Raw genomic sequence first — 57,671 nt, 5'->3', positions numbered from 1 at the left:
GATGCTCTTTCAGAAAAACTCAAAAATGAATTCCCCAAAGCATTAATCATCCCTGAAGGTGGCACGAACCTGGCCGCGGTGGAAGGCATCAGGAATATGCTGAATTCTGATACTCAAGATTTTGACTATCTTTGTGCGGCTGTGGGAACCGGCGGAACGGTTGCCGGAATTTCCAAATTTGCGGAAAACCATCAGAAAGTTATCGGCTTTAAAGTGGTGGATGATGATTCGCTGCATTCAAGGGTTTCGGAACTTTCGGGGAAAGAAAATTTTACGCTTATAGACGCCCATTTCGGCGGTTATGGCAAAATTTCTGATGAAAACATTGCTTTTATCAATGCGTTTAGCCGGGAATTTGGCCTGCAGCTGGAGCCGGTTTATACCGGGAAGATGATGCGGAAGCTTTTTCAGCTTGTTGAGGAAGGCTATTTCCCGCAAAACAGTAAAGTTTTAGCCTTTCATACAGGCGGTTTGCAGGGAATTGCCGGTGCCAACGAAATGCTGAAGAAACAGAACAGAGCAGTGATAGAAAAAGGTGTGTCATCCTAAATTTGGCAAAGCTATGCAGTGTAAGAATCTACTGTTTTGGTTTTAGTAAAAATTAATAAATTGCACTTCTACGCACAGTAGAGTTTCAAAACAAAATAATATGAAAAAGACATTATTTGCTTTTACCGTAATTATTTTATCTAAATTTAATGCCCAGACCTGGAAAACTGAAGACCAGTACATCCAGAAATTTGCTGCGTACGCCGTAGAAGAGATGGAGAAATACCAGATTCCCGCTTCAATCACCTTAGCACAGGGACTTCTTGAAACCGGTGGCGGGCAGTCGCGCCTCGCACAACAGGGCAACAACCACTTCGGAATAAAATGTAAAGAAGACTGGACGGGTAAAACCATGTCGCATACCGACGATGCACCAAACGAATGTTTCCGGGTTTATGATGACCCGAAAGAATCCTACGAAGATCATTCTAAATTTCTGAAATACAGGAAGTACTACCAGAATCTTTTTACTTTGGATATGAAGGATTACAAAGCATGGGCTCACGGGCTGAAAAAAGCAGGATATGCTACTAATCCGCGTTACGCTTATATTCTGATTGATAAAATTGAGAAATACCGGCTTTACGAATTTGACAATACCAATTCGAAAGAGGCTTTGTTCACGGTTTTGAAGTTGTATCCTGATCTTAGAAATGATAAGGTTTTTATGGCACAGATGGATCAAAGCCAGGTGAGAACCAAGCCGTTAACCGTGCGGGTGCCTTACGAACAGACCTCCTACGCCAAACAGCAGCAGCGCGTTGAGAAAATTAAATCTGATGCTGAACTTTTGCAGACCATTTTGGTTAAAAGCCATCCTAACGGGAACAGGAAATTCATCGTTGTTCCGGCCGATACGGACCTGTCATTCATTGCCAACAAATTCAAAATCAGCGAAAGCCGCCTGATGAAGTGGAACGAACTTTCTGCTACAAGACTGCAGAAAAATGATGTGCTTTTCCTTGAAACCAAAAGCTCTGAAGGGAACACAAAAACTTATAAGGCTCAGGTTGGCGAAACGATGCACGATATTTCACAGAAATTCGGCATCAAACTTTCAAAACTTTATTCAAAAAACAGAATGTCTTATGGTGAACAGCCAAGAGTGGGGCAGCTGATCTATCTTCAGCAGAAAAAACCGAGAAGTTAGTTACAGCAATATTTCGTACTTTTGTGAGTGTGCTTTTTTAGTGCGCTCTTTTTTATTTACAAGGAAAAATTGAGCTGTTTAAGCCGATAAAAGCCATTATTATTACTCATTAAATTTTTAAAGTTAAAAATGTTATACCAAAGAAGTTCCGCGTTATTTGATGAAGCTTACAAATATATTCCGGGCGGCGTAAATTCACCTGTGAGAGCCTTTAAAGGTGTTGGCGGCGTGCCGGTTTTTATGAAATCCGCGAAGGGCGCATACTTAACCGATGCTGATGACCGAACTTACATTGACTACATCAATTCCTGGGGTCCTGCGATTTTAGGACATACACATCCGGATGTTTTGGAAGCGGTTCAGAAACAGGCAGAGAAAGGTTTCTCTTTCGGAACTCCCACAGAACTGGAGACTGAAATTGCGAAACTTATCGTAAAAAACGTTCCGAATATCGACCAGATCCGAATGGTTTCATCGGGAACGGAAGCTTGTATGAGCGCTGTTCGTCTGGCGAGAGGATATACGGGGCGCAACAAAATCATAAAATTTGAAGGCTGCTATCACGGCCACTCCGATTCTTTCTTGATAAAAGCGGGAAGCGGCGCTGCGACTTTTGGTAACCCAAATTCTCCGGGAGTTACGGCTGGTACCGCTAAAGATACTTTGTTGGCGAGATACAACGATTTTGAGCAGGTAAAGGATATTTTCAGGAATAATGAAGGTGAAATTGCCGCTGTAATCATTGAGCCGGTTGCCGGAAATATGGGCTGTGTTCTGCCGGAAAATAATTTTCTTCAGAAGTTAAGAACAGTCTGCGACGAATACGGAACTCTCCTGATTTTTGATGAGGTGATGACCGGTTTCCGTCTGGCATTCGGCGGCGCGCAGGAAGTTTTTAATGTGAAAGCCGATCTGGTAACCTACGGAAAAGTTATCGGTGGCGGAATGCCTGTTGGGGCTTTTGCCGGAAGAAACGAAATTATGGATGCCCTTGCTCCGAAAGGTGCAGTATACCAGGCCGGAACCTTAAGCGGAAATCCTCTGGCCATGAGAGCTGGTTTAACAACTTTGGAGCTGATTAAAGGCAATTTAAATTTCTTTGAAAACATCAGCAAAACTACCGAAACGCTGGATTTCGAAATTGGGAAAATCTTAAATGAAAAAGGGATCCAGCACAGAATCAACCGTAAAGGTTCGATGATGAGTGTCTTCTTCCATATTTCTTCGGTTTCAAATTTTGATGAAGCGGCAAATGCCAATCATGCACTCTTCAATAATTTCTTCCACCAGCTTTTGGCAAACGGAATTTACCTTCCGCCGAGTGGCTACGAAACATGGTTTATTTCTGACGCGATCAAGCAGAACGAGATCGACAGAACTCTGGAAGTTATCAGAAAATTTGAATATTCTTAATGCAGAAAGTACTGCACAACAATTATTAAAACGTTTAAAAAAATGAGGGGAAGTATCAGTTTTTGGTACTTCTTTTTTTTGGTTAAAAAATAAAGCAGCCCAACTATAGACAGCACAATGAGTGTATATATTGCCGGATATATTTGAAAAGCTTTGCTAAAATTACCTTTCAAAAGCTCTAACAGCGCAGTTTGCGCACCACAGCCAAAACACTCGATGCCCAAATATTTTTTATAAGGACATTTCCACAAAAAGTCATCTATACTCATTTTTTTGCACGCTCATACTGGTGTGGAAAAAAGCATTCCTGCCCTGATTCGAAAGCGCCCCGGACGGCGAGATATGGATTTCTCAAAATTTCGCGCGCCACAAAAATCAGATCAGCATCGTGGTTTTCCAGGATCGTTTCTGCCTGTTTGGAACTGGTAATCAGGCCTACTGCCCCGGTTTGTATTTCGGCCTCTTTCTTTATCCTTGAAGAAAACGGAACCTGATAACCGTCAAAAACAGAAATCTTCGCACCGTGAATATTTCCTCCGCTGGAAACGTCAACCAGATCAACATTTCTGGTTTTTAAAATTTTTGCAAGTTCGACAGACTGGTCTAAATTCCACCCGTTCGCTGCATATTCATCAGCCGAAATCCTTACAAAAAGCGGATGGTTTTCATCCAAAACAGTATTGACCGCTTCGACGATTTCAATTAAAAAACGGATTCTGTTCTCAAAACTTCCGCCATATTCGTCAGTTCGTATATTTGAAAGCGGCGACAAAAACTGGTGAATCAGATAACCGTGCGCTGCATGAATTTCAATCAAATTAAAACCGGCTTCTAAGGCGCGTTTTGCAGCATTTTTAAAATCAGCAATTAAATTCTTGATTTCCTCTACTGTAAGTTCATGCGGCGTTCTTTCTCCCGGTTTATAAGGGATTGGCGAAGGCGCTACTGTTTCCCAACTGGTTTCATCATCGGTTTGTACGCCATTCCACGTTGAGGCTTTTCTGCCGGCGTGTGCCAGCTGAATCCCGATTTGTGTTTCAGAATTTTGATGCACGAAATCCACGATTTTTTTGAAAGCGGCCGCCTGTTCATCATTCCAGATACCTGCGCATTTACTCGTGATGCGGCCTTCAGGAACTACGCCCGTTGCTTCAACCATAATTAATCCTGTTCCGCCTTGCGCGCGGCTGCCGTAGTGAACAAAATGAAAATCATTCGGCACACCTTCAGTTGCTGAATACATACACATCGGCGACATCACCCAACGGTTTTTCAGTTCGAGATTGCGAAATTTTATAGGGGAGTAAAGCATGGTTTTATATTTGGATTTGTAAATTTAGTGATTTAAAATTGCTCACAAATCATATAAGGTTTCTCTAATTAGTTTTAAATACCGTAAATTTACTTTCATAAAATTTTTTGATGCAACAGGAAATAAAAATCGGTTACGAGTTTTTCCAAAATGTGGATGAGCTGAACGATATCGAGAAAAAACTTTTTGAAACGGCAAAATCTGCCCGTGAAAAGGCTTACGCACCTTATTCAAATTTTCTTGTCGGATGTGCGTTACTTCTTGATAACGGTGAAATCATATCAGGAAATAACCAGGAAAATGCGGCATTTCCAAGCGGCCTTTGTGCGGAACGGGCTACCATTTTCTGGACTGCAGCAAACTTTCCGAAAGAAAAAATTCTAAAAATCTTCGTTATCGGCGGTTTAAAAGATTTTACCGAAAAGTCTACCGCAATTCCACCGTGCGGAGCCTGCAGACAAAGCATTTCAGAATATGAAGTGAAGCAAAGAAGCGATATCGAAATTTATTTTGCTTCCATGAGCGGAGAGGTTTACAAGACCCATTCAGTAAGGGATTTGCTTCCTTTTTCTTTTGATGCATCGTATTTATAATTAAAGTCACTGCAGAAGTACAAGACTTTTGGGTAGATAAGCGGCATAATTTTCGAAAAATACTTTCCAAAATCTCTTTGTTTGCGTATCTTCGCAGCACTTTCAGAAAAGGGAATCGCGTGCAATCCGTGAACTGTCCCCGCAACTGTAAATCACACGGTAGAATGAATAATTAACAATTGATAATTTTTCTTCTAACAAACTTTCTGCAACCAATCATTAATTATTACTTATCAGATTATTGATTGTGAAAGCCATTGCTTCGGTGAGAAGGCGCAGAATAAGTGAAAGTCAGGAGACCTTGCTGAAAGCTCAAAACCAACAACGCTTTCGGAGGAAAAGCCTGATTTACTGAACGTTCCGGTTCACTGATTAGACTGTATTTTTCCGGTAAGCAAACTTTAACTTAAATTATTCAAAAATGAAGAAAAGACTGATTTTTGTTGGAGCAATGCTTGTCGTAAGTTCAAACATTTTTGCCCAACAGGAAAATGAAACCACCATCGAAGAGGTAACTATCGCTTCGAAAATCCCGCAACAGCTTTACAAAACCGGAAAAAATGTGAAACTCATCACTTCGAAAGATCTTGAAAAATTTCAGGGACAAAATCTGAATGAAGTGCTGCAGCAGGTATCCGGATTTCAGATTACGGGAAATTTCAACAATGATGCTGAACCGAAATCTCCAAAGATCCGAGGGGGAAAAATGGCCAATATCCTTGTGCTAATCGATGGCGTTCCAATGAAAGATGTCACCGGTAACGATTACACAGCAATGGATTTGAGGCTTTTCGCAATCGAAAATGTAGAAAGTATCGAGGTTCTGAACGGTGCTTCTTCCGTACTTTACGGTTCCAACGCGACGGTTTCAGTAATTAATATTAAAACCAAAAAAAATGCGACCAAAAAAATCCAGGGAGAAGTTGGATTGAAAGGCGGTTCATTTGGAACTTTCGCACAAAATACAGGTGTGAGAGGAAATATCAATGGTTTTAAATATCAGCTTTCCGGTTTTAATGAAAAATCAGACGGAATTTCTGCTGCAGAAGGGAAAGATTTCGAAAAAGACGGTTTTGAAAAGCAAAATTTGGCAGCAACCATCGGTTACGGCGTAGAAAATTTCGATTTTAATATCAATGGCGGCTGGAACCACAATTTCTATCATTATGATGCTGGCGCATTCACCGACGGAAAGGACAGAGGAAATGATAAGCAGAGTTATATTGGTGGAAATGCCAACTTTAAATATAATAAAGGGCAGGTAACTTTCAATACAAGATATTCCGGTAACGAAAGGCTTTTGCAGGGATTAGATGAGAACTCTTACCGTGATGAATACCAGTACGAAGGGAAAAATTTCTTTGCTGAAATCTTCAATAATTATAAAGTTTCTGAGAATTTCAACTTCACTGTTGGTTTGCAGCACGAAAACCAAAGAATGGCTTCGAAAGCTTTGCCTTGGGGCGGAACGCAAATGGAAGACGGTTTGAAAATGGATGACACCGAAATGTCAAATCTTGATGCTTTTGCGAATTTCAATGCCAATTACAAAGGTTTTAATTTGGACGCCGGAGCAAGATTTACAGACAATTCCAAATTTGGAAACCACTTTGTTTACAGCGTAAATCCATATTATTTGTGGGAAATTGAAACGATGTTTTATAAAGTTGGATATTCCTATGCCACGGCTTTCATTGCACCTACACTTTACCAGAGCTACGGAACTTTACCGTACACTTTGGGGAATCCCGACCTGAAACCGGAAACCAATCAAACCCACGAAATCGATTTTAGTATTGGAAAAAAAGACAGAAGCATCGTTTTCAATGCAAGTTTGTTCCAAAGAAAAGAAGCAGATGTTTTTGCTTATAAAACCAATCCGGATTTTACGGGACAGTTCATTAACATTGAGAATAATAAAGTAAAAGGTTTTGAACTAGGGCTGGATTATGCGATGAATGAACAGTTGAGATTCGGTGGAAATTTCAGTTTTGTGGAAAAGGAAAATGCAGCAACAATGCTTCGGCAACCAAAACAGCGCATGAATTCTTATGTAGAATATTTGCCTTTCAAAACAACCAGGATTGCGCTTTCGCACCAGTTTACAAGCAAAAGAAGCGATGCGTATTGGGACAATTCAACCTTTACGGTAAAAAATGTTGAGTTGGACAGCTACCATCTCTTCAACCTGAACGTCAATCAAAAACTGCCATATAATCTTGAAACTTATCTGAATATCGGTAACCTGTTCAACGAATCTTATGTAGATGTCGCAGGGTTTACCACAAAACCCAGAAATTTCATGGTAGGTGTGAACTATAAATTTTAGGATTTATAATTTATTTTAATGTTAAAAAAATCCGCTGTGTAATTATCGCAGCGGATTATTATTTTTTGAAAATTATTAAAGAATTAGATTTCAACCCCAGTTTTTCAGCTTCGGTGATTACGAAATTTCGGGCTTCGATTTTATCGTTGGCAATGTCGCCTTCCAGAATCGCTTCTTTTACTTTTTCCTTTAAAATCCCGATTTCCCGTCCGGGTTGCAGGTTGAACATCTCCATAATTTCTTCACCGGAAATGGGCGGTTGGAAATTTCTGATGTGGTCTTTTTCTTCAACTTCCTTTATTTTTTGTGCGACATATTCAAAATTTTTGGTGAATCTTTCCTGTTTTTTAGCATTTTTTGTGGTGATGTCGGCTTTACAAAGTGTAAACAGGTCTTCCAGATCATCTCCGGCATCAAACAAAAGCCTTCTCAATGCAGAATCTGATGCGTCATCGGTAACCAGAGCGATGGGTCGCGAAGACAGCTTCACCATTTTCTGGACATATTTCAAATCATTCCCGAGTGGGAGTTTTAGTCTTTGAAACAAGGTTTTAGCCATTTTCGATCCTAAAAATTCATGACCGTGGAAAGTCCAGCCTGTGCCTTCAACGAACTTTTTAGTTGGAGCTTTCCCAATGTCGTGAAGCAGCGCCGACCAGCGTAACCATAGGTTTTCCGTGTTTTTTGAAATATTGTCAACCACTTCAAGCGTGTGGTAGAAATTGTCTTTGTGCGTTTGTCCTTCTATTTCCTCAATGCCTTTCAGCGCGATCAGTTCCGGCAAAATGTATTGAAGCAAGCCGGTTTCTTCGAGAAGTTTTAAACCAATACTGGGTTTTTCAGAAAGCATGATTTTGTTGAATTCGACCATAATTCTTTCCATCGACACAATCCTGATCCTTTCAGCTTCCTGTCTGATGGCTTGCAGAGAATTTTCTTCTATTTTAAAATTTAAAGTTGAAGCGAAACGAACGGCACGCATCATTCTTAGAGGATCGTCAGAATAGGTTTGTAGTGGCTCCAATGGCGTTCGCAGAATTTTATTCTGTAAATCTTCCTGACCGCGAAATGGATCAATGAGTTCTCCAAAGTTTTCTTTGTTTAACGAAATCGCCATGGCATTGATGGTAAAGTCGCGACGTTTCTGGTCGTCCTCCAAAGTTCCCGTCTCTACGGCAGGCTTGCGTGAATCTTCAGAGTAGCTTTCTTTTCTGGCACCAACGAACTCAAGATCCAAACCATTGTGTTTAAACATCGCTGTTCCGTATGTTTTAAACACCGAAACTTTTAGTTTAGGGTTGATTTCTACGGCGATTTTTTTTGCCAAATCAATACCGGAACTTTCTGTTACGAAATCTATATCGGTTGGCATTTGCCTTTTCATCAGAAGGTCGCGAACGTAGCCGCCAACGATGTAAACGGTTTGGTTATTCTTTTCTGCGACATCAGAAATGAGTTTGAAAAGCTTGAGATTTTTATTTTGGTTGAGGCTGATCTGCATTGTATTAAAAACTTTCGCAGATTGTGTAAATTCAGCAGATAAAAGATCTGCGCAATCTACTTAATCTGCGAGAAATATTTTTGCAAAGATAAGAATTTGAAATGACGTTTTATTTGGCTTCAGTAGCCTTACATTCAACGTTGACGAATTATTACTCTCTCAAAACTTTTATTCTGCCGTCATTCCAGACGCGTATAACTGATGAACCGGAATATTCTGAAATTTTTTCACGGTTTTCCTCTACGGCATAATCCACAAGACTGATGATTTCCGGATTGATGTCTGAAAACTTCATCGGAGATTTATCACCACTAAAATTGGCTGAGGTAGAAACCAATGGCTTATTGATTTTTGAAATGAGTTTTTTACAGAGATCGTCTTTAACCAAACGGATGCCGATGCTCCCGTCTTCGGCCAGAATTTCCTTGGGCAAACCTCGCGGATTGTCATAAACAATCGTCACCGGTTTTTCAGAAAGGTCGATGATTTCCCAGGCCATTTCCGGAACGTCGACCAAATCCTGCAAACGTTTTTCGCTTTCCACCAGAATTATCATCGATTTGGTGTTTTCCCGTTTTTTGATTTCAAAAATTCTGTTGATGGCGTCTATATTCGTAGCATCGCAGCCGATTCCCCAGATCGTGTCAGTGGGGTAGAGGATGGTCCCGCCGGATTTTAATGTTTGAAGGGCTTTTTCCATAACTTCCTATTGGTTAGAGACGAATTATCTTAAATTTTTCAGGTATCGTTCTTTGATGATGTTCAAATGATGGATATTGTGACCAACAATTAATTTTCCCAGCAATTCGACCGATATTTCGTTTTTGTTGGCAACGCCTGTTTTTTGCAGTATTTCAGAATTCAAATTCTTGAAAAATAAAAACGAAATTTTTCTGATGAGTTTAAATTCTTCAATCAGTTCAACCAGAGTATAATCTGCCACGTTGTTATTTGCTCCGTATTGAACTTCATCCCAGGCCGGAAGTTCGGTTTGGTCGTTTCTGGAAAAACTAAGCGCCCGATAATTGAAGATTTTCTCTGCGTCAATGAGATGTTGAAGCAAAATTTTTAATGACCATTTTCCTTCGGCATAAGCAAAATAAGACTGTTCTTCTGAAAGGTTTCCGTAAAGCTCTAAAGTTTCGTCTCCGGCATTTTTCATCTCCTGTATCCAGTCTGATGAGGGAATCAAACCGAGATAATTATGAATGTATTTTTGAAATTCTGTCATATTCAAATATTTATAAAGAAACGGACAAAAAATTGTCCGTTCCGTTTTATGCGTTAAAAGCGCTCTCCAAATCAGCAATCAAATCATCACTGTCTTCAATCCCGACACTTAGCCGAACCAAATCGTCTGTAATTCCGATTTCTGCACGTTTGTCGGCTGGTATTGAGGCATGAGTCATCAGCGCCGGATGATTGGCCAAAGATTCCACGCCGCCCAAACTTTCAGCCAAAGTGAAAACTTTCACATTCTCTAAAAATTTAACGGCATCCGCCTTTTCGCCTGATTTAAAATTAAAAGAAACCATTCCCCCAAAACCGTTTGGCATTTGTCTTTTAGCCAAATCATGCTGTGGGTGACTGGCCAGTCCCGGGTAAACTACATCTTTTACTTTCGGGTGATTTTGAAGGAATTCTGCTATCTTTTGCCCGTTTTCTGAATGTCTCTGCATTCTTAAAGCTAAAGTTTTAATCCCTCTTAAAACCAAATAGGAATCGTGCGGACCAAGAATTCCGCCACTTGCAAACTGTATGAAATGAAGTTTTTCCCCAAGCTCACGGTCCTTTGCAACCAATGCACCGGCAATAACATCCGAATGTCCGCCGAGATACTTCGTAGCCGAATGCATCACGATGTCAGCACCCAGATCCAGAGGCCTTTGCAGATAAGGTGACGCAAACGTATTGTCAACTGCCACCAAAATATCTTGATCCTTCACCAAATCGCAAACCGCTTTGATGTCCACCAGCTTCATCAGTGGATTGGTGGGTGTTTCGAGCCAGATCAGTTTGGTTTTTTCTGTGATTAAATCTGAAATTTTAGAAACATCATCGAAGTTCACGAAGGTGAATTTAAGCTGATATTTCTCGAAAAGGCGCGTGAACATCCTGTAAGTGCCGCCGTATAAATCGTCCACTGCAATTACTTCGTCTCCTGGATTCAATAATTTTAGGACACAGTCAATTGCAGCTAAGCCTGAGCCAAAAGCCAATCCTTTTGCACCGTTTTCGATGGAAGCCAAACTATTTTCCAAAGCTTGTCTTGTAGGATTTGCCGCTCTGGAATATTCGTAACCAGAATGAATTCCCGGAGATTTCTGAGCAAAAGTGGATGTTAAAAAAACCGGAACGTTCACGGAACCAGTTGCCGGTTCGTGATGCTGTCCGCCGTGTATTACTTTTGTGTTGAAGTTCATTGTATTTATTTAAAAATTTACCAGTGTACCAATGTATCAATTTTACGGATTGTTACATTGCTGCATTTTTTAGACTGTTACATTTTAATAGCCGATTTCACCGCAAATTCCTCCGCCATTTCCTCCATCCACGCTGCCACGTCCTCTTCTCCGGAGGCTCTCTGATAGGTGCTGCCCAGCGAAATAAGGATCTGGTGGATGAACATTTTCATCTGGTCCAGCGGCATATCTTTCGTCCAAAGGTCGATGCGCAGGGCTTCCATGGTTTTATCATCCCAAACGGAAATCATTGTGGCTTTGGTTGGCTGAGATTCAATGCCGCCATCCTGCGCATTCCATGTCATTTTTTCCGGAACGTGGTTATCATCAAGTTCTACATCAATTGTTATCTGGGTTTTTCTCATATTCTTTTTTTAAAATCTGTTCTAACTTACATTTTATGAACGGATTGCTGTTAATTTTTAGGTTTGTATTCAGACTGGTTGAATATTTCCGAAGCATTCATATTCAGGAAGTCCGCCATCCTGGTGTCCGGATTCTTTTCAAAAAAATTCCTGCAGATTTGCCATCCTGTAAAAATTCCAATCTGCGGCGAAGATTCATTATCTATTGCGGTATAAAATTTTGAAAATGGTGCCGGCGCTATAAAACGCCCTTCCAAACGGGCTTCGTCACTGAAAATAAGATTGTTTTCCACGAAAAAATTCCACACGTTGGCTTCATTAGCCGTTGCCCATTCATATTGTTTTGGTGTGTAATTGATCTTTAAATAATCTGGAAAATTTGGCAGAAAAGCATCCTGCAGAAGCATGATTTTTCCGTTATAAATCAGCATGTCTATGAATTTTCTGTGCTCGGCATCGGCTGGCACCAAGTTTTCAGCAATAATTTGCGAAACTTTCGGAACGATGTTCTGCGGATTCATCGAGGTTTGGTAATAGTGTTCCATCCCTTCGTAATGGGAATTGTTTTCTCCCATAAACCCTGTTACATCAATGAAGAGAAAATTCTCATACGGCTGAAGGAAAATCGGGTCCTTTGCCATTTGAAGTGACGAAGAAAAAAGATAAACCTTTGGCGAATTAAATTGCGGGAAGTAATGTTTTACCCTTGCAAAAAGTTCAGAAAGTTCATTTTTAAGTTTGTTCCGGTCAATTTTGGAGATGGCTTCCTTGTAGATTTTAATTTCTTCGGCATCTTTTCTTCTCAAATCAAAATCTGCATCGCTCACCGTTCCCTGAAACCACGGATATTTCTGCTTAAACGCTTCGGTAGATGTACTGGAATCAAAATATTCCTTTGAAATATCTGTGATTGTAATATTTTCCTTTTGTCCTTCGATTTCAGTTTTCCAAAGGTCTTTAGGCTCTTTTTGGCATGAATTGACGGTAAGGAAAGCCATTAAAAAAATCAGGTAATATCTAAAAAACTTCATTATTTTTACATCTGTCTAAAAGGTTTACAAAAGTAGCAAAAATATGGAAAAATATATCGAAACGCCGAGGTTGCTGTTGCGCGAAATTGTGCCTGAAGATGTAGGCAGGATGTTTTTGCTGGATAGCAATGCTGATGTAATGAAGTATATTGGTGTAGCGCCATTTACAGCCCATCAGCAGTCAGAAGAAGTAATTAAAAAAGTAAGATCACAATATCGAGAAAACGGTATCGGCAGATGGGCAGTAATTGAAAAGAAGTCCGGGCTTTTAATTGGTTGGAGTGGCCTGAAGTTTTTGACTGAAGAAATTAATGGGTATAAAAACGTTTATGAAATCGGATATCGTTTTCTACCAGAATTCTGGGGGAAAGGATATGCGACTGAGGCCGGGAAAGCGTGGCTCGACTATGGTTTTAATAATATGAAAATTCCTTTTGTTTATGCAGTTTCGCATTCTGAAAACCAAAGCTCCATTCATACTCTGGAGAAATTGGGATTTATCAAGACTGAAGAATTTTTCGATCACGACGGACTTTGTTATTGGTATGTTTTAAATAAAGAAGATTTCAACAACCTGACACCTTGAACTTTAAACTTTAAACGAAAAAATAAAATGCAAACTGAAAAAGTAATCCATCATATCGTAAACTGGCTGAAAGACTATGCTCATAAAGCCGGCGTAAAAGGTTATGTCATCGGAGTTTCCGGTGGCGTAGACAGTGGCGTTGTTTCTACGCTTTGTGCCATGACCGGCCTGGACCTGCTGATGCTCGAGATGCCGATTCGCCAAAAAGAGGAACAGGTAAACCGCGCGTGGGAACACATGAACGACATCACGAAAAGGTTTCCAAACGCAAAAGCGATGAGCGTGAATTTAACTCCCGCTTTTGAAGAACTCTACAAAACTTTCGATGTAAAAGACGATCGGTTTCCAGCGGAAAAACTCGCATTCGCCAATACAAGAAGTCGTTTGCGTATGTTGACGCTTTATTATTACGGCCAGATCAATAGCCTCCTTGTTTGTGGTACAGGAAATAAAGTTGAGGATTTTGGAATTGGTTTTTACACCAAATACGGCGACGGTGGAGTAGATGTTTCACCCATTGCTGACCTTTACAAAACCGAGGTTTATGAACTGGCGAGAGCCCTGGATTTGGTGGAATCCATTAAAAATGCCATTCCGACCGATGGCCTATGGGACGTGGAAAGGACTGATGAGCAGCAAATTGGCGCGACTTATCCCGAGCTCGAAAAAATCCAGAAAGAATGGGGTACAAAGACTGAAGCCGATTACAGCGGGCGCGATCTGGAGGTATTTAAAATTTTCCAGAGAATGAACCGGGCGGCGCAGCATAAAATAAATCCGATTCCAATTTGTGATATCCCGGAGGAGTGGCGATGAACCCATTCTGAGTTGAACCTGAAACAAAAATTATGAATCCAAACAAAACCAAGATTTTTCTCTTTTTTATCGCCGGTGCAATCGCAGGAATGCTCATCACGTATTTTCTGGTCAATTATAAAATTGAAAAGAAGCAGCCGGAAACAGCTTATGTTTCGCCGGCCGAATCTCAAAAAAATGACACTTCAACAGATTTTCAAGGCAGTAAAACGGCAAATTCCGGTGTAAATTCGTCTGAAATAGATCGGTTGACAAATGAGGAAGTAGTGATTGATTATGTAAAGAAAAACGGCAGACTTCCGGATTATTATATCACCAAAACGGAGGCGCGAAACCAGGGTTGGGTTCCTTCAAAGGGAAATCTTTGTGATGTTCTGCCTGGAAGAGCAATAGGTGGTGATAAATTCAGCAACCGCGAAAAAACATTGCCGAAGGGGGAACAGTATTACGAAGCCGACGTTAATTACAACTGTGGCAAGAGGAATGCTGACCGGATTGTCTTTACCAAAAAAGGCGATGTGTGGCTGACTCACGATCACTATAAATCATTTGATAAACAGTAATAACGTTCAGTTTTGTTCAAAAAGGTTTTAAATATAGTTCCGTTTTGAGCCATTTGAACAAAATTAATCTATTTAAACCTGCTAAATTATGAAAGAAATATACATCGATTTTACTGAAATAGGGGACTACGAAGATTTCTATGCTCAACTTAAATCAAAGGTCGATTTGCCGGAGTATTTTGGCGATAACCTGGATGCGCTTTACGACAGCATTACCGGCCATGTGGAATTGCCGCTGCACCTCGAATTTGTAAATATGAGCGTAGATCAGCTGGAAACTTTTGAAGATCTCCTTACAACGCTGGAGGATGCCGATGATGAGCTGGATGAGTTTACATTTGCCTATTACCTCGAACAGTACGAGGATGAGGAATAAAAAAAAACACCGAAATTTCTCCGGTGTTTTTTTCTGCTTTTTGTTAATCTATTTATCGATGATTACTTTCACCGGAAAGCTGTAAGTGTTTGCTGCCATCGTTCTGTTATCGGCAGGATTGAATTTGTACTGTAAACTGGTCAAAACATTTTCCAGTTCTTTGCTCACATATTTGCATTCACCGTTAACGTTAACGTTGCTTATTTTGCCATTTTGTGCAATGTCGAATTTTACCAGGCTGTCGATTTCACCTTCTGATAAGTCTGGATTGGTAAAATCAAAATTCTGAATTACAAGTTTTCTAAGATCATTGAATCCGTCGTTCGGATTAAGTTTTACTTCCTGTAATACGTTTGAAGTTTGCGCTTTCGCTGTGGTTACTGCTCCTGAAACTGCTAAAATTCCTAATGTTCCAAGTATGTAGATTAATTTCTTTTTCATGATGTATTTATTTAAAAATGTTAAAAAATCGTTTTAGTTGCTTACTTGCTAATACAAATTAAACAAATTAAAACTAAATTCACAAATATTTAATATTAATTTAATATTAGAAATTTGGAATTATGAAAAATACATACTATGAAAATTCTAAAAATTGCGTGTTAAAGGGCGATATGAATTATTTTATAGCTGAAGAATTTATACTGAAATACTTCATTCGATGTTAAATTAAATATTACAAAACGGCTTTAAATAACAAAAGCCACCGAAAAATCGGTAGCCTTTGCCTGATATGAATTTAGTAATTAGTTAATTCCTGACCATCCTTTAGCCCAAGATGGAAGGTTTACACCGTCACCTGCGCCAGTAGCGTTTGAATTTTCCATACCTGCAACAAGAGCAGCGTCGATACCTGCAACTTTGGCACCTACGTTATCAAATTTTACGTTTTTGATTTTACCTGCCTGGTTGAAATAAGCGATTGTAGAAGCATCTTTGAAAGTAAGACCAGTTTTCCATCCAGAAACTACCATGTTGTCGATAGTTGCATAAGTACCTACCCTGAATACGTTTGTACCGTCACCTTCGTTATCAGTAGTTGTGTAACCGATAAGGGTGATGTTTTTCAAGGTTGGGTTAGATCTTGGGTTTGCATCGTTGTTAGATTTTTGGTTATCAGCTTCGATACCCATGTTACCCACGTTTGCAGCGATTCTCTTACCGTAAACGTTTTCTGCAGTACCTCTCCATCCGTCGGTCCAGTCGAATGCATCGTCATCGTTGTTGTAGCTTACCATGTTTTTCACGTTCACAGTTCCACCGAAGAATTCGATACCGTCATCAGCACCGTTGATAGCTGCGATACCTTCAACTGTAGTACCGTTACCAACACCGAAGAAAGAAATACCGTTGTATTCTTTAGTATCAGAAAAACGAGCTCCTGAGTTGTTGATTACTACATATTTAAGAACACCTGAGTTATCAGCATCGTTAGTACCACCGTACGGTAGATCCGCAACTTCTGATCTTCCGGTCGCACCTGTGTTGATAGAAGCTCTACCGCAAATTACGATACCACCCCAGTCACCTTTTTGTTTTGTTGGTGATTCGAAAACGATAGGGCTTGTAGAAGTACCGTTAGCGAAAATCTGTCCACCCTGAGCTACCGCAAGGTAAGTGTTTGTACCACCTGAACAAACGATTTTAGTACCAGCTGGGATTGTAAGTTTAGCACCGTCTCCTACGATAACAGCACCTTTCATATAATAAGTAGTACCAGCGTTTAGTTCAAGAACATCACCAGATTTAAGGTTGATAGCAAAGTTATTTGGGTCAACTTTTACTGTGCTTGGATCTACTGGTGTTACCGGATCGTCACCATTGTCACAAGAGTTAAGAGCAACTGTTGTAAGGCCTAGCGTGCAAAGCATAGCTGCACTGGCAAAAAACTTTTTCATTTACTTTAAATTTAAATTTGTTAATATTTATTTTTCTTTCCTTTTTTATTAAAATGTGTAACCTAAGCTTACCCCAAATTCGCGGCCTCTTTTGTAATCATAAGTCACAGATTCCTGGCCGGTTTCCTGAATTCTTTTGACGCTTGGGTTAATCAGGTTTTTACCTTTGAGGCTAAGTTCTATCTTGTTTGGAAAAGCTACCTTGAAAGTTGCATCGAAGAGGTTGATCGGCTTCTGAACGACATTTCCAATTTCCATAGTACTCAAGGCATAAACATATTGGCCTATATATGAATACGATGCTACAAAATCCATAATAGTTTTGTTCGGCGAGGTATAGCTGTATCCAAGGTTTGCATTTCCTATAAAATCTGCTGCTCCTTCCAGTTTATCTTTTGTAACGCCTTGATCAAATGCTACATAGAAAGTTGATTCTTTTTTGATTTTCTCTGTATCGAGCTCACTTTGTGAATTTAAGTAAGAAGCATTCAAGAAGGTGTAAAACTTGCCATTGTCAGTCTTATAAAGGTCTTTTCTTACTTCAGCTTCAAGTCCCCAAACATAAGCCCAGTCACCAACGTTTAAGTATGAATAAAGCCCTTCACCTACTAAAGCTTTAGAAATTGGATTCTGAATATATTTTCCGTAACCAGTTAAGGAGAAAAGTTCGCCTTTGCCAGGGAAATATTCCCATTTCAGGTCCAGGTTATTGTTGTCAGAAGGTTTTACATCCGGGTTACCAACAGTAGTTTCGCTTACCTCGTTGTACATATAAGGCGCCAGCTCCTTCATTTGCGGAAGAGTGTACGTTCTGGAAGCCGAAAGTCTTAAGTTTTGGTTATCTGTAAGGCTATATTTCAGGTTTAATGCCGGAAGGAATTTTTGATAATCAAATTTTCTGGACTTAGAACCGTCAGGTAAAGTGTAGTTTGTATCCCAGTTCATATCCTGATTGATGTTGTCGAAACGTACACCAATTTGCGCTGTCAATTTATCCCAAACATAATCAAGGTTTGCAAAACCGGAATTTACATATTGTTTTCCGTTGAAGATAATCGGTGCAATTTCGAAATAGTTGTCAGGATTTTGCTTGTTGGATTCGATTGTGAAATAACCTGCATCAAATCTCTGCTGGTTGAAAACCTGATCAATATTGTTCGGATCTACTACTTCGCCAAGGCCTGAATAAGCCGGGCTGTAACGGAAGTCAAACTGTCTCGCGTCAAATTTTCTATCTTTAAATCTTCCCTGATAACCAAGGTTTAATTTAAAATTATCAGTGATTTTATAGTTTGCAGAGATGTTTCCTGAAAGCTCATCATCATTCAGATTATCAAAATATCTGTTTGAAGATCCACCATCACGTCTCACTCTGTAGATTCCGTTTGGCTGACGGATTAGAGTGTTGGAAATACGGTCTGGCCTTTTGCTGTCAAGCATGTTGTATCCTACGATCCAGTCAAGGTCTAGCTTGTCGCTCAGCTTGTGCTCACCACCCAATTGGTTTACGAATAAGTCTGTTACTTTATATTCTGCTCTACGGATATAAGCGTTGTCCAAAGTAGCCCAGTCGTAGTTATAGCCCTGGAAAATTCTTGTTTCCTGAGTAGTCGAGTGGATATAGTTGGAGATCAACTTAAGTCTGTTGTTGGCATTTAGCCTGTAAAATAAGTTCACAACACCGGTAGTATTGGTTCCGTAGTTGTATTTATCTACATTATAATCATTAAGTCGGTTACCTGTGCTGTTGTAGTTAGCTTCTTTACCGTGAGCGTAGAAATAATCGTTATTCCAGCCACCGTAGAAAAATGCGCTTAATGTAGTTTCACCCAGTTTGAAGTTCTTTCCTCCTTCCAGGCTGAAGCCTGAATTTATTGGCGTAAAGTTTGAACCAGCAAAAGTATCCTTAAAGTTCCAGGAAGTATTTACAGGATATACATTTCTTGAGTTGCCAGGAGTTTTAGAAGTTTTAAATCCCCAGAAATTTGGTCCAGACTGTAAATAAAAAGGATCAGCATCAAACGCCTGCGTATTGACAGAACTTTCGATGCCGATTTTTGCATAAGGTTTCCCTCTGTATTCTTTAGATAGCACGTTGATGTTTGCACCGCCGAAATCTCCTAAAAGCCTAGGTGCAAACACCTTCTCGATTGCTATATATTCGATCATATCCGTTTTAAGGATGGAAAGATCGATGTTTTTGTTCTCTGGATTCTCTGATGGAATCGGCAGGTTGTTCAGTGTAGTTGTGTTGTACCTGTCTAAAAGGCCTCTTACTGAAATAGTTCCGGAACCTTCCTGTTTTACAGTACCGGTCGCTTTAGTTACCGCTGTAGCTACATCACCGATACCTTGCTTGGATAATTGTTCTGTACCTACGGTTTCTACTACTTCGACTGATTTCTTCTGCATGTTTATCAGGTTACTCTCAGCGCCTTTTTTGGTAGTTCCTTTAATGGTTACGCCTTCCAGTTTTTTCTCGGTTTTCACAGTGTCCTGTTGTGCGTAAACTGTTGTAAATGATGCGGTTAAAAATAACGCGGCAATACTTACTTTTCTTAGATTCATCTTAATCTTAATTACTAAATATATCGCTGCAAAGGAACTCATCATTTTCTGGAGTTGGGGTTTAGTAATCTTTAAATATTCTTTAAAAAAAGATTAACAGAAAACCATACTATGTTAATTTTGTGTAAACAAAAAATTCCGCAACGCAGTACATAAGTATAATTGAGTAATTTTGAAGGTTTAAAAAGGTAAAAATGAACCCCAAAAAGATTCTTTTAATTGATGACGAACAGGACATTCTCGAGATTTTATCCTATAATCTGGAGAAAGAAGGTTACCAGGTTTTTACAGCAGACAACGGTAACGATGGTATAGAAAAAGCCAAGGAGATCCTCCCCGATCTTATATTGTTGGATGTCATGATGCCGGAAAAGGACGGTATTGAGACTTGCCAGGATTTACGTAAGGTTAAGGAACTGCAAAAAACACTTATCGTTTTCCTTTCTGCGCGCGGCGAAGAGTTCTCTCAGTTAGCCGGTTATCAGGCCGGTGCCAACGATTACGTGGTGAAGGTCATCAAACCAAAAATTCTTATTTCTAAAATTAATGCCCTTCTTCAGTTAACAAACCAGGTGGAAGACAGTGTCAAAATTCTTGAAATTGGTGATCTGGTTATAGACAAAGATAATTTCAGAGTAACCAAAAACGGACAGGTTTTTCTGCTTCCTAAAAAAGAATTTGACCTGTTATATCTTTTAGCGTCGAACACACAGAAAGTTTTCAAACGCGAAGAAATTCTGGAAAAAGTTTGGGGAAATGATGTGATCGTGGGAGAGAGAACCATCGATGTGCATATCCGCAGGCTCAGGGAAAAATTAGGCGATTCCTCAATCCAGACCCTTAAGGGCATCGGTTACAAATTAGTTGTGTAACTTTACGGAATGAAGTTTAACCGGCTTTCGTTTTTCGCAGCCTTATTTATGACCTTAGCGATTACGGTGATCGTAATTGCGTTCGATTATTCAAAGACTTTTGACGTAGATAAGGTCAATGCAGACCTGCTCTTCATTATCAGCATTCTTTTGATCTTCCTTATTAATTATTTCGGGGTTGGGTTCCTGTTCAGGACGTACGGCCGGCGCCAGATCAAAAAGATAGCGGTGGACCTGCCAAAGGATTTTTTTGAAGATTCCGAGAATGTGGGTTTTAAAGAACTTTCCGAAAAACTTACCCAGAATGTTTCCGAGATCGATATGATCAAGGAGATGGAGGCCTACCGGAAAGAATATATTGGCAACGTATCCCACGAGCTGAAAACACCGCTTTTTTCAATTCAGGGTTATATCGAAACCCTGCGCGATGGCGGCGTTGAAAACCTCAACATCCGCGACAAATACCTTGAAAGAATCGGGATTTCCGTAGAGCGACTGATCAATATCGTGAATGATCTGGATATGATTAACCGTTTTGAGAGCGGTGAGATCAAACTCAATATTTCAAAATTCGACATCAACCTTCTGGTGAAAGAAACCTTCGATATGCTTGACCTCGAAGCGCAGAGCCGTAACGCCATTTTAAGTTTGAATACGTCTGCACCGCAAGTTTTCGTAAATGCCGATAAGCAGAAAATTTCCCAGGTCCTTATTAATTTAATCTCCAACGCAATACATTATGCTAATCGCCAGCAGGCGCAGATTATCGTGAAAACCACTGTTCTTAAAAATAAAGTCCTTATCGAAGTTTCAGACAACGGGATGGGTATAAAACCGGAAGCATTGCCACGGATCTTCGAAAGGTTCTTCCGTGTAGAAAGCAGCCGGAGCCGGAGAGAAGGCGGTTCAGGTCTGGGCCTCGCGATTGTAAAGCACATTCTGGAAGCTCACAACGAAAATATCTCCGTAGAAAGCGTGTATCTGGAGGGTACCAACTTCAGTTTCATGCTCGAAAAAGGGTAGTTTCAGGGGCGAAAAATTTAGCAAAATCTTTTTTAAATAAAAACTTTAAAATTTTTTTGGTCACTTTGCAATTGTTTTATATTTGTACCCGAATGTAGAACATTTTTGATTAAAAAATAAAGTCAGTAATAATAGGTATGGTTTATAAGATACGTGTAATCTTAGACACGAAAGAAGACATCTTCCGGGATATCGAGATTAAGGAGAAACAGACACTCTGGAACCTGCATCTCGGAATCAAAAGTGCATTCAGCCTGCAGGGTGATGAGCTTTCCGCTTTTAACCTTCTGGAGGATGACGGTACCATCATCAAAAGCGTGCCTTTGGAAGATATGAGTGATGAAGGAGACGGGGAAATTATGTCGGATGTTTACATCAACGAAGCTTTCGAATCTGTTGGTGACAAAGCACAGTTCCAGTACGGATTACTCGATTTATGGGAGTTTTTCTGCGAAATTATTGAAGTGATCGATGAAAAACCGTCCGTTAATTATCCGATTACCGTTTACCGGTTCGGAAATGTACCTTTGAAAGCTCCGGGAAAAGGTGGCAGCGCAAAAAACAAAAGGTCAGTGATGCCTTTGATGGATGAGGATGAGGATAATTTTGGGTTTGATGATGATTTCGAAAGTGGAGATTTTTCAGATGAGGACGAAACTTTCGATGATGATGAGCCTACTGACTATGCCGATGATGCTTATGAAGAGGATGGTGAAGGTTAAAAAACAGTTTTCACAATATGCGAAGCCCTGATTTTCAGGGCTTTTTTATTTTTCACTTTTAAAATTCAATTTATTAAATTTGTGAAAATAAAGTGCAGGCCTTTAAAGAAGATCTTAACCCGTGCAAGGGGTACCGAATCGAAATTTAATACAAAAAAGGCAGGCTTTATTTTGAAAAGTTTCTAAAATATTAATTATGAAAAAGATAATTCTTTTAGCAATATTGGGATTGGGAATTCTCTCCTGCACCACACAAAAATCAACTAAAACTATGGAGTTACCAACTGAATGGAAGCATACCACAAACATTTATGAAGTCAATGTAAGGCAGTACACACCGGAAGGCACTTTCCGCGCTTTTGAAAAACATTTGCCAAGACTAAAGGAAATGGGCGTTAAAACTCTGTGGTTTATGCCGATTACGCCAATCGCACAGAAAGGTAAAAAAGGAACTTTAGGCAGCCAGTATGCTGCTGCAGATTACACCGCGATCAATCCGGAGTTCGGAACGATGGAAGATTTCAAACATGTTGTAAATGAAGCACACAGGCTGGGTTTCAAGGTCATCATCGACTGGGTTGCCAATCATACGGGCTGGGATCACAAGTGGACCAAAACAAATCCGGACTTTTATTTGAAAGATCCTAAAACAAACGATTTCCAGATTGCATCGGGGATGGACGACATCATCGAACTGGATTATAAAAATCCGGCGATGAGGAAAGCGATGATTGATGCGATGAAGTTCTGGGTTCGCGAAGCCAATATTGACGGCTTCCGTTGTGATCTTGCTTCTTGGGTTGAAGTAGATTTCTGGCAGGAGGCCCGTCCGCAGGTCGATGCTGTGAAGCCGCTGTTTTGGTTAGGTGAATTTGATGAACTTGAAAATCCTGATTACGGAAAAGTATTTGATGCCAGCTACATTTGGAGCTGGATGCATAAAACCCGCGAGTTTAATGAAAAAAATCTTCCGCTTTCTGATTTAAGAACGCTGCTTCAAAGATATTCCGACATTGGCGACGGTTCGATGAGAGCCTGGTTTACCTCCAATCACGACGAAAATACCTGGAACGGCACCGAATATGAAAAATATGGCGTGTTCGCAAAGCCTTTAGCCGTATTTTCAATCACCTGGAATGGCGTTCCACTGATCTACAACGGGCAGGAGCTTCCTCTGAAGACCAAACGTCTTGAGTTTTTTGAAAAGGACCCAATTCCTTGGGGCGCACAGCAACCAGAGCTGCAGAATTTTTACAAAACCCTGTTGAATTTAAAATCATCAAACCCGGCTTTGCGCGGCGGTGATCCTGCAGTTACAACATATTGGTTAAAAACTTCTGCCGATGATAAAGTTTTCGCCTACGTGCGCAAAAACGGAAAAGATGAAGTGTTAACCGTTTTAAATATGTCGAAAAATCCGGTTCAGTTCACGATAAATGATGATAATTTAGAAGGAACATTCAAAGACCTTTTCACGGGTGCCAAAAGAGATTTCGGTCAGGATAAAGCTTTCAGCCTTCCGGTTTCTGGTTTTGCGGTTTTTGAGAAGTAAATAAAAATGATATTATAAAAAAAACTTTGGCATCAACGGATGTCAAAGTTTTTTGTTTATTGGAAAACCTGTTATTTATAAGCTTCGATCGTTTTATTAATCAGATCAATTTGCTGGTTTATAGTTTTGCTTTGCGGATTGGCTTTCAGGACCTGCGTTTTCTTTGCGAGGCCTTCTCTCAACATCTGCACAATCATCATTTTCGCCTGCGGATTTTGTGCCACCTGACCTTTTGCCTGATTCAGAATTTTGGTTAAATTCTCTGTTGCTTTCAGGTTGTCGCTGCTCATGATCCAGTTATAAGCTTCCTCTGCTGCAGTTCCCAGTTGCGGATCCTGGAATTTCAGGAACGGATAAAATGCTGCAGTGGTCGCAACGGCCGGCATCTGCTTTTCAATTTTATTTTTTACGATGGTTGGTAGAAGCTGCGCAATCAGTTCATCGCTGGCGCCGTCCAAATCAATTTTGTCTGCCAACGCCGGAACTCTTGACGGGTCAATCTGTGAAATTGCGCCCAACGAATTTCCTTTTACTGAAGTAGAAACGGCATTCAGTCCTTTCTCGAAAATCGGCAGATACTTCCGGTCTTTTGTTTTGGCCAAAGCTGCAATCGCCGCACCCTGCACTAAAGTTTTTGGGTCATTTTGCGCCATTTTCTCTACTTCAGCAGCCATCATTTTTTGAGCATTCGGTTTTGAGAGATCGATGCCTTCCAAAGCTTTTATTCTGATTCTGAATGACGGATCTTTTAACGCTGCAGAAAGGATTTTCAGGGAATTATCATCGGTATTGTTCTTCGATGCAAATTCCACTGCCTTATATCTGCTCAGGAAATCTTTAGAATTTTGATACTGCAAAAGATACTGGGCTGCCGTTGTGCTGTCGTTGATGTCTGCAAGCAAAACGCCATCAGCATTGATATTAAAAAACGTTGGATTTGAATTTGCCGGAAAAGTGAATGAATTGGACGCTTTTGCGTTGGCCCACACTTTTTGCCTGGAAACTTTTCCACCTTCATAAACATCCACGGTCAGTGGGAACTGGAACAGCGGTGTTTGGGTTTGATTTAAGGTTAATGTCACCTGTTTTTTCACCGGTTCGTAGCTGGACGTATAGCTGAGTTTTGGATTTCCGCTGCCGTAATACCATTGATTGAAGAACCAGTTGAGGTCTTTTCCGGAGATTTTTTCCAGAGACAAACGCAGTTGCTGCGCTTCGCCCGTTCCGTATTCATTGGTTTTAAGATAATCGTTCAACCCGCCAAAGAACGCCTCATCGCCAAGATAATTTCTCAGCATATGCAGAATCGCGCCGCCTTTATTATAGCTTACCCCATCAAAAGCATCTTCTCTGCTGTCATAATCGAAGCGTACCAAATGTTTATTGAAATTCGAAGGATCCATTTTGTAGGTTAAAAGCGACTTCATCAGTTTATAATCTGCCTCGTCCTTCCCGTACTTATGTTCGTTCCAAAGATATTCGGAATAATCTGCAAACGATTCATTCACAGTCAGATTGCTCCAGCTTTCTGCCGTTACCAAATCGCCAAACCAATGGTGGAAAAGTTCGTGCGCAATTACATCTTCCCAACGGTTCTCATCGATCAAATCGCCAGGTTTTTGCTGTGCAGATTCGCCGTGAAGCGTCGCTGTGGTATTTTCCATAGCTCCAGAAACATAGTCGCGGCCAACGATTTGTGCATATTTCGCCCACGGGTAATCGTAATTCAGTTTTTTAGAGAAAAACTCGATCATTTCGGGCGTATTGCCAAAAATCTGTTTGGCGTCCGGTTCGTATTCTTTTTCCACATAATAATCAACGGGAATATTTTTCCATTTGTCTTTTACAATAGCGTAATCGCCAACGCCCATGAAGAAAAGGTAGGGCGCGTGTTTTTTGTCCATTACCCAATGGTCGGTACGCAGGCCGTTGGCTTCTTTTTTCTGCTCCTTCAAAATACCGTTGGACAGAGTCACATATTTGTCCGGCACGGTCATATAAATTTCCTGGGTGGTTTTTTGGTTTGGTTTGTCGATGGTTGGAAACCAAACGGACGAAGACTCCGTTTCGCCCTGCGTCCAGATTTGGGTGGGTTTATCCGCTTCTTTTCCCTGTGGATTGATGAAATAAAGTCCCTTCGCATCCGTTATCGCAGCGCTTCCCTGCGCTTTCACCTCGTTTGGCCGCGCCACATATTTGATGTATACCGTATAATTTTCGTTGCGGTTGTAGGTTTTATCGAGGTTTATTTTCAGGATGTCGTTTTTGTAATCGTATTTCAAAGGCGTTTTCGCACCGTTTTTATCGAGAGCCACTTCGTTGATTAACATCGCTTTCGCATTTAAAACCAAAGAATCGGTCGAGTAGAAGTATGGGCTTGCGGTCAGCCATTCTTCGCCGTTCATCTGCTCTTTCTGATAATCGAAATTCACCTTCAGTTTGGTGTGTTTCAGTTCCGTCATTTTGGTATGGGTGGCGCGGTACACGCCCTCACGGCCGGAAGTTTCGGTTTGAGCGAATGTGAAATCGGGGTTAAAAAATGCTCCTAAAAAAAGAACAGGTATCAGTAGTTTTTTCATAAATTATTTCGGTTTTGAATTGAGGAAAATATCAAAAACATCATTCACAATGCTTTCATAATCGTCTTTTTTAAGCTGTTCGCGGCTTTTCTTCAATGCCTTTTTCAGTTCACTTTCTGTAGCATTCTCATTGATGATTTCCACCGATTTTATTCCGTGAATCAATGTGAGCAATTCCACGATTTTTTCTGCGTTCGCATGGTCATCGAGGTTTATTTTAAGATGGGTCATTTTTAAAATATGTTTCTGGATTTCCGGAAAAGTTATAAAACTTGGAATGAAATTTTTTTAATTAATTATTCTAAAAAAAACATTTCCGAAGTTCAGAACTTTGGCAACATTATTATTTTAAACAGCTACAGGCGCTTTAATCCCCGGGTGGGGATCGTAATTTTCCAGCGTGAAATCTTCAAAATCAAAATCAAAAATATCCTTGATTTCCGGATTGAGCTTCATCGTTGGTAAAGGCCTTGGCTCACGCGAAAGTTGCTTTTTTACCTGGTCGAAATGGTTATTGTAAATATGCACATCGCCAAAAGTGTGCACGAAATCGCCCAGTTCCAAACCGCAAACCTGCGCCACCATCATCTGCAAAAGGGCATAACTCGCAATATTGAACGGCACGCCAAGAAATACATCAGCACTTCTTTGATACAATTGAAGCGAGAGTTTCCCATCTGCTACATAAAACTGAAACATCGCATGACACGGCGCCAAAGCCATATTTGGAATTTCCGCAACATTCCATGCGGAAACGATTAATCTGCGGGAATCCGGATTTTTTTTGATTTGGTCAATGACTTCTGAAATCTGGTCGATGACCTTGCCGTCTGCCCCTCTCCAGCTGCGCCACTGCGCGCCGTAAACCGGTCCCAGATCGCCGTTTTCATCTTTCCATTCGTCCCAGATGGTGACCTCGTGATCATTAAGATATTTCACATTGGTATCGCCTTTCAGAAACCACAAAAGTTCGTAAATGATGGATTTTAGGTGAACTTTTTTGGTTGTAACCAGCGGAAAGCCTTTAGACAAATCATAACGCAGCTGGTAGCCGAAAACACTTCGGGTTCCTGTGCCTGTACGGTCGGTTTTGTCGGTTCCGTTGTCTAAAATATGTTGCAGGAGGTCAAGATAATTTTGCATTTTTTTTAATAAAATTAGCACTCATCGTTAAGCTGAGAGCGGCATTGTAAATTACAAAATACGGCAAATTTTACCAAATTTCGATGATGTTTTGGGATAAGTTATTTAAAATAAAATTTTCGCCTTTTCCTTTTCCGGACATCGCTTTCGCCAGCGGAGAATCTAGCGAAACTGACATAACTTTTTGATTTTCAGTTATAAGTTCTCCCGCAGAAACCGAAATGAAAAATAATCCTTTTACCGTTTGTACCACTGCACCGCTTTCCACTTTTTGGGAATTTTTTATTTGAAGCTTTTGGAGAATACTTTGCTGTTTTATAACTTCATTCAACTGCACCTGAAGATTATTGATTTCCTGCTGAAGCATTTCACGGCCGGTTTCGTATTTGTCGCCCATCGAACTTTTCGTTTCGTTGTTTGAGGCGCGGGTTTCGGCAATCAGCTTTTCGAGGCTTTTAATTTTGTCTTGTATTTTTGATTTTATAACATTGACCAATTCCTCCTTATTTATACTCTCTACTTTTTGCATAATCTTTATTTGAAACTGATGCTGCGCAGTTTGTTAAAGCCGGATTTCCCTTGCTCTGATTTTAGAATGGCTATATTTGTTTTGGGCTTTTTTATTGACTTTTTTTAAAACTTATCGGCCGCGGGTTCGACAAAGTTTTCGCCGGAAAGCCTTGTTACAACCATTGCGGCGACTGTATCGCCTGTAGCATTAAGCACGGTTGCCAAAGGATCAACCAAGGTTCCGATGATCATTACGGCCGGGATTGCTTCCTGTGGAAGCTGATACACTGAAATCATCAGAAGTTCTCCGATATAGCCTCCGTTCGGAATTCCGCCTGCTACTATACTTACGAAAACCGTAATTCCGAGTGCTAAAGCCAAATTCATTGGGTCGAAAAAATCTTTTCCAATGATCAGGAAAGCTACATAAATTTTAATGATGCTCGACATCGAGGAGCCGTTTTTATGCAAGGTGCTTCCGATGGGTATTACAATATTTGCTACAGAGTCCGGGATCCCTATTCTGCGTGCGGCGAGAAGATTTACAGGCATTGTTGCAAAACTGCTGCATGTACTGATCGCGGTAAGAGAGGGGTATATGTTGTTCTTCCAGAATTTTTTTATTCCGTCGGTGCCTTTGGCAATAAAAGCGTAAAGCGAGAAAAATGTGAAGAAATATATAACGCCGGCAACATAATAAAGTCCAAGCGGTTTTGCATAAAAGCCAAAAAGCTGCGGGCCAATGGTTGCCACCTGATAAGCGAAATAAGCGCCTAAGCCAAACGGCGCGGCTTTCATTACTGTTAAGAGCAATTCCTTCATCACTTCATAGCCTGATGAAATGAAATTCCTGAATGCCAAACCTCCTGCTCCGGCTTTCTTGATTGCTGTGCCGGTAAGAAAGGCAAAAATCAGCAGGGCAAGCATATTTTGCCTTGAAAAAAGGTTTGTGAATTCGCTTACGGTGAAGAATTTTACAATTCGGGTTCCCCAGTTTTCTTCATCGGTATTTTGAGGAAGGTCTCCAGTATTCTGCATTCCGACGGCTTCTGTGGGGAAGAGGTACACCGCAATCACCGTAAAAATCGCCGCAGTAATGATAAAAAATAGGAAGGTGATGATCATAGAGAATATGATCCTGCCAAATTTATGCTGTTGCTCCACCCCGGAAATTGAGTTGGCCACAGCAAAGAACACCAGCGGAACCACACACACGAACAGAAGATTAAGAAAAATATCGCCCACAGGCTTCAGATAATCTACAGTTTGCGGGAAAAAAATCCCGATCAGGCTGCCAATCAGAATTCCGGCAAGAAGCAGAATGATATTGGAGTAATTCCTAAGGAAAGTGTTCATTCATTTTAATTTAATCAAAGGTAATTTATTTTTTTATCATAAAATCTCAATATGTTGAGAAGGGCTGCATTTTATAAAAATGTGTAAACAGTATAAATGCAAATCATTAGGTTTTGCTGTCTCCATTTTTTTTGATTTTAAACTGCAGTTTTATTCTGAAAAATTGCAAAGATGTGTTTCTATTTTTTATATCTTTAGACATATTTTTAATGTTTATCAATGGCATTTATTGATTATTATAAAATTCTGGGAGTTGATAAAACCGCAAGTGCTGATGCCATAAAAAAAGCATACCGCAAACTCGCGAGAAAATACCATCCCGATGTAAATCCTGGTGATAAGGAAGCTGAAAAAAAATTTAAAGAAATAAACGAAGCCAATGAAGTTCTGAGCAATCCCGATAACCGCGCCAAGTACGACAAATACGGAGAAAACTGGAAACATGGCGAAGAATATGAAAAGGCGCAGCAGCAATACAGGCAGCAAAGCCAGAGCTACAGCGGTTTTTCCGGTGGGGATTTTGAAGGGGAGGACTTTTCGGATTTTTTCCAGAGTATGTTTGGGGGCCAGGGTTTTGGCAGAAATACCAGGGGTAGTGCCTCGGGCAAGTTTAAGGGGCAGGACGTTTATGCTGAACTGAATCTTAACATTCAAGATGCCGCCACCACACACCAGCAGACTTTTGAAATAAACGGCAAAAAAGTCAGGATTACAATTCCCGCAGGTGTTTACGACGGGCAGCAAATTAAACTTCGCGGCCATGGAAATCCAGGGTTTAACGGAGGGCCGAACGGTGACCTTTACATTACATTCAATATTGCACCGGACTCCCGTTTTGAGAGAATTGGTGACGATTTGCGGACTAAAGTCTCCGTTGATCTGTACACAGCAATTCTTGGCGGAGATATAAAGGTTGAAACGCTGCAGGGTGCAGTAAATCTGAAAGTGAAGCCCGAAACCCAAAACGGAACTACAGTGAGATTAAAAGGTAAAGGTTTTCCGGTCTATAAAAAAGAAGGGCAGTACGGAGATCTGTTTGTTACTTATGACGTGAAACTCCCTACAAACCTTAGTGCTGAACAAAAAGAAATTTTCGAAAAACTGAAAAATCTCTGATTATGAGCGAAAGAATTTCGAGGGAAGAACTCGTGAAAATATATAATATCGAACTTACATTCTTTGATGAACTTGAAGAATATGGCCTGGTTACCACGCAAACTGAAAACAATATAAAATACCTTCTGTACGAAGAATTGCCACAGTTTGAGAAATTTGCCAACTGGCACTACGACCTGGAAGTGAATATGCCCGGCCTGGAGGTGATCAATAATCTTTTGCACAAAATCAATGCGCTGCAGGACGAAAACCGCAGGCTTATGCAGCGTGCTTACATAAGTTCAGCTGAATGGGAGGAAACCCAGGATTTATAAGGTTAAACTAAACGGTCCACTCATCATTGATCACAGCAACCAAGTAGTAAATCCCGTTGTATTGTTCGAAAACAAACCGTAGCGAGTTCCAGTCCATTCCCCCATATTTTTCAGTCCCGGGGATATAATTTTCAGTGAAATTTTGTGTGGGATAAATTTCTTTGATATTGTTTAGTGAATTTCCCTGCCCGCGGAATTCATTAAAATGATATTCGGCATTGCTGAAATCCCGTTTGAAAATCCATTTTTCGAAGTAATCTTTAAGAGAAAGAACAAGAGGCTCACCGCTGCCGTCTCTGCTTCCCCAGGTGAATTTGATATTTGAATTAATGTATCTGTCAAAATCTTCCTTGCTGAAAATCTTATTTTCGGGATGCAGATAAGCGTACATTGAAAACCTGACACCCTTTTGTGGATGGATGTATTGCGAGAACGCATGGTAATCCTTCGATTTTAAAATACTTAATAAGCGTTGATTTATCGAAGCGGCTGCTTCATCTGCAGGAATTTCAGCACGTTTTTCGGTTTCTTTCGTTACCTCAACCGTGGCCGAATCAATGCGGGGTTCTACTTTTGGCGCGCTTTTATTGCAGGCAGCCAGGGAAAGGATTAAAATGTAAGCTGCTGTTTTCATAGTGGAAGTTTATAAGAAATAAAATCAAATTTCAGACCTTATTAGCAGTATTCAACTTAAATTTGTACTATGGAAATATATGATGTTGTGATTGTGGGTGGCGGCCCAATAGGACTGAACTGCGCACGGGAAGCACAAAAGCACAAACTGAAATATTTAATCATCGAAAAGGGAACAGTCGTGAATTCGCTTTACAATTATCCGCTTTATATGCGCTTTTTTTCTACTGCCGAAAAGCTGGAAATTGGCAATATCCCTTTTATTTCTACTGCTCCCAAACCCGGGCGCCAGGAAGCTTTGGAGTATTATCAGGGTATAACAAGGACTCTGGGGATTAACATCAATCTTTACGAAAGGGTTCTTAAAATTTTGAAGTCTGAAGCAATTTTTGAAGTAGAGACTTCAAAAACTGTTTATTCTGCTAAAAATGTAGTGATCGCTACCGGCTTCTACGACATTCCGAAGCTGATGAAGGTTCCCGGCGAAAATCTGGATAAGGTAAAGCATTATTATACTGAGCCTTACCCTTATGCAAAACAGAAAATTGTTGTGGTGGGCGCCAGTAATTCGGCCGTTGACGCTGCGCTCGAAACTTACAGGAAAGGTGCCGAAGTGACGATGATTATAAAAGGTGATAGAATTTCTGACAGTGTAAAATATTGGGTGAAACCTGATATTGAAAACCGGATGGCCGAGGGAAGCATTAAGGCTTATTTTGGGGCAGAAATAATTGAAATTAAAGAAGACCGTGTGATTTTCAAAGACTCCGGGGGCCATATCAATGAATTGCAAAACGACTTTGTTCTGGCAATGACGGGATATCTTCCTGATTTTGAATTCTTACAGAACTGTGGGATCCAACTCGAAGGCGATACTCTGAAGCCTGTTTATAATCCGGAAACTATGGAAACCAATATTCAAAATCTCTACCTTGCCGGAGTGGTTTGCGGGGGGATGGACACGCATCTGTGGTTCATTGAAAACTCAAGGATTCATGCTGAAATGATTATGGGAAATATTGTTTCAAAGATTTATTTGCACCAGGAACAATAAATAAGTTGGAACAGAAAAAGACAAAATCAGGGCAAGCGCTCTGATTTTTTTATTTTTGCTTTTAAAACAGGAATAAATAAGAATGTTACATTTTATACCATTAAAAATTAAAAAGTGTGATATTTTTTGTCATAATTTTGCCGTATGCAACGCTCAATCGTACATATGGATTTGGATACTTTTTTTGTTTCCTGCACCCGGCTTTTAGACAGCAGGTTAAACGGTGTGCCTGTAATTGTGGGCGGTGGCGAGCGTGGTGTGGTGGCCAGCTGCTCGTATGAAGCACGAAAATTCGGTGTGCATTCCGCAATGCCGATGAAGATGGCTTTGAGGCTTTGTCCCGATGCAAAAGTAGTGAAGGGCGACTATGAATTTTTCTCCCAAAAGTCAAATGAAGTCACGGAAATTATCCGGAATAATGTGCCGCTGATGGAGAAATCCAGCATCGACGAGTTTTACCTCGATCTCTCCGGGATGGATAAGTTTTTCGGCTGCTACAAATGGACCAATGAAATCACGCAAACCATCACCAAAGAAACCGGGCTGCCCATTTCTTTTGCGCTTTCCACAAACAAAACCGTTTCAAAAATCGGAACCGGCGAAGCAAAGCCTTTAGGTCGTCTGGAAATTAAAAGTGACCTGGTTCAATCTTTTTTAAATCCTTTATCCGTCCGGAAAATCCCGATGGTGGGAAGTGTGACGTTTCAGCTTTTATCAAGAATCGGTGTCCGAAAAATACAGACTTTGGCCGAAATGCCCATGGATGTGCTGCAGCAGATGATGGGCAAAAACGGACAGGAACTCTGGAAAAAAGCCAACGGCATCGATGATTCGCCCGTAGTGCCTTACTCTGAACAGAAATCCATTTCCAAGGAACATACCTTTAATGAAGACACCATCGATATAGAAAATATGCACAGCCTGATTTCCCGAATGGTGGAAAACCTGGCGTTTCAACTGCGCGAACAGAAACTCTTAACCTCGGTTGTTACGGTAAAAATCCGCTATACCAATTTCGATACGGAGACCAAACAGTGCCGCATTCCGTATAGTGCGGTTGACCATACGCTGCTGAAATATGCGCTCGAACTTTTCAAAAAACTGTACACCCGAAGAATGCGTTTGCGGTTGATAGGTGTGAAATTTTCCGGCCTCGTCCATGGGCAGCATCAGATGAATCTTTTTGAAGATACAGAAGAACTGATGAACCTTTACCAGGCGATGGACAGGATGAAACGCAGGTTTGGAAACGGCGCGGTGCAGCGGGGGGTAGGATTTGCTTCGGTTTGATTTAATTCAAAAAAATATTCAATGTTCCTCAACTGTCACTCTTTCCACAGCCTGCGCTACGGCACCATCTCTGTAGAAGATTTGGTGAAAACCGCCGCGAAAAATGGCGTGAGAACTTTGGCTTTGACGGATATCAACACGGTTACGGGAATTTATGATTTTTACAGAGAGTGCCTGCTTCATCAGATAAAACCCATTGTGGGAATGGAAGTTCGTGTGGCCAACGAACTGTACTACATCTGTCTCGCCAAAAATCCGAAAGGTGTAGAAGAAATCAACCGGATGATGACGGCTTACAATTGCGAAGGCGTGGAAATTCCAAAACAAAATCCTCTCTTTACGGACGTCACTGTTATTTACCCTTTAAAAAATGCTCCTGAAAACCTTTCAGAAAGTGAATTTATTGGCATACGTCCGGACGAAACAAATTTTCTTGTGCAACGCGAGCGAAAACACCAGATCAGCAAAATGGTTGTGTTGCAACCCGTCGTTTTTCAGACAAAGGAAGATTATAATCTCCACAGGATTCTGCGTGCGATCGACGGCAATACTTTGGTTTCCAAGCTTACAGAAGAGGAAATATGTTCAAAAAACGATTTCATGAAACCCGTTCCGGAGGTTCTGAGGCCTTTTCGGAATTATCCCCAAATTATCGAAAACACCAATGCTGTTGCGGATGCCTGTTCTTTTACTTACGAATTTAAAGTTCCGAGAACCAAAAAATATTTCACCGAAAGCAAGGAATCTGATGAAGATTTATTGAGAAGTCTTGCGTATGAAGGCTTTAAAAAACGTTATTCCGATGATAATGTTCAGGCCAAACAACGTATAGAAAAAGAATTAAAAGTTATCAGCAAACTGAATTTTTCAGGTTATTTTTTAATCACCTGGGATGTGGTACAGTATAGCAATCATCGCGGTTTTATGCATGTTGGGAGAGGTAGCGGTGCAAATTCAATTGTGAGTTATTGTTTGGGCATTACCGACATTTGCCCGATCGAACTTGATCTTTATTTTGAAAGGTTTTTAAACCTGAACCGCCAATCACCGCCGGATTTCGATATTGATTGGAGTTGGCGTGAGCGCGACGAAATTTTAAAATATATTTTTGAAAAATACGGCAAAGATCATGTAGCGTTTTGCGGAACGAATGTGGAATTCAAATACCGATCGATTTTCCGGGAAGTTGGAAAGGCTTTCGGTTTGCCGAAAGAAGAACTCGATGTTTTGGCCACCAATCCGGTGGAGAAGCACGATGACAATAAAATCGTGAAACTCGTACACAAATACGGAAAATTGCTCGAAAAATTCCCGAACCAGCGCAGTATGCACTCCTGCGGAATTTTGATTTCTGAAGAACCCATCACAAATTACACCGCTTTGGAAATGCCGCCAAAGGGCTTCCCAATCGTACAGTTTGATATGCACACCGCAGAAGAAATCGGTCTGGAAAAATTTGACATTCTGTCTCAAAGAGGCTTGGGAACGATCAATGATGCTGTTCATCTTATTGAGAAAAATCAGGGTATTAAAGTTGATATTCGCGATACGAAGATTTCAAAAAATGAAGCCAAATGCAATGAAATGCTCAGCCGCGGAAAAACTCTGGGTTGTTTTTATATCGAATCTCCGGCGATGCGCGGACTTTTAAGGCGCTTGAAATGCGATAATTATAAGACTCTGGTGGCGGCTTCGTCGATCATCCGTCCCGGTGTTGCACAAAGCGGCATGATGCGGGAGTATATTTTCCGGCACAACAATCCCGATAAATTCGAATATTTCCATCCGGTTTTTGAGAAGCAGTTGGGTGAAACCTACGGAATTATGGTTTATCAGGAAGATGTGATCAAGATTGCGCAGGGTTTTGGCGGTGTTTCACCGGAAAGCGGCGACATCTTGCGGCGTGCGATGAGCGGGAAATCACGTTCTGTACAGAAACTTCAGGAAGTTCGTGATGAGTTTTTTGAAAGCTGCAGGAAACAGGGCCATCCGGACGCTTTGAGCAAAGAGGTTTACCGGCAAATAGAGAGTTTTGCGGGCTATTCGTTCTGCAAGGCTCATTCCGCGAGTTATGCGGTGGAAAGTTATCAAAGTTTGTATTTGAAGGCTTATTTCCCGATTGAATTTATGGTTGCGGCCATCAATAATGGCGGCGGATTTTACCGCACGGAAGTTTATGTTCACGAATGCAGAATGAGCGGCGGAATCATCCATAATCCTTGTGTCAACAAAAGTATGTTTGAAACAACCGTGTACGGCAAAGATGTTTTTTTAGGTTTAATGCATATTGAAAAACTGGAAGGCAGGCTGGCGCAGTTCATTCCTGAAGAAAGGGAAAGGAACGGTGATTTTACGTCGCTGGAAAATTTCATCAAGCGCGTTCCAATTGGTATTGAAACCTTGCAGATTCTAATTTTTGCAGGTGCCTTTCGCTTTACCGGGAAACAGAAAAATGAACTTTTGATTGAGGCGCGGTTGATTATGGTCAATTTCAAACCAGTACACCGTTTCCATTCGATTTTTGAGGAAGAACCGAAAAAAGAATACCGGTTACCTGAATTAAAAAGAAACCCTTTTGAGGATGCTTTTGATGAAATTGAAATCCTTGGATTCCCGGTTTCGTGCAGTCCGTTCGATTTGTTGGAAACGAAATACCGCGGTTCTGTGATGGCGAAAGATCTGCTTAAATATCATAAAAAGCAGGTAAAAATGTTGGCGTATCTTATTTCCCGGAAGCACGTTCCTACCAAAAAAGGCACGATGTATTTCGGGACGTGGATCGATGCCGAAGGCGAATATTTTGATACCGCGCATTTCCCTGATAATTTAAGGGAATATCCGTTTCAGGGCGGCGGCTGTTATTTGCTTTTAGGCCAGGTAGAAGTGGATTTTCATTTCCCGACCATCACGATTTTAAAAATGGCCAAAATGCCCTTCATTCCTGATCCACATTACGCTCTCGACAAAGAAAAACGTTATGAAGTTCACCGGAAAATCAACGAAGATGTGAGCATGACGTGGCGCGCGCCGTATCCGCAGGAGCATGAAATTGGTTTGCCCAGGCAGAAGATGCCTTAACCCTACAATGGTTAGAAAAGCGGTAAAAAATAAAAAACCACCTACAAATGATTGTAAGTGGTTGGTTGTAAGTGGTTTCTCCAGGAATATTTATATCTTTCCAAACACCGATTAATAGGTAATTTTCTAGAAAGGGAGATTCTTAAGGTAACCGAATATTCCACCATGTGAAATACAACAATTTTTTTCTTAAATCTTAGAATGTAAAATTAAGAATATATTTTGAATTAAATGCACTTAAAATTAATGTCTTTATCTCATTTTATATTCCAATTTTCTGTGGTGGGTAGTTCCTTTTTCTTAAATCCTTTTTTCAGAAATTTATTTTTGAAAAATCACCCTTTCAAAAAAAAAACGAGTTCCGAGTTTTTTCTACTCCCTTCCGATAGGAATGGCAAGAATTCTTTGAAGCCCAATTTGAAAAATTGTGGGTACAAAGACACATCTTGCAGCAAAAATTTTGTAATAAGGTCGGATTTTTTTAGAGGTCTGAAAACGTAATGTGGATGGGCGTTTTAGCGCTTTTACACATTATTAGGACGGATTTGCTTTTTTAAGAAAAAAAATCAGGAATAGAGATGAGTTTCGGTTGTATCTTTTTTACCCAGGTTCTGGGACTGGGTGTAACAATTTTACCCAGGTTGAGCAAAACCCTCTGGTTAAATTACGCAGGTTAATTCTGAACTGATACTTCATTTTCGCAGGTTGTAAAAATTTTGATTTTCTTCAGATTATATGAGTTAACTTCAAAAATCTGTCAAAAATTTTTCAAAAAAAAACAAAAAAAAGAAAGTGCTCTACCCTCGTGGAAGGAAAATGCGATGCAATATTTTTTCAGAAAAATTTTGGGGCTAAATTTTAACGCCACAAAACTTTTTCTGAAAAACCTTTATGGCTTGATGTTGCAGCATATTTTCCTGACTACGGAACTTTGCTTTCTTTTTTTTATTTTTTCTTATATATCAATTCTTGATTGAGCAATTAGGAAAACAGTGCAAATCTGTTCGATCTATTTAAATAAATCTAAATGCCGCTTGCATTAATTCTTGTTCTGATCTTGAAATTCCAATTTTTTGAGCGATTTCTTTCCATTGTTTTACGGAAGTGAAAACTTCGTTCAATATTTTTTGCATTTCAGCTTGATTTAATCTAAAAAAATCACCTACGCTTTTGGCTAATTCAAAATCTAACGCATTGTTATCCATATCAATATTTAAAGCCAGACCGTCTTTGTCAATGGAAGGGTTTAGGTCATAAGCCGGAGATAGCATCCAACCTTCATCATGCAAAATAAATCCGTGATTGCGAAGATGGTCGTCCGTATTGGAAACAGCGATATTAAAAACAATTCTTCGCCACAACTGCTGAAGATTTTCATTGACTTTACAACCATAATTCTGTATAAATTCTACTATATCCAAATAACTCGCTGGTTGATTTTTAATCGTGTCTTCATTATTTCCAGTCATCGTCATTGCCGAAGAAAAATGAATTCTTTCCTCATTCACTCGATCGAAACGTTTAGTGAAAAAAGTGTGATAAGTTCCATTTACTTTTTCAATTTTACATTCAGCCATTTCGATTCCGGCTTTAATTGCCAAGTGGTAGGTTAAATATTCCCACGCTGCTTTATCAATTGTATCGTTTTTAGAAGGAAATTTCGCAATCCAAAGTTGATTCTTCTCATCTAAAATATTGGCTTTGGGACGTGCTCCACCTAAAGATGATCCTGGTGCAATTAGTATTTTTAGCCATTTATTGATGGCTTCGTTATCCGTATCATTTTCGTAATGAACAACGGCTTGTTGCAATTCCCGGACCGTTGACCAAGGCGGAGTTGATTTTTCGGAATCATTATCTAAAAAATTTCCGTGGGGATCTAACTTAAACCGAAATGCGCCCATTCTTGTTTCGTCAAAAACTCCCAATAAATAATCAATATCATACAGTATTTTAGGATTTTCGCCTTTCGCTTTGGCTAACTGAATTTCACGGCGTTTCATTAATGTTCGTCCCCAAGTATCGGGCATACTGTCTAAGAAAATTCCAAAATTTTCTTTATTATTTGGAAATTGTTGCCCAGAGTAAAATTGAATATCAGGATCAATCAGTCTTTGCGCATTGGATTTTAACCAATTTTTGTCATATTCAAAACTAAATGCCTTTCGTCCTTTTGCTTGATGTGCAGACAAAATACCTAATAACATAGGTTCAGCTAATCCAAGCCAGTGAGCATAAACATAGATGTCGGTTTTGTTTGTTGGCATTTTATAATAGATCTAAATCTTGCAGTTTTCTACCCATTTCATCATCCGCTGCCAATTTCAAAAAATCATTTTGCAAGCCCAATACACGCAATACATTAAAATAAGCACCCATTGACACGCTACTGTCGCCTTTTTCTACTAAATACAGCGTAGAACGTGCAATACCTGCACGCTCAGCAACCTGCATTGCTGTTAGTTTTCTACGCTTTCGAGCTAATTTTATGTTCTCGCCCATTTGCACTAAAAGACCAGTGTATTTGGGTAAAAGGATTTGCTTCTTCATTTAAAATGATTGTTATTTCATACAAAAATAGATAAAATGATTGGAATAACGAACGTTTTTTGATATAGATTTTTTTTGATGGTTAATTCTCTCACAAAAACAGTACATATTTGTGAAAAAATGATTTTTGGAAACAGAATATAACAACAGTCCTAAATTTGATATAGTAATAACGGTATTATTGATAGTTATTAGAATTGTTTGAGTACCATTTACTACAATCAAAAAAAGAATCATATCACAAAAAAGGATAATTTTGCAGGAACTAATCGAAAGCAGATTTCAATCTCTTAGATTTCAAAAATACAGTTAAAATCTTCCCCTTAATTCCATCTTAGTTTGCAAAAATCAGCAGTTTTTCTTTTCCAGGATTTTTCCCAGAACAATCACAAAATCGGTATTTGCTTCGGTTCGTTTTTCCCATTTTATTTCTAGATCTAAGTAAATTGCCTTCACTTCAACAATCATTTCCGGAGCTTTATCATACCTTCCAGAGAAAAAGTGGACTGCTTCTAAATTTCTGAAACCCGCAAAAGAACCGTCTTTTCATTTTTAACAGTTAATCTGTCCACATAATAATCGGTAAATGCACGAAATTCTTCCTTCTTTTCTCCGCTGAGAATTTCCAGGAAATGGATTCGTTTTAGGGCGAGATTGAGGGTTTTCATGTTTAAAAATTTTGTGAAAAAATAATTGTTGAAAATTTTACACCCAAAAATCTATTCACCAACAATAAGCACCGTTTGCTCATCCATTTTTCTATCAAAATATTTTTTAAGAACTTCTTGAAAAACATTGTCTTCAGATTGATCTGCAAAAGCGAAAAGCGTCATGCTTGAATGAAGTTTCAAATCATCCGGAAATCCAAAAATTTCATTCGCATCTCTTCCTTCAAGCCGTAAAACTTCGGCTGAAATTTCCCGAAGACGATTTCCTAAAACCGCATGATCTAAATATTCTGTTGCTTCTTTCAAGTTTTGAATCGCATAAAATTGGGCGGTTTCACTGAAACCAAGACCGGCAATTTGAGGGAAAATATACCACATCCAGTGACTTTGTTTTTTACCCGATTTTATTTCGGATAAAGCGGTTTCATACATCGTTTCCTGTGCTTCCAGAAAACGTCCTAAATCGGTAGTCATTCAATATTTTTTAATTTCTCTTTCAATCTCTGTTTCTGACAGAATTCTTCATTTGATTTATCTAAGTAAAATAATAAAAAAGCCGCTTTAAAACAAAAATCGGCTTACAATTATTCTACTTCATCAAAATATTTTGTGGTTAAGTCGTTGATGTTACTACCTAAAATTTTCGAATGATAATTTCTTCGGCTGTTGTGTTCTTTTACAAACATTTCTTCCATACCTTTCGCCGATTTATCAAAACTGATGGAATTTTTGATGTTAATGCTAAATGCAGCAGTTTTTACATCGTGTTCTGTTCCAATGTAAGTGAATGTCCATCCTTTTTCTTCCAAAGTTTCCACCAGATGTCGGATTTGGGTTCCGGTAAATTCTTTTGAAGCATTCTCGTAACCATCGGTAAAAATAGATACCAAAACTCTCGCATTGGGCTGATTTTCCAATTTTTCACGAAGTTGGTTCACGCTGAAACCAATAGCATCAAAAAGTGGAGTTCCACCATCCGGTCTGTAATTTCTTCGGTGGAGTTCCTGCACTTTTTCAGGATTTTGGGCTTTTGAAAGGTAATTTCTTCCTTCCGTATTGAAACTTAAAAACGTAACGAAATGATCCTGATCTTTAAATTCCTTCGCAGTAGATTTCAGATTTCCTAAAAAATGATTGAAAGCATTAATGGTTGCATCGTAAGCCGATGACATCGAGCCACTTTCATCCAAAATAATGAGGTTGTGAATAAGGTCTTTTTCCATGGTGATAAATATTTGGGTTAAACTTTAATTTCTAATACAAAGGTATATCGGTAAACCACGGAATTTTTTTTTTGCAAGGTTGCAGTGGGAGTTTGAGCGTGGGAGTGTTTGAGGGTTTGAGTGATTGAGTTGGGAGTGATTGTGTTTAAAAGTAAATCTGTGAAAATCTGTGCAATTTGTGTGTTAAAATCAAAAAACATCAGAAATTTCGATAAGTTCCGAAGGCAAGGCAATTTTGAATTTTTCACCCGGATTTCCGGTAATGTAATAGTAATTTGCAAGGGGTTCACCAATTTCAGAGCGCAGCATTTTGGTGAGACGGGATTTGTTGTAATTAAAATTTCCGTCGATGATATTCACCAAATTAGAGATGTTTTTCGGATCGGCATTGGTTTTCAATTTCTGATAAATTTCAAAAATTTCCTGTTCGTAATCGCCGAGTTCAGCAATACGGATTCCTTCCAAATGTTTCAGAAAGAATATAAAAATCGTTTTCTGCAAAGGTCCCAATGAAATGGATTTTCCACCGACAGAAACATTCCCTTTTTCATCGATTTTCAGTTTTTTGGGTCTGATATTTCCTACAAAACCCTGAGAAAATTTAAGACTGCTTCGCACTCTTTCAAAAATATTGAGGGCGTGAACGATGATTTCTTCATCCGTTCCACAATCGGAAAGCCGTTTCAGACAGTTCGGACAAAGATCTGCGGTGCGGAGTTTCAGGATGATTTCGGTCTTGTTTTCACAGAAATCATTCATACAGCCAATTGGATTTTGGTGATAAGTATCGGTATGATCTTCCGTAAGTTTAAATTTCATTAAAATCCTCAGCACATTGGCTACCACTTCATAAGCGACGGGAAAACTTTCCGGGGCTTCCAAAAAAATCTCCCAATCCGAAGACTGTATAAATGCGTTGCGTTTTCCTTCGGTATCGAACATGCTGAAAAAATTCATCGAATTTCTTCTGTTGGTGACCAAAATAACGAAATCGCTTTCCTCTAAATCTGCAAAATTTCTTGCTTTTTCACAAAGAAAAAAAAGTTCGCGCCAACTCAAAGGATAGCCTTTTTGGGCAATGTATTTCTGCTTTTTGTACTCAGAATCAATTTTAAAACGGTAGTCGTTTCGGTAACGGTGTTGCTGCACTTGGAACAAATCATCCGGATTCCACGGCATTTTCAAAACGGAAAAATGCATCGGTCCCGAAACGCTGTTTAGGATTTCCAGAACTTCATCCACAAGTTGCGGATGCACATCGGGAGTGGAAACGAGATGGATTTTCATTTGGTTGTTGGTGATGGTGCCGGTTGATGGTTTTCGGTTCTTGTTTTTTGGCTCTTGGTTCTTGGTTCTCGGTTCTTGGTTCTCGGTTCTAAATTTAAAACTTTTCTTCAAATTCCAAAACGGTGTTTCGTAAATCTTCATCCAGTTTATTCAGACAAAAACTTCTGATTTCCTCCGGTATTTCTTTATAGAAAGCGGCTGCAATACCGCCACAAATACAGGCAACGGTATCACTGTCACCACCGATTGAAATGGCATTTCGAATGGCGTCTTCAAAATTTTCACTGTCCAGGAAAGCAACGATCGACTGTGGAACCGTTTCCTGACAAGTTTCGTTAAACTGATAAGTTGCGCGAATTTCATCGCAGGTAAAATTGAGATGATAACCAAAAATTGTTGAAATTAATTCTCGAATGAGCTGTTTATCTGCACCATTTCGTGCAAAATAAATGGCGGCTGCAGTTGCTTCTGCACCTTTAATTCCTTCCGGATGATTGTGGGTAACCTCCGCAGATTTTTTTGCCAAAAAACGTGCTTCCTCCAAAGTATTCGCCATAAAACCTGCAGCACTTGCACGCATCGCAGAACCGTTCCCGAAACTGTTATAGGGCTCCAAAGTTTTGGAATCCAACCATCGATAAAACATTCCGCCGTAACCACGGTTTGGATATTTTCTTCCGTATTCTTTCAGCGTTTTTGCCATGTCTTTGCTATTCATTAAAGCATCGGCAACTGCAATGGTCATTACGCTGTCGTCTGTAAACTTGCAGTTTTTATCAAAAAGTTCGAAATCTTTTCCGCGGTAGTTGTTCCATTCGTACACCGATCCGATAATATCGCCAACGATGGCTCCTAAAATTGTATTTTTCATGTCGTTTAATTATGGGGCAAAGTTAGAGTAGAAAAGTCGGGAATTTATTTTTCGCAAGGTTGCAACAAAAAATCCTAATTTTTGAAACAAATAAAAACGTCCCAAAAATTAAGGATTTTCGGGACAAACATACATATCAGCGAAAATATTTCGGTAAATTTCTAATTAAATAGGAATTTTGTTGTTTTCTCACTCCAAAACCAAATCCTCAAACTCCTCCAAAAGAGTCACTTCTTTGCCTGCAATTCCTGCAATATCGCCCGAAACAATGGAGAGGTTTTCCTTCATCGTAAGAATTTCCTTTTCACGCTTTGCCCAAAGTTTTTTGGTGACATTTTTCTCGGATTCCAACTGTTGAGACATATTGTCGAAAATATCGAGCAAGCGTTTCGTTTTTTGCGTAAATTCTCCACTTGTGAAATAATTGTAAAGAATTTCCATTTTTTCACCACGGTTTTCATTGGCAACTTTCACACTTTGAGATTGAACCAAAATTTGTCTTAAAGCAATCACCAAAGTTTTTACTTCTTGAAAAGAACAAATCCAAACTCCATCCTGAAAATCAAACTTGTCGATATCTTTCGGCAAAGTTTCGGTTACCAAAACCGCAATTTCGGCTTTGCACTGCAGCTGATCCTGCTTCAATTTGTCTAGCCATTTTTTATCGAAATTTTTGGTACGTTTTGTTTCGAAAACAATACTACCGCACTTTTGAAGAAAATCGTTGTGTACTTCCTGAATGACATCTGCCCCGTTTACACCTTTTGCAACTTCGGAAATTCGGTCGTGGCGGAAATTGTTTTGCAGAAATTCTTCCAAGGCGATTTCCAAAATTTCGCCCTGTTTCTGCATAGAACCTTGTTCTGCTTTTCGTTTCAGGTCGTCAATCAACTTTTTCTGTTCCGCCATATCTTTGTTGAACTGAATTTCTTTGAGTTCAAATTCCTCCTGCGCTTTTCGGCGTCCTTCTTTTTCAAATTTCTCCTTACCTTCCAAAAGCAATTTTTTGGTTTTCAGTTCAAGTTGTTGTTCGCGTTCTTCAAGCGTTCCTTCTAACTCCAAAAGCTTAACCTCTTTCTGTAAAAGTTCTTTGTTTTCAGAAGATTTTTGCTTCAATTCAGCATTCAATTTTGCAATAGTAGAAGCATATTTTTCTTCGGTAATACGATCTGTTTCCTTCTGTTTTTCAGCCAATGCTTCATCAAGTTTCTGGTTGAAAATGGCTTCTTCATTTTCTTTTTGAAGTTCGAGTTCGTCCTTCAATTTTTTGTATTCATCGATTTTCGAGACATATTCTTTTTGCAAATCTTCACGGATTTTCTTTTGCAAATCGTTTGTCAGTACATCTTCAATATGGAAGTGGTGTGAACATTTCGGGCAAGTAATTTCAGTTTTCATAATTTCATTTTTTTTAGATTTAAGTAAGTTTAAAGTAATTTTTAAGTCGAAGCAAAAAAGTCTTAAAGATTTTCGCAGTTTTTAGTTTCCAAAATTTTACCGAGCTGAATAACAAATTCTGTATTTTCAGTAGTGAGAATTTCCTGATCGAGATCTTCCATTTCTAAAATGACATCCGTAACTTCTACTATCATTTGCGGTGCATCTTTGCTGTAACCTAACTGAAATTTCACGGTTTCGTATTTTTGGGTATCCACAAAGTTTCCATCAGCATCACAAACTCCAAGTCTTTTGATGTTGTGATCGGTAAAGGCGCGAAATTCTTCTTTTTTAGTTCCTTTAAGAATTTCTACGAACCATTCTTTTTTCAGTACGAGATAAAGTTGTTTTTTCATGATTAAATTTTTTTAATTATCCGTGAAGTCTTCATTTTCATTTGGCTTGAAGAATTGCCATACAATATTCAAAGCGGCAGTTATCGTGATAAATACTGCAAAATCGGGAAAAGCTTCAACCAAAAACCCAAAACCATGATGAAGCAGCACAAAATAATGCAAATAATAGCCAATTTGACAAGAAATTTTAAGAATTGCATTTTTTTAAAAAATTGGTGTTAATCAACCATGTCAAGGTTCCAAACCTTGACAAGGTTAAAAGGGTTTTAGTAAATTACTTCCTCTTGCGAAACCAAATGTACCACAATTTCTACCTGTCTTTCGGTGTGTTGTTGAGGATCGATTTTTTGAATTCTCGCTTCGAATTGCGTGATTCCTACTTTCAACAATTTGTAGAAAATACGGTTTTCGGTTCTTGGGATGAAACCGATTTTTGCGCCTTTGAAATAAATGGCAACAGCTCTCGGATCCCATTTGTTGTCTTCCTCGAGTTTGAATTTTACTTTTTTGCCGACTTTCAATTTGTTGAAAACATCAACGCCGTCATAAAATGTGAAACCTGCAACATGGAAATGTGATAAATGCTCTTTCATGGTGAAATACTTTAAAATTATACTGCAAAATAAAAGACAATGTGTGCAATACATCTGCACAATAAAAAAATATAAAAAACACTGCGGTTTTGCAGTGTTTAAGATAATTGTATGGAAATCTATTTAAAAAATGGGGATAATCAGCAGTTCGTCCTCTCCAAAATCTTCCCCAACCTTATCGTGAAATTACAGTTGTCTATATTAAATTCTTCCGCATCTTCATCCGCTTCCAAAACAACCTCCTTTACTTCAACAACCATTTGTGGAGCGTCCTTGGTGTAACCCAATTGAAATTTCACTGTTTCGTACTCCCTACATCCCACAAAAATTCCATCCTCAACAATTCCCAACCGGCTAATGTTATGATCGGTAAACTCCCTGTATTCCTCCGTCTTTGTTCCGGCAAGAATTTCATTAAAATATTCTCCTTTCAGAACAAGATAGAGTTGGGTCTTATCTTTTTTAGTTGCCGGCTTTTTTGGTTTTTTCACAATTATTAGTTCTTCAGTTGGGGTCGTCAATTTTTTTTTTTAGAATCGTGATTTCACACGATTTGCACAACCTCTTTTCCTGAAGGTATTCATTGATGTCGTTCCATCCTCCGGTCTTCTGCCAAATGTCTAATCCACGCCCCATGATGATCTTCCAACCGTTGTTCAGTACTATTGAACGGTCATGGATGAAGTTATCGAACTCATAAGAGAATAAAATTCCGACTGATTCAAGAGACATCGTCATCTGTTCAAATGATTCTTTAGATCCCTCAATAAAGTCCTCGTTATTGGTCGTCACCAAATGAACTTTCACTTCGGTTTCTGAAGATTTTTTCTCGGCAACCAATTTCAGGAGTTCCATTAGATTTCTTAATTGATATGGCAAGCGGATGTATGGATCCACAATCTGTATTTCCGTTGCACCGATAAGATAATCCCCAAATAAATTGTTGTAGGAAATTCCCGTCTGATTATCTCGGATAATGATATTCTGTTCCGTCAATTCCGGTTTTGATGGTTTCTGTTCCTGTGTTTCCATGGTTTCGGAATCCACTGTAACTTCTGTGATTGGATCAGGTCTTAGGTATTCAAGGACTTCAAGTGTTTCCACGGTTACTTTTTCTCCTGTTCTTTTAACGGTATAACTGAAATCCACATCCTCAAATGTTTCATCCATGTTCTGAAGTTGGAGTTTCACCCTTTTTCTACATTCCACTGAGAAATCCAACAGTTCCCTCATTTCCTCTTCTGTGTAGTTTCCATCAGGATAAATCACCTTCAACAATCCACCCAAAGTTTTTGTAATGCCGTCTTTATCTCTCGTAGTAATGGAATTTGACAATTCAAAATGTTTGTTGTATTCAGCGTTCCAATCTTCTTTTCTAAGTTCCTTTAAGATTTCTGCAAGGTAATCCACGATGAAACCGTAATCGGAAGTGAACATATCATTTCGTAATTTCTGAACTTCCCATCCCGGAAGATACGCATGAATCCTGTCTAAGAATGCTGTATCGTAATAATCTTTTGGTAAGGCATCGAAAAGATTGGAGTGTTTCAACATATACGGAACACTGTGGTCGGTATTTCCTACAAACGCCATCGAAGCGGATGCACCATACACACTTGTACCACGGGAAAAAGATTTGTTCGCCATATAATTTTTCATGATGTCCACCAATCCACGGTTGGTATTTTTTGATTTGCCGGCAAACTCGTCATACGCCACCACATCCCAATATCCAACAAGTCCGATTTCTCCTGTACTGTTGTTCACAAATAGTTTTGCCGCTGTAACTTCACCTCCTGAGATCAGGATTCCGTGTGGTGATAATTCCGAAAAGATATGGGATTTTCCTGTTCCTTTCGGACCGAGTTCGATGAGATTGTAGTTGTTTTCCACAAAAGGAACTAACCTTGTCAATTGAAGTAGTTTAGATCTAAACGTAAATTCCTCGGGATTTAAACCCATTGTCTGCATCAACACATCGATCCATTCATCCTTGGTGAAATTTGAACGTCCTTCCTTATATTCCTCCAGATTGATGTTAGAAATCTGTATCGGTTTTAAGGATTCGATGATCCAAGGTGTCGAACCTTTTTCGTCCGTTGAAACATAACCTAACGTTAGAATACACCAAACTCCGTGAGTTAATAGTTTTTGGTACTGTTTGATTAGTTCTCCCGAAATCGGAATTCCTTTCAATCCTAAATTGGCAAAGGTCGCTTCATACTGATCTTTACTGTCATTGAGTTTAACGGAAATTTTGTCGATAATTCTGTGTGAACCTTTTTCCTTCACGGTGGATTTCACAATCTGTGCCTCGTCTCGGTGGACAAAATGTTTGGTGATGACCGATTTCACGGTTTCCACACCTTGGTCGATGGTTTCCTCATCATCGGTTGCACAGTATTGTCCAAGTAGATATTCCAAAACATAGATAGGAACAATGGCGTTTCCCTTCACCAATTTGGTAAGGTCTTTTCTAACCACTTTTCCCCCGAAATATTGATTGAGTTTAATATCCAATTCCTTCATATCAATTGTGTTTATAAATCGTCAAAATCGTTTGTAAATGAAATGTTCAAGGTGTAATAAAACTCCTTGTATGGTTTCCACTTGGTAGTTCCTTCCACGGGTTCTTCCAAAATTAATTTAACCCTTTGGTTCTTGTATTTTCCGCTCGCTTTGGATGAAAGTTGGAATCGGTGTTTTACTTCCCGTTGTCTTTCACTTCCTTCCTCGATGTCGAATTTAAATTTAAACTGATCACTCAGTTCCTCACCGTCTTCTGCCCGAAGAACCGACCGAAGTGTTCTCGGCAACACCTGCTTATTCACTAAATCGGTTTGGATGAAGGAAACCGCCAAAATATTGGTCGTAATTCTATCGGTAGATTTGATAATGTCGATGTCCACCTGTGTTGTGGTGTCTTCTCTTTTTCTTGAAATTTTTATCACCGGCACAACAATTTCCTGTAGTGTTGCACCTCCGTGAACAAACCTCGAACCTGCTGCTTTTATCCTCAATCTGTTGATGGATTTTGGAATAAGGATGTCGATTCCCGATTGTAGCCGTACATTTTCTCCCGTGAACTTTTTGGTCACATTGTCATTGGTAAGGTCTTTCCCGATAACAAATCTTCTGTTTTCCTTCCACACTTCTCCTGAATGATTTGACAAACTGAAATCACTTTCCTCCAATTCATTGTGTTGATAGATGAATCCGTGATCGGCAGTGATTATCATATTATTACCATTCATATTGTAGATTTTCTTCAACAATTCTGTCAAATAATTCAACTCGTCTTCTACCGCTTCAAAAACCTTGGTTTCGGAAACTTTGTCGTCTCCTGTTTTGTCGATCTGATTGTGGTAAATGTAGATAAGGTCATATTGTTTCACAAATTCCCGTCCTTCTTTAGCCGAATTCATCTTCATAAAATCTTCCGCCCGAATTGCAGTTGCTCTTAATCCAGCATTGGTTTCCAAAACTTTTGTTCGGCTCTGAACTCCCATCGTGGATAATCCATCCGCCAAAACTTGGTCTGTTCCTTCCTGAATGGTGAGTTGTTTGTGTGGCAGAAGTGAAGCCATTCCCAAATTGGTGTACGAAGGTAAACTCGAAACCATATTGGAGATGGTCGCCTCGTAACGGTTTTCGGAAACGATTCTCTTGGTAAACTCCGCCCCACATTCATATCTCAACGCATCGGAAATGATGACGAACAACCTTTGTCCCTTCTCAAAAGAGGATTTCAGGTGGGTGTTGTAAAATTGGGACTGACTGTTGATCGGATCCCATTTCTCCATTCCGTCGATGACTTTCTGCCAATTGTTCCCGTAAACCAATAACCAATCGTTGGAATAAACCTTTTCAATTTTCTCCGAAAGGTCGGACAAAATCCTGTTTTGATTGGTTTTACGGTAACTCCAAATGAATTTTCGGTAGGTTTGGTCGATTTCGTAAAGTCGGTCGGAATAATCCTTCACACCTTCGTCGAAACTGTTGTATTTTGTATTGCCGTATTTTCTAATGAGTGAGATCAGTTGTGAACCATAAGACAAACTATGGAAATAATGTTCGTACTCGGCAAACCAAAACTTGTTCTCCCTTTCCTTCACGATTTGATTGACACGATCCACGGAAATATCTTCATTCACAATCAAATGAACCAATTCGTGGATGAGTTTTTTGTCGATGAGTTGGAAGGAGTCGTCATTCACCACATCTTCAATCTTAGATGAATTTAACTTGGATTCCACCTCGGTGTCCTTGGAAATCTGATCAGAAATCTTTCCAAAATATTCCCTGTACTGAACGGTATCTTTCCACAGGGACAATAAAAGCCTGCTTTCTTTCGACAATTCCGTTTTCTTACCCAAAGAGAAATTATACGTGAAAACCTCAATCAGAAAATCATAGATGGTTGGATTCTCTTTGAAGTACCCGTATTTCCTTTCAATCTCTTTCCAAAAGAATTCCTTCAGATTAAATCTTTCAAGGTCTTTTTCGTACTTATCGTTAGAATCGACGTGGGATGAACCGTAGGTATAGACAAATGTTGGAAGTGAGATATTGTCCGTTCCGAAAACCACCGCCAACATTTTGTATTTGAGGGTGAATAAATCGTCGTCCTTGTCCACATGTTCGTTTAGTTTGGCTTTCCTGTCTTTCGCCTTGAAAAATTCAATATGATCACCAACCAAATCTTTCAGGTGATAATTCCATCCCAACTCTTGAAGGTACATCGCCTCTTGGTCGGTTTGGAATAGGTAATGAGCCAACTCCAAATCGAGTAACCAATTTTCCTCATTCGGCGGTTTTGGAATATCGAAATAAAGAAGGAAATTATCTGTCGGAAACTCTTTTATAACGCTATATTTCACCTCGAACTCGTTTCCTTGGACGTGGATTTTCTTCACACCATCCAAATTGAGTTCGTGGTATTGTTCGGTGAGTTCCGCCTTTTCATCGTACCAAAAAATGAGACGGTGTTTCCCGAAAAGTTTAATCAGTGCTTCCTCTATTTTATTCATTTTATATCAACAACAAATTGTCATTTTTTTTAACCACAAAAGTCACAAAAGTTTTTATTATTTGAAGTGGAAAATTACGCTGTTTAAAAGTTCACAAAAGTGAAAATCAAAGATTTTCAAAACTTCCGTCTTCCTTCTTCCATCTTCCAGCACCCATCTTCCATCTTCCCGCTTTACCTTATCTCCTCTGTTTTAATCCAATCAAATTCTTTTACCTTTTTCTTGGTCTTGGTATCGTTTAGTCCAGCAACTTCTTTGATCGCCTTTCCGAATTTATTATAATTCACCAAAACTCCGTAGTCCAAATCTAAACCGATTCTGTCGATGGCGAGTGGACGGAAAATATCCCTCTCATAATCCACCAATTCCATAATGATGAGTTTTAGTCGGTTGATTTCTTTTTCTGCCCGAATCTGTTCCGTGGACGAACCTGTGTCTTTAATATGTTCCAAATGTTCGATCCGTGTGTTGAGTTTCTCACGGTATTGGATCAGGTAATCGTTCAAAATTTTGTTTAAAGTGTCCTGTGTGTATCGGTGCATATAAATGAGGACATTGAAAGAACCTTTTGGTGAAGAAAACATCCAATAGATCGGTCGTTTTTTATAACGCTTTATATGGTCGTTATAGAAATCCTTCACAAAATATTTTCTAATGTCTTTCCCCAAACATTCTTCCACAAAGGCAAGGTTTTTATCGAAATTCTCTTTTCCGAAACTCGCCTTCAAGAAATGGTGGAATTTTCCCACAATATCGTCCTCAAACCATTCGTCATCGAGAATGGGAATGATGTTGTCTTCATCAGGCAAGAATCCTGAATCTTCTTTCCCTATTTTGGTAAGATAATCTACCAAAGTCTCTCCCTGATTGGCAAGGATTAATCCCTCTTTATCCAAAGAATATCTGCCAAACATACAACCCACGGCATAACTGATGAACTGTGCAAAGATTTCTTCTTTTTTGAAGACCAACTGATTGTTGACAATGGTGGTTTCGTCTTTTAGAATGGTAATGTCTTCTAACGGTACATCGGGAGTGAGTTCCTCCTGTAAACCGTAGATTTCTATAAATTGTCTATTGAGTTCCTCCTCGTTTTTATGAAGTTGGAAGAATTTGTTTTTCCAATACTGTTGGTAGAGATCGTAGGATTCTTCAAGGTCTTGACCGTTTACACGGATGAGTTCGTTTTGTAGGAAATCCCACGAGGTTTCATTTGAATTGAATGCAATTTTGGAAATTTCTACATTATCAGATACATTTGATTCATCAAATTGCCCAAAGAGAAGTGGCAAGTTATCAATATTTCCTTTCTGAAAAGCTAAAGTTGGATTAATTACTGAAAGTAGAAAATAACTTACTTTTGAATTAAACAATCCGAGTAAATAATTTAGATCTTCATCATTTGGAAATGCTGACATTCCATTCACATCAAATATGTGATTTTCCACAAATCTCCCTCCAAAGGTATTTGATACTAATAATGTCCAAGTAATTGACTTCTTAAAGTATAACTGTCTTGATGGACAATTATTACCTTGTTTTGAGAGGATATCAAAAGCATTATCATCAAAATTTATTATCAATTCTTGATTTCCATACCATTTTTGAAACTTACCTCCTTTATTGTATGGAAACCATTTTTTATTTAACATACGTAATGTAAGATCCGTACAATTATTTTGAAATTTCTCAACATCAACTTCCTGCCAAAACCTCAAAAATTGAGCGTTATCAGCGGTAGCCATTCCTTGTTTCGTGGATATTCTATCTGAAAGTAGTTTGTTTTGTCCAAATAATTCAAATAAACTATTGTTACACCAATAACCTAAATTTGAACCTGCGATTTTCAAAAAGTCATTTTGATTTGCAGTAAATAAAAAACCACATTTCGGATTTTTGATTGCTTCTATTGTATTATTTCTTTTTTGTTCCGTAGAATTAAAATCTACCAAACGCAGATAAACACCTTTTTCTTCTTTTAAATTATTCCAAAAAGTAAACGAAGTATTTTGTACTACTTCACCACCAATTTCGGGGAAAGTTCTTGCACCCAAATGTAAATTGGTATCGAAGAAAGTAGTTTCAATAAGTTTTTTTCGTAGGTTTTCATAACTACTCAAGAACATCCAAGAATGTTGATTAATCATTCCTAAAAATCCTTTTGGCAATAACATTTTTAAACCTGCCTCCATAAAGCACGCCATTAAATCTGCTTTAGAATCGGGGTAATTTGTTTTCACAAAATCACCTAATTCCTTGTTCATATTTCCACCTCCCATATATGGTGGATTGTCCACAATACAATGGTATTTTCTACTTAAAGGAAGCAGTTGTTCCACCGCCAATTTTAGTTTTTCCAAAGATTCCCTTTGAAATAAATCGGATTTAGGTAAAATGTTATTGGTGGTTTCTAAAACTTTTTGAAGTTCTGTTTCCGTGGTTTTAGGGATAATCAATGAACCAAAATTGGTCGCCTGTGACATTGTTTTCAGGTCGTATTTTAGTTCATCAGATTTGGAGTTGGTAAGTTTTAAAACTTCATCCAATTCATCATTGGTAAAAACCACATCCTGATAACGAAGAATATTGGGTTCTACCGCTTTTCTGAAAAATCTTCTGTGGTAACTTCTCGCCTTCATCATCAAAGCCATTCCCGATAATTGGGAAGCACGCTCATCAATCTCAAAACCGTGAAGGTTTTTGGTGATAATCAGTTCGGGGATTTCGGTGGGGTTGTAACCTTCCTCCTCGTAGATTTTGTACAGTAAATCGAAACCATACACCAAGATGTGTCCACTTCCACACGCTTGATCCAAAAGTTTTAGATCCTCAATGGAATTGAGTTTCAAGAAATCTTCGGATTTAGATGAAGGAGACTCGATATAGTATTCCATGTGATCCCGCAACTTGGAATTGGGACGGTTCTGTAACCATAATTTCCCCACGGTATTCTGTACCATATATTCCACAATCCAACGTGGGGTAAACAACTGTGTCGCCGCAGGAATATCTTCTTTCTTCACCGATTTTTTGGAAGCGAAGACTTCATCTTTTTTCTCCGAAATATAGAACTGATAAAGCCAGCCAATGATCTCCACCTCCTGACAATCTTCCACGGTCATTCCGTCTCTCACATCCTGAATAATGGATAATTCGGAAGTAAGGTCATCGGGAAGAAGGAGTTCGGTATAATCGTTAATCCGCTCAAAAAGAAAAGGAAAAACGGAACTCAAATGGTTACAGGAAGCGATGAGTAATTCTTTGTACGCCTCGTTTTGGGAATCTTTACTTGGGATTTTACCGTCAATCAGGTCGTAAACTTTTTGTCGGTTTAGGTTTAAATCTGAATGAATCTGTCCTCTTTTCGCTTCATCCAAAATTTCGGGTAAGGTGAACCCGTCTTTTGGGGTAAGAATCTTCACACCAATCGGTTGGTAGTCGTTCACGTCCATAAAACGCAACGCCATAAATCGGTTGAACCAAGTATAGGAAACCCTGTCTATCACTTCCTCTTTTGTAGATTTGGTAAGGATTTCTTTTAGTTTTTGTACTTGTTCAATCTTCTCACGAAGTTCGGGTGAGTCTGTGTTTAGGACATACTCCAACTTGGCACTGACTTGTTCCATCAGTTTCCGACGGGTTTGTTGGGCGAATTTTTTGAGTTGGTTGGTGTTCATTTTTACAATGAAGTTCTAATTTTTTGAACCACAAAAGGCACAAAAGTTTTATGATTATTATAAGTTTTAATGAAGATGGAACTGATTACGTTTGAAAGTTCACCAAAGTGAAAATCAAAGATTTTCATTTTTTCTGTCCTCAATCTTCTATCTTTCGGCTATAAGGAAATTCTTTTATTTTCCTTAATTTTTTCCACGTATGCTTTTCGGATCGCATCTACATATTCTTCAACATCTTCCTCGGTACGAAGTTCGTTTTTAGGGTACCTTAATTTAATCTCTGACCTTCGGATGTATTGTGCAGGAATATAGGTTGGTTGTGGTTTTTCACCAACTGTTGTAGTTCCTGTTTTAGTGTCGATTCTTTCAGGCATAGGAGTGAGCAATCGAACCATCTCGTTCAATTGTTGATTATACAACTGATCCCGAACCATCGATGCAGAGTTTCTCATATTTCCGATATACCGCTGAGTTTGAAGTTTCACAATTTCTCCTTCGAACGGTTTCAAGATTTCGTTTTGTTGTTCTACTGAAAGTTGTGAAAATTCTTCTTTGGCAGAAACGTTTTCGATAACCATCTGCATAATGGTTTGTGCATTCTGACGTTCGACGGAAATCTTATCCTGTAATTTTTTGATGAGATCCTCGTGTTTCTGTTTTGCCTCCCGCATCACACTTCCTTTGAAAGGTTCTTGGTTTTCCATCAGGGATTTCAGTTCTTGGTGTTCATCGCCATCCACATAATCCAAATTGGAAAGGTCGCCTTGAAGGAAGTCTTTCACTTTCTTATAGATTTTTACCTGATCTCCGTTGATGAATTTCTTGATCGGGTCTAAAAGATTTTCTTTGTTGTCTAAAAGAGAATCTTCGAAATCCTTCGTATTGAGAAGGAAATACGTGTATTCTTTGTTTCTGAGACTGTATAATTTTTCACGAAGCGGATTCAGTGATTCCACGAAAGGGAGTTCCGATTTTCGGGCGTAGATTTCTCCTACCTCCGAATACATTTGGTTCAGTTTTTCCCTGAATTCGTTTGCCACATCTTTCGGTTCGGTTTTCGGGCAGGTTTCATCAAAAGCATCGGAATAAATCTGTTTAAGGTTCGAAACTAATTTTGGATCAATGGACTGTTGTGGTTCGAGAATCACATTCTGATAGGTTGCTGAATTGAGAAGCGACTGTACCACCTCTTTCTCCTCTAAAATATTGGAGGATTGTGTCAGTTCAATTTTTCCTCTTTTGTAGAGTTGGGCGACAAATGTCCAGAGTGCGTTCTGATACCATCCGTATGGTCTTTTCGTAAAATGGGTTTTAAGGTCATTGAGAGAAGTTCTGTCGGACTGTCCCTTTCTTCTGTTGATGATGTTTAGGATTTCGGATTCCGCTTCGCTCATCGTGGTGTCATCGGTATCGAACAATGAATCTTTTCCACCAAAAATAACCGCCTTAAAGGTTTCTTCCGAATATGGAACCGTTCCCAACATTCTTAGGTTGGTGTGAATCGTTTTCACCAAGTCTTGGAAAGAGTTCAAGACCAAGGTTTTTCCGTCCGAAACATTTCCTGTGTCGAGTTTTGTACCGTTCACATACACCGTGGAATCCGCCAATAACTTGTTGGCAAGAAGGTCAAGGTTTCTCCTTCTTTCCACATTCTGAAGTAGTTTCTCGCTTAAAATTCGTTTTACTTCAGGTTTGTTGGAGGTGGATTGGTTCTGTTTGGTGTATTTGTCTGTTTTCAAATGCATCTTCAAGTCCTTGATGAATGTGGAACTTGGAGGAAGAACAACCCTCATAACGGGTGATCCCATTGTTTGGGACTGAATGAAATCTATATTGTTATAATCTGTATAATTTTCGGTAATGATTTCAATACCCAATTCTTTTTCTCTGCCCAACAAAACGCCGTCAATCTTTGTCGTAAATTCATAATCCTGCTTGGTGTCGAAGAACTTCAAACGGGTGTCCCGAATTATACCGCTATAAAAAATATCGCTGAGAGTTTGAGTTACCTGTGACTCATCAACATCAGTGTTTTTGATTTCCTGTTCCACATCCTTTTCCTCGTCAGTAAGGAACTCGTAGATTTCACCATTACGTTGGATGTAACTTTGGTTTTCTAAAAGGTTTAGGGCTACATCAATTTCTTCCTCGTGTTTTTTCAGGTCGATGTCCATTTTATTAATCATCAACACGGAAATGTTTCTCCTTGTAGTCTTGAAGTTGGAGTAGTATTTCACAAGGAAAAGGGTTTTGAGAACTTTGATGGCGAAATCACTTTCGATATTTCTCTCCGCCAACTGAATGGATTGTTGAATCTGACCCTTTAACTCGTTTCTGAGACCATCAAACATCAAATCGAAACTCACCAAAGAATTGTCATTATTGTCCTCGATTTTTTGGATAACCTGTTGGAAAACACCCAGCATACTTCTCTCACCCACGGAAGAGTGTCTCCCTTGAAAGGCATTGTGATTAGCCAGCGCAATCCTTACCTGTTGGAACAAGTCGAATTGATAGGGTATGAATGGGAGTTTATTGGCGAAATCGGTTTCATTTTTAAATCCTTTAAACTGAACCCCTGAATCCGAAAAACTCAATAACGTGTCAAGATGTGAACTTTCTTTCTTAAAGATTTCCACCAAGTGTTTTTGTGGATCGGGTTTCTTCTTCAATAATCGTTTTTCAATAACTTCATCCACATTGGCGGAAGTCAAAGGAACTTTGATTCTGAATCTTGCCTGAATACGTGAGAAGTCGTTCTGTTGACTTTTGTTCATATCGCCCACAATCTTCTCCATGTCCTCCTGAGAAGTCACCAAAACCCACGATTTCCCGTTTGTAATGGTTGCCAAAGATTCCGCAATGGTCTGAAGGTTCAACATCAGTTTGGTGTTCTCTGAAATGAACTGACCCACTTCATCAACAAAGAAATTTAACCTGAATCCTGATGGTTTTGTCTTAATGTAGTCATTGACTTTGTTTGCAAAGTCTTCGATGGATTGTTTCAGGTCACGCTCGTATTTATCTATGATACCGTCATAGGAACTTGGTTCCCTGTTGAAGATTTCACCCAAAACGGTGGAAACGGTATCGGTAACGTTGGGATCAAAATAATCTGTTCTTGCAGTTTCCCAATCTGTACCTAAAGTGGAAGAAAACTTGGTCAAAAATTCCTGATATTTTCCCTGTTTATCCAACCAAAGTTCGAATTCCGCCACATGGGGT

General features: G+C 39.4%; 50 protein-coding genes and 1 riboswitch (2 of these 51 cut by a window edge). Of the genes, 18 read left to right on the top strand and 32 right to left on the bottom strand.

The window, feature by feature from the left end:
* The 3 genes from CKV81_RS04930 to hemL all read left to right on the top strand — a co-directional run.
* Window positions 1-549 carry the 3' portion of a 1-aminocyclopropane-1-carboxylate deaminase/D-cysteine desulfhydrase gene (locus CKV81_RS04930; RefSeq protein ID WP_095071005.1) on the top strand. 372 nt of this gene lie to the left of the window's left edge, so only the last 549 of its 921 coding nucleotides appear in the window; the start codon falls outside the window, past its left edge; the stop codon is at window positions 547-549.
* Between the two features lie 100 nt (window positions 550-649).
* Entirely contained in the window at window positions 650-1,699 is a 1,050-nt protein-coding gene (locus tag CKV81_RS04925) for a glucosaminidase domain-containing protein (RefSeq protein ID WP_095071003.1), read from the top strand.
* A gap of 129 nt (window positions 1,700-1,828) precedes the next feature.
* Entirely contained in the window at window positions 1,829-3,112 is a 1,284-nt protein-coding gene (gene hemL, locus CKV81_RS04920; RefSeq protein ID WP_095071001.1) for a glutamate-1-semialdehyde 2,1-aminomutase, read from the top strand.
* Here the strand turns inward: hemL and CKV81_RS04915 are convergent.
* Window positions 3,109-3,381 carry a DUF2752 domain-containing protein gene (locus tag CKV81_RS04915; protein WP_095070998.1) on the bottom strand — a complete coding sequence of 91 codons (273 nt, stop codon included), beginning with the start codon at window positions 3,379-3,381 and terminating at the stop codon, window positions 3,109-3,111. The genes hemL and CKV81_RS04915 overlap by 4 nt on opposite strands.
* Entirely contained in the window at window positions 3,378-4,424 is a 1,047-nt protein-coding gene (namA, locus tag CKV81_RS04910; protein ID WP_095070996.1) for an NADPH dehydrogenase NamA, read from the bottom strand. Before namA ends, CKV81_RS04915 begins: the two co-directional genes overlap by 4 nt.
* Window positions 4,425-4,534: 110 nt before the next feature.
* Here namA and cdd point away from each other — a divergent pair, with 110 nt between their 5' ends.
* Together cdd and CKV81_RS04900 are read left to right on the top strand one after the other, a co-directional pair.
* Window positions 4,535-5,017: a cytidine deaminase gene (cdd, locus tag CKV81_RS04905; protein WP_095070994.1), complete on the top strand. Its 483-nt coding sequence runs from the start codon at window positions 4,535-4,537 to the stop codon at window positions 5,015-5,017.
* A 78-nt stretch (window positions 5,018-5,095) separates the two neighbouring features.
* Window positions 5,096-5,339, top strand: a riboswitch (cobalamin riboswitch).
* Between the two features lie 99 nt (window positions 5,340-5,438).
* Window positions 5,439-7,346, top strand: a complete 1,908-nt coding sequence (locus CKV81_RS04900) for a TonB-dependent receptor plug domain-containing protein (RefSeq protein ID WP_095070992.1) — start codon at window positions 5,439-5,441, stop codon at window positions 7,344-7,346.
* A gap of 58 nt (window positions 7,347-7,404) precedes the next feature.
* Here the strand turns inward: CKV81_RS04900 and CKV81_RS04895 are convergent, their stop codons facing one another.
* The 6 genes from CKV81_RS04895 to gldB all read right to left on the bottom strand — a co-directional run bounded on the left by CKV81_RS04895 (window position 7,405) and on the right by gldB (window position 12,705).
* Window positions 7,405-8,847, bottom strand: a complete 1,443-nt coding sequence (locus CKV81_RS04895; protein ID WP_095070990.1) for a CCA tRNA nucleotidyltransferase — start codon at window positions 8,845-8,847, stop codon at window positions 7,405-7,407.
* A 151-nt stretch (window positions 8,848-8,998) separates the two neighbouring features.
* Window positions 8,999-9,547 (bottom strand): L-threonylcarbamoyladenylate synthase, encoded by a 549-nt coding sequence (locus CKV81_RS04890; protein ID WP_095070988.1) that lies wholly within the window; start codon window positions 9,545-9,547, stop codon window positions 8,999-9,001.
* 24 nt (window positions 9,548-9,571) lie between these two features.
* Window positions 9,572-10,078, bottom strand: coding sequence for a DinB family protein (locus CKV81_RS04885; protein WP_095070986.1), 507 nt, complete (start codon window positions 10,076-10,078; stop codon window positions 9,572-9,574).
* A gap of 46 nt (window positions 10,079-10,124) precedes the next feature.
* Window positions 10,125-11,270: a cystathionine gamma-synthase gene (locus CKV81_RS04880; protein ID WP_095070984.1), complete on the bottom strand. Its 1,146-nt coding sequence runs from the start codon at window positions 11,268-11,270 to the stop codon at window positions 10,125-10,127.
* 77 nt (window positions 11,271-11,347) lie between these two features.
* Window positions 11,348-11,674 (bottom strand): gliding motility protein GldC, encoded by a 327-nt coding sequence (gldC, locus tag CKV81_RS04875; RefSeq protein ID WP_095070982.1) that lies wholly within the window; start codon window positions 11,672-11,674, stop codon window positions 11,348-11,350.
* A gap of 50 nt (window positions 11,675-11,724) precedes the next feature.
* The gene (gldB, locus tag CKV81_RS04870; RefSeq protein WP_095070980.1) at window positions 11,725-12,705 is read right to left on the bottom strand and encodes a gliding motility lipoprotein GldB; all 981 of its coding nucleotides are present in this window, start codon (window positions 12,703-12,705) and stop codon (window positions 11,725-11,727) included.
* Between the two features lie 43 nt (window positions 12,706-12,748).
* Here gldB and CKV81_RS04865 point away from each other — a divergent pair, with 43 nt between their 5' ends.
* The 4 genes from CKV81_RS04865 (at window position 12,749) to CKV81_RS04850 (ending at window position 15,046) form a co-directional block, all read left to right on the top strand.
* Window positions 12,749-13,291 carry a GNAT family N-acetyltransferase gene (locus tag CKV81_RS04865; RefSeq protein WP_095070977.1) on the top strand — a complete coding sequence of 181 codons (543 nt, stop codon included), beginning with the start codon at window positions 12,749-12,751 and terminating at the stop codon, window positions 13,289-13,291.
* 27 nt (window positions 13,292-13,318) lie between these two features.
* Window positions 13,319-14,107, top strand: coding sequence for an NAD(+) synthase (nadE, locus tag CKV81_RS04860; protein ID WP_095070974.1), 789 nt, complete (start codon window positions 13,319-13,321; stop codon window positions 14,105-14,107).
* Window positions 14,108-14,139: 32 nt separating this feature from the next.
* Window positions 14,140-14,670 (top strand): ribonuclease domain-containing protein, encoded by a 531-nt coding sequence (locus tag CKV81_RS04855; protein ID WP_095070972.1) that lies wholly within the window; start codon window positions 14,140-14,142, stop codon window positions 14,668-14,670.
* A gap of 88 nt (window positions 14,671-14,758) precedes the next feature.
* Window positions 14,759-15,046 (top strand): barstar family protein, encoded by a 288-nt coding sequence (locus CKV81_RS04850; protein ID WP_095070970.1) that lies wholly within the window; start codon window positions 14,759-14,761, stop codon window positions 15,044-15,046.
* Window positions 15,047-15,094: 48 nt separating this feature from the next.
* Here the strand turns inward: CKV81_RS04850 and CKV81_RS04845 are convergent, their stop codons facing one another.
* The 3 genes from CKV81_RS04845 to CKV81_RS04835 form a co-directional block, all read right to left on the bottom strand.
* On the bottom strand, window positions 15,095-15,487 hold the full coding sequence (locus tag CKV81_RS04845; RefSeq protein ID WP_095070967.1) for a hypothetical protein: 393 nt from the start codon (window positions 15,485-15,487) through the stop codon (window positions 15,095-15,097).
* Window positions 15,488-15,792: 305 nt separating this feature from the next.
* The gene (locus CKV81_RS04840) at window positions 15,793-16,944 is read right to left on the bottom strand and encodes a hypothetical protein (protein WP_095070965.1); all 1,152 of its coding nucleotides are present in this window, start codon (window positions 16,942-16,944) and stop codon (window positions 15,793-15,795) included.
* A 48-nt stretch (window positions 16,945-16,992) separates the two neighbouring features.
* Window positions 16,993-19,512: a TonB-dependent receptor domain-containing protein gene (locus CKV81_RS04835; RefSeq protein ID WP_169842766.1), complete on the bottom strand. Its 2,520-nt coding sequence runs from the start codon at window positions 19,510-19,512 to the stop codon at window positions 16,993-16,995.
* Between the two features lie 194 nt (window positions 19,513-19,706).
* On the opposite strand from CKV81_RS04835, the gene CKV81_RS04830 reads away from it, so the two are divergent.
* The 4 genes from CKV81_RS04830 to CKV81_RS04815 all read left to right on the top strand — a co-directional run bounded on the left by CKV81_RS04830 (window position 19,707) and on the right by CKV81_RS04815 (window position 23,681).
* A complete protein-coding gene (locus CKV81_RS04830; RefSeq protein ID WP_095070961.1) occupies window positions 19,707-20,384 on the top strand; it encodes a response regulator transcription factor in 678 nt (225 codons plus the stop codon).
* A gap of 9 nt (window positions 20,385-20,393) precedes the next feature.
* Window positions 20,394-21,407: a sensor histidine kinase gene (locus CKV81_RS04825; protein WP_095070959.1), complete on the top strand. Its 1,014-nt coding sequence runs from the start codon at window positions 20,394-20,396 to the stop codon at window positions 21,405-21,407.
* Between the two features lie 137 nt (window positions 21,408-21,544).
* Window positions 21,545-22,129, top strand: coding sequence for an IS1096 element passenger TnpR family protein (locus tag CKV81_RS04820; RefSeq protein WP_095070957.1), 585 nt, complete (start codon window positions 21,545-21,547; stop codon window positions 22,127-22,129).
* A 196-nt stretch (window positions 22,130-22,325) separates the two neighbouring features.
* Window positions 22,326-23,681: an alpha-amylase family glycosyl hydrolase gene (locus CKV81_RS04815; RefSeq protein ID WP_095070955.1), complete on the top strand. Its 1,356-nt coding sequence runs from the start codon at window positions 22,326-22,328 to the stop codon at window positions 23,679-23,681.
* Between the two features lie 71 nt (window positions 23,682-23,752).
* On the opposite strand, the gene CKV81_RS04810 is transcribed toward CKV81_RS04815, so the two are convergent.
* The 5 genes from CKV81_RS04810 to CKV81_RS04790 form a co-directional block, all read right to left on the bottom strand.
* Complete coding sequence (locus CKV81_RS04810) at window positions 23,753-26,260, bottom strand: M1 family metallopeptidase (protein WP_095070953.1); 2,508 nt, start codon at window positions 26,258-26,260, stop codon at window positions 23,753-23,755.
* Window positions 26,261-26,263: 3 nt separating this feature from the next.
* Window positions 26,264-26,491 (bottom strand): hypothetical protein, encoded by a 228-nt coding sequence (locus tag CKV81_RS04805; RefSeq protein WP_095070951.1) that lies wholly within the window; start codon window positions 26,489-26,491, stop codon window positions 26,264-26,266.
* A 117-nt stretch (window positions 26,492-26,608) separates the two neighbouring features.
* Window positions 26,609-27,403, bottom strand: a complete 795-nt coding sequence (locus CKV81_RS04800) for a thymidylate synthase (protein ID WP_095074249.1) — start codon at window positions 27,401-27,403, stop codon at window positions 26,609-26,611.
* Between the two features lie 70 nt (window positions 27,404-27,473).
* Complete coding sequence (locus tag CKV81_RS04795) at window positions 27,474-27,932, bottom strand: hypothetical protein (RefSeq protein ID WP_258454548.1); 459 nt, start codon at window positions 27,930-27,932, stop codon at window positions 27,474-27,476.
* Between the two features lie 104 nt (window positions 27,933-28,036).
* The gene (locus CKV81_RS04790) at window positions 28,037-29,269 is read right to left on the bottom strand and encodes a dicarboxylate/amino acid:cation symporter (RefSeq protein WP_095070949.1); all 1,233 of its coding nucleotides are present in this window, start codon (window positions 29,267-29,269) and stop codon (window positions 28,037-28,039) included.
* A 219-nt stretch (window positions 29,270-29,488) separates the two neighbouring features.
* Between CKV81_RS04790 and CKV81_RS04785 the strand changes: the two genes are divergently transcribed.
* Together CKV81_RS04785 and CKV81_RS04780 are read left to right on the top strand one after the other, a co-directional pair.
* The gene (locus CKV81_RS04785; RefSeq protein WP_095070947.1) at window positions 29,489-30,385 is read left to right on the top strand and encodes a DnaJ C-terminal domain-containing protein; all 897 of its coding nucleotides are present in this window, start codon (window positions 29,489-29,491) and stop codon (window positions 30,383-30,385) included.
* Window positions 30,386-30,387: 2 nt separating this feature from the next.
* A complete protein-coding gene (locus CKV81_RS04780) occupies window positions 30,388-30,699 on the top strand; it encodes a chaperone modulator CbpM (RefSeq protein ID WP_095070945.1) in 312 nt (103 codons plus the stop codon).
* A gap of 7 nt (window positions 30,700-30,706) precedes the next feature.
* Here the strand turns inward: CKV81_RS04780 and CKV81_RS04775 are convergent, their stop codons facing one another.
* Window positions 30,707-31,333, bottom strand: a complete 627-nt coding sequence (locus tag CKV81_RS04775) for a hypothetical protein (RefSeq protein ID WP_095070943.1) — start codon at window positions 31,331-31,333, stop codon at window positions 30,707-30,709.
* 69 nt (window positions 31,334-31,402) lie between these two features.
* Here CKV81_RS04775 and CKV81_RS04770 point away from each other — a divergent pair, with 69 nt between their 5' ends.
* The 3 genes from CKV81_RS04770 to CKV81_RS04760 all read left to right on the top strand — a co-directional run bounded on the left by CKV81_RS04770 (window position 31,403) and on the right by CKV81_RS04760 (window position 36,754).
* Complete coding sequence (locus tag CKV81_RS04770; RefSeq protein WP_095070941.1) at window positions 31,403-32,386, top strand: YpdA family putative bacillithiol disulfide reductase; 984 nt, start codon at window positions 31,403-31,405, stop codon at window positions 32,384-32,386.
* Between the two features lie 144 nt (window positions 32,387-32,530).
* Window positions 32,531-33,676 carry a DNA polymerase IV gene (dinB, locus tag CKV81_RS04765; RefSeq protein ID WP_095070939.1) on the top strand — a complete coding sequence of 382 codons (1,146 nt, stop codon included), beginning with the start codon at window positions 32,531-32,533 and terminating at the stop codon, window positions 33,674-33,676.
* 21 nt (window positions 33,677-33,697) lie between these two features.
* Window positions 33,698-36,754 carry a DNA polymerase III subunit alpha gene (locus tag CKV81_RS04760; RefSeq protein ID WP_095070937.1) on the top strand — a complete coding sequence of 1,019 codons (3,057 nt, stop codon included), beginning with the start codon at window positions 33,698-33,700 and terminating at the stop codon, window positions 36,752-36,754.
* Window positions 36,755-37,767: 1,013 nt separating this feature from the next.
* Here the strand turns inward: CKV81_RS04760 and CKV81_RS04745 are convergent.
* The 15 genes from CKV81_RS04745 to brxC form a co-directional block, all read right to left on the bottom strand.
* Window positions 37,768-39,021: a type II toxin-antitoxin system HipA family toxin gene (locus CKV81_RS04745; RefSeq protein WP_095070931.1), complete on the bottom strand. Its 1,254-nt coding sequence runs from the start codon at window positions 39,019-39,021 to the stop codon at window positions 37,768-37,770.
* A gap of 1 nt (window position 39,022) precedes the next feature.
* On the bottom strand, window positions 39,023-39,304 hold the full coding sequence (locus CKV81_RS04740) for a helix-turn-helix domain-containing protein (protein ID WP_095070929.1): 282 nt from the start codon (window positions 39,302-39,304) through the stop codon (window positions 39,023-39,025).
* A gap of 512 nt (window positions 39,305-39,816) precedes the next feature.
* Window positions 39,817-39,972 (bottom strand): hypothetical protein, encoded by a 156-nt coding sequence (locus CKV81_RS13315; protein ID WP_157727365.1) that lies wholly within the window; start codon window positions 39,970-39,972, stop codon window positions 39,817-39,819.
* Window positions 39,973-40,023: 51 nt separating this feature from the next.
* On the bottom strand, window positions 40,024-40,446 hold the full coding sequence (locus CKV81_RS04735; RefSeq protein ID WP_095070927.1) for a DUF1810 domain-containing protein: 423 nt from the start codon (window positions 40,444-40,446) through the stop codon (window positions 40,024-40,026).
* Between the two features lie 110 nt (window positions 40,447-40,556).
* The gene (locus tag CKV81_RS04730) at window positions 40,557-41,195 is read right to left on the bottom strand and encodes a vWA domain-containing protein (RefSeq protein ID WP_095070925.1); all 639 of its coding nucleotides are present in this window, start codon (window positions 41,193-41,195) and stop codon (window positions 40,557-40,559) included.
* A gap of 189 nt (window positions 41,196-41,384) precedes the next feature.
* Window positions 41,385-42,623, bottom strand: a complete 1,239-nt coding sequence (locus CKV81_RS04720; protein ID WP_095070921.1) for a hypothetical protein — start codon at window positions 42,621-42,623, stop codon at window positions 41,385-41,387.
* The gene (locus CKV81_RS04715; protein ID WP_198409829.1) at window positions 42,577-43,353 is read right to left on the bottom strand and encodes an ADP-ribosylglycohydrolase family protein; all 777 of its coding nucleotides are present in this window, start codon (window positions 43,351-43,353) and stop codon (window positions 42,577-42,579) included. Before CKV81_RS04715 ends, CKV81_RS04720 begins: the two co-directional genes overlap by 47 nt.
* Before the next feature lie 189 nt (window positions 43,354-43,542).
* Entirely contained in the window at window positions 43,543-44,751 is a 1,209-nt protein-coding gene (locus CKV81_RS04710) for a DUF2130 domain-containing protein (protein WP_095070919.1), read from the bottom strand.
* Between the two features lie 62 nt (window positions 44,752-44,813).
* Window positions 44,814-45,146 carry a hypothetical protein gene (locus CKV81_RS04705; protein WP_095070917.1) on the bottom strand — a complete coding sequence of 111 codons (333 nt, stop codon included), beginning with the start codon at window positions 45,144-45,146 and terminating at the stop codon, window positions 44,814-44,816.
* Window positions 45,147-45,412: 266 nt separating this feature from the next.
* Window positions 45,413-45,739, bottom strand: coding sequence for an HIRAN domain-containing protein (locus CKV81_RS04700; protein ID WP_095070915.1), 327 nt, complete (start codon window positions 45,737-45,739; stop codon window positions 45,413-45,415).
* A 140-nt stretch (window positions 45,740-45,879) separates the two neighbouring features.
* The gene (locus tag CKV81_RS04695; protein WP_157727364.1) at window positions 45,880-46,230 is read right to left on the bottom strand and encodes a hypothetical protein; all 351 of its coding nucleotides are present in this window, start codon (window positions 46,228-46,230) and stop codon (window positions 45,880-45,882) included.
* Window positions 46,231-46,243: 13 nt separating this feature from the next.
* Window positions 46,244-48,268: a BREX system Lon protease-like protein BrxL gene (gene brxL / locus CKV81_RS04690; RefSeq protein WP_095070910.1), complete on the bottom strand. Its 2,025-nt coding sequence runs from the start codon at window positions 48,266-48,268 to the stop codon at window positions 46,244-46,246.
* 11 nt (window positions 48,269-48,279) lie between these two features.
* On the bottom strand, window positions 48,280-50,769 hold the full coding sequence (gene pglZ, locus CKV81_RS04685; RefSeq protein ID WP_095070907.1) for a BREX-1 system phosphatase PglZ type A: 2,490 nt from the start codon (window positions 50,767-50,769) through the stop codon (window positions 48,280-48,282).
* 173 nt (window positions 50,770-50,942) lie between these two features.
* Window positions 50,943-54,446, bottom strand: coding sequence for a BREX-1 system adenine-specific DNA-methyltransferase PglX (gene pglX, locus CKV81_RS04680; RefSeq protein WP_095070903.1), 3,504 nt, complete (start codon window positions 54,444-54,446; stop codon window positions 50,943-50,945).
* 158 nt (window positions 54,447-54,604) lie between these two features.
* Window positions 54,605-57,671, bottom strand: the 3' portion of a protein-coding gene (brxC, locus tag CKV81_RS04675; RefSeq protein WP_095070899.1) for a BREX system P-loop protein BrxC. 470 nt of this gene lie beyond the right edge of the window; only the last 3,067 of its 3,537 coding nucleotides appear in the window; its start codon lies beyond the right edge, outside the window — the gene reads right to left on this strand; it ends in the stop codon at window positions 54,605-54,607.

This window comes from Chryseobacterium taklimakanense, from assembly GCF_900187185.1.
Classification (GTDB): domain Bacteria; phylum Bacteroidota; class Bacteroidia; order Flavobacteriales; family Weeksellaceae; genus Planobacterium; species Planobacterium taklimakanense.
This window is presented reverse-complemented; position numbering and strand designations above follow the sequence as displayed.

What these genes read in the sequence shown, in the direction of transcription:
- brxL (WP_095070910.1), bottom strand. Translation starts at nt 48,268, where the DNA reads ATGAAGGAATTGGATATTAAACTCAATCAATATTTCGGGGGAAAAGTG.
- CKV81_RS04865 (WP_095070977.1), top strand. Translation starts at nt 12,749, where the DNA reads ATGGAAAAATATATCGAAACGCCGAGGTTGCTGTTGCGCGAAATTGTG.
- CKV81_RS04900 (WP_095070992.1), top strand. Translation starts at nt 5,439, where the DNA reads ATGAAGAAAAGACTGATTTTTGTTGGAGCAATGCTTGTCGTAAGTTCA.
- CKV81_RS04855 (WP_095070972.1), top strand. Translation starts at nt 14,140, where the DNA reads ATGAATCCAAACAAAACCAAGATTTTTCTCTTTTTTATCGCCGGTGCA.
- CKV81_RS04715 (WP_198409829.1), bottom strand. Translation starts at nt 43,353, where the DNA reads ATGAAAAATACAATTTTAGGAGCCATCGTTGGCGATATTATCGGATCG.
- nadE (WP_095070974.1), top strand. Translation starts at nt 13,319, where the DNA reads ATGCAAACTGAAAAAGTAATCCATCATATCGTAAACTGGCTGAAAGAC.
- cdd (WP_095070994.1), top strand. Translation starts at nt 4,535, where the DNA reads ATGCAACAGGAAATAAAAATCGGTTACGAGTTTTTCCAAAATGTGGAT.
- CKV81_RS04815 (WP_095070955.1), top strand. Translation starts at nt 22,326, where the DNA reads ATGAAAAAGATAATTCTTTTAGCAATATTGGGATTGGGAATTCTCTCC.
- CKV81_RS04845 (WP_095070967.1), bottom strand. Translation starts at nt 15,487, where the DNA reads ATGAAAAAGAAATTAATCTACATACTTGGAACATTAGGAATTTTAGCA.
- dinB (WP_095070939.1), top strand. Translation starts at nt 32,531, where the DNA reads ATGCAACGCTCAATCGTACATATGGATTTGGATACTTTTTTTGTTTCC.
- namA (WP_095070996.1), bottom strand. Translation starts at nt 4,424, where the DNA reads ATGCTTTACTCCCCTATAAAATTTCGCAATCTCGAACTGAAAAACCGT.
- CKV81_RS04880 (WP_095070984.1), bottom strand. Translation starts at nt 11,270, where the DNA reads ATGAACTTCAACACAAAAGTAATACACGGCGGACAGCATCACGAACCG.
- CKV81_RS04790 (WP_095070949.1), bottom strand. Translation starts at nt 29,269, where the DNA reads ATGAACACTTTCCTTAGGAATTACTCCAATATCATTCTGCTTCTTGCC.
- CKV81_RS04760 (WP_095070937.1), top strand. Translation starts at nt 33,698, where the DNA reads ATGTTCCTCAACTGTCACTCTTTCCACAGCCTGCGCTACGGCACCATC.
- CKV81_RS04810 (WP_095070953.1), bottom strand. Translation starts at nt 26,260, where the DNA reads ATGAAAAAACTACTGATACCTGTTCTTTTTTTAGGAGCATTTTTTAAC.
- CKV81_RS04800 (WP_095074249.1), bottom strand. Translation starts at nt 27,403, where the DNA reads ATGCAAAATTATCTTGACCTCCTGCAACATATTTTAGACAACGGAACC.
- CKV81_RS04850 (WP_095070970.1), top strand. Translation starts at nt 14,759, where the DNA reads ATGAAAGAAATATACATCGATTTTACTGAAATAGGGGACTACGAAGAT.
- CKV81_RS04780 (WP_095070945.1), top strand. Translation starts at nt 30,388, where the DNA reads ATGAGCGAAAGAATTTCGAGGGAAGAACTCGTGAAAATATATAATATC.
- CKV81_RS04740 (WP_095070929.1), bottom strand. Translation starts at nt 39,304, where the DNA reads ATGAAGAAGCAAATCCTTTTACCCAAATACACTGGTCTTTTAGTGCAA.
- CKV81_RS04835 (WP_169842766.1), bottom strand. Translation starts at nt 19,512, where the DNA reads ATGAATCTAAGAAAAGTAAGTATTGCCGCGTTATTTTTAACCGCATCA.
- pglZ (WP_095070907.1), bottom strand. Translation starts at nt 50,769, where the DNA reads ATGAATAAAATAGAGGAAGCACTGATTAAACTTTTCGGGAAACACCGT.
- CKV81_RS13315 (WP_157727365.1), bottom strand. Translation starts at nt 39,972, where the DNA reads ATGAAAACCCTCAATCTCGCCCTAAAACGAATCCATTTCCTGGAAATT.
- CKV81_RS04730 (WP_095070925.1), bottom strand. Translation starts at nt 41,195, where the DNA reads ATGGAAAAAGACCTTATTCACAACCTCATTATTTTGGATGAAAGTGGC.
- CKV81_RS04915 (WP_095070998.1), bottom strand. Translation starts at nt 3,381, where the DNA reads ATGAGTATAGATGACTTTTTGTGGAAATGTCCTTATAAAAAATATTTG.
- CKV81_RS04710 (WP_095070919.1), bottom strand. Translation starts at nt 44,751, where the DNA reads ATGAAAACTGAAATTACTTGCCCGAAATGTTCACACCACTTCCATATT.
- CKV81_RS04785 (WP_095070947.1), top strand. Translation starts at nt 29,489, where the DNA reads ATGGCATTTATTGATTATTATAAAATTCTGGGAGTTGATAAAACCGCA.
- CKV81_RS04720 (WP_095070921.1), bottom strand. Translation starts at nt 42,623, where the DNA reads ATGAAGATTTACGAAACACCGTTTTGGAATTTGAAGAAAAGTTTTAAA.
- gldB (WP_095070980.1), bottom strand. Translation starts at nt 12,705, where the DNA reads ATGAAGTTTTTTAGATATTACCTGATTTTTTTAATGGCTTTCCTTACC.
- pglX (WP_095070903.1), bottom strand. Translation starts at nt 54,446, where the DNA reads ATGAACACCAACCAACTCAAAAAATTCGCCCAACAAACCCGTCGGAAA.
- CKV81_RS04925 (WP_095071003.1), top strand. Translation starts at nt 650, where the DNA reads ATGAAAAAGACATTATTTGCTTTTACCGTAATTATTTTATCTAAATTT.
- CKV81_RS04890 (WP_095070988.1), bottom strand. Translation starts at nt 9,547, where the DNA reads ATGGAAAAAGCCCTTCAAACATTAAAATCCGGCGGGACCATCCTCTAC.
- CKV81_RS04795 (WP_258454548.1), bottom strand. Translation starts at nt 27,932, where the DNA reads ATGCAAAAAGTAGAGAGTATAAATAAGGAGGAATTGGTCAATGTTATA.
- CKV81_RS04895 (WP_095070990.1), bottom strand. Translation starts at nt 8,847, where the DNA reads ATGCAGATCAGCCTCAACCAAAATAAAAATCTCAAGCTTTTCAAACTC.
- CKV81_RS04805 (WP_095070951.1), bottom strand. Translation starts at nt 26,491, where the DNA reads ATGACCCATCTTAAAATAAACCTCGATGACCATGCGAACGCAGAAAAA.
- CKV81_RS04820 (WP_095070957.1), top strand. Translation starts at nt 21,545, where the DNA reads ATGGTTTATAAGATACGTGTAATCTTAGACACGAAAGAAGACATCTTC.
- CKV81_RS04745 (WP_095070931.1), bottom strand. Translation starts at nt 39,021, where the DNA reads ATGCCAACAAACAAAACCGACATCTATGTTTATGCTCACTGGCTTGGA.
- hemL (WP_095071001.1), top strand. Translation starts at nt 1,829, where the DNA reads ATGTTATACCAAAGAAGTTCCGCGTTATTTGATGAAGCTTACAAATAT.
- CKV81_RS04830 (WP_095070961.1), top strand. Translation starts at nt 19,707, where the DNA reads ATGAACCCCAAAAAGATTCTTTTAATTGATGACGAACAGGACATTCTC.
- CKV81_RS04885 (WP_095070986.1), bottom strand. Translation starts at nt 10,078, where the DNA reads ATGACAGAATTTCAAAAATACATTCATAATTATCTCGGTTTGATTCCC.
- CKV81_RS04700 (WP_095070915.1), bottom strand. Translation starts at nt 45,739, where the DNA reads ATGAAAGAGCATTTATCACATTTCCATGTTGCAGGTTTCACATTTTAT.
- CKV81_RS04775 (WP_095070943.1), bottom strand. Translation starts at nt 31,333, where the DNA reads ATGAAAACAGCAGCTTACATTTTAATCCTTTCCCTGGCTGCCTGCAAT.
- CKV81_RS04770 (WP_095070941.1), top strand. Translation starts at nt 31,403, where the DNA reads ATGGAAATATATGATGTTGTGATTGTGGGTGGCGGCCCAATAGGACTG.
- gldC (WP_095070982.1), bottom strand. Translation starts at nt 11,674, where the DNA reads ATGAGAAAAACCCAGATAACAATTGATGTAGAACTTGATGATAACCAC.
- CKV81_RS04840 (WP_095070965.1), bottom strand. Translation starts at nt 16,944, where the DNA reads ATGAAAAAGTTTTTTGCCAGTGCAGCTATGCTTTGCACGCTAGGCCTT.
- CKV81_RS04735 (WP_095070927.1), bottom strand. Translation starts at nt 40,446, where the DNA reads ATGACTACCGATTTAGGACGTTTTCTGGAAGCACAGGAAACGATGTAT.
- CKV81_RS04825 (WP_095070959.1), top strand. Translation starts at nt 20,394, where the DNA reads ATGAAGTTTAACCGGCTTTCGTTTTTCGCAGCCTTATTTATGACCTTA.
- CKV81_RS04705 (WP_095070917.1), bottom strand. Translation starts at nt 45,146, where the DNA reads ATGAAAAAACAACTTTATCTCGTACTGAAAAAAGAATGGTTCGTAGAA.